Source organism: Pseudoalteromonas sp. CNAT2-18.1, from assembly GCF_022347865.1.
GTDB lineage: Bacteria > Pseudomonadota > Gammaproteobacteria > Enterobacterales > Alteromonadaceae > Pseudoalteromonas > Pseudoalteromonas ruthenica.
Map to the genome: position 1 here is coordinate 1 of NZ_JAKRFR010000011.1, position 44,379 is coordinate 44,379.

Genomic DNA, 44,379 nt, shown 5'->3' on the forward strand with positions numbered 1-44,379 from the left:
ACACAGATGATTGCTTCATATTTTTAAAGAACGTTTTAGGCTTTCGCCTCGGAAGCTTTGCTCCCGTTCAGGGCTGCGCATTCTACGCTTTCCTGATTTTGTGTCAACACTTAATTTTAAGTTTTTTTAATTCGCTTTAAACTAAGTTTTATTTGACTCACCTGACTCATTGAAGTGCTTGTTTGTAAGCAGTCCGCCGTGTCGGTGGATGCGCATTATAGGGAGATCGAAAATGAGATCAACACTTTTTTTAAAGATCTTTTCTGATCGCTCAATTTAGCAACAAAAATGTGTTTTTTGCTCATTTTTAATACATCTATACTGAGCTTGAGCAATAAAACCCGAAGTTTCCCGCTTTACTTGTTGCTATGTGTTGTAATGTCGTTAAGATAACACACTGCATTTTGTTAATTTTATGTTTATTCTATGTATATTTGGTAGATCACAATGACGTCACCTAATTTAAAAGCAATTATAATCTCAGTTTCTATCGCTGTTCTGGGTTTTCTTATACTGCAATTTGCAGTTCCTCAGTTGCAGCTTTCACCAGCCGTTACATTTGCGCTAGGCGCTATATTGGCGGGTTTCGCTCCCTTAGCTTTCAACCAGTCACCGCAGCATGATGCGGTAGATGCCGATGTAACCGATACGAAAACACTCTATGTTGGTAACTTACCCTACCGTGCAAACGAGCATATGGTTAAGGAGTTATTTGAACAACATGGCACTGTTTTCAGTGTTCGATTACTCAAAGATAAACACACAGGCAAGCGCCGAGGTTTTGGTTTTGTCGAAGTCGCATTGAAAGATGCGGATAAGATAATTGATAAACTGAATGACAATGAGTACCAAGAACGGACTCTGAAAGTTAGAGAAGCGAAGCAAAAGCAAGAAGGCAACGCATAAAAAAAGAGGGCTTAAGCCCTCTTTTTTTATATTCCATCACCATCTATATGCAAACCACATTCTCGATTAAGGCCAAAGAAGCGCGTTTCCTCTTCGCTCATGCCCGGCTCCAGTTTACGAGTAGTATGCACATCCCCCATCGAAACATAGCCTTGCTCCCACAAAGGGTGATACGGCAGATCATGTTTAGTTAGATACTGGTATACATCACGGTTCGTCCACTCCAATATAGGATAAACCTTGACCGTACCGCGACTAATTTCAACCACATTTTTGTCCTGGCGAGTGCTCGACTGCTGACGACGTAAGCCACTGAACCAAGTACCTACTTCCAGCTCGTTCAATGCTCTGGTCATGGGCTCAACTTTATTGATTTGGTTATAAAGCTTAATGCCAGCCTCTCCCTGCTCCCACAACTTCCCATACTTAGCTTCTTGCCAAGCGGGACTGATAGCTGCTTTATAGACTTTTAGATTAAGCTGTAAGCGCTCAGTCATCTGCTCTATAAACTGGTAGGTTTCTGGAAATAAGTACCCTGTATCAGTCAGCACTACGGGAATGTCGTGCTTTTGCGCCGTTAGCATATGCAGCATCACCGCCGCTTGAATACCAAAGCTGGAGGACAGCATGGGTGTGCTTGGCAAGTTATCCAGCGCCCATGCAACACGTTGCTCTGGGGTTTTGTCCGCAAGTATTCCGTTTATATCGGTTAGCAAGCTCTGTTGCTGCTCTTTTTCAAGCGTTAAAATGTGCTTAAAATCACTCATGACTTGTCCTCATTCCCGCACTTAGTTATGCGTGGAAATCTGTCTTTGATACTTTGACTTCAGTAACGATGCCTTGGCGAATAACAAAATCACCAAACCCTTCGTCTTGCTCGCGTTCATTGGCCCAACGACCGATTAGCTCGTCTAGGGCTTCTAAGTAAGTCTCCTCGCCGACATTTTCGAGATACAACTTAGGAATACGTGTTCCTTCTCGGTTGCCCCCGAGATAAAAGTTATACTTACCCGGCCCTTTACCCACTAAACCAGCCTCGGCGAGCATGGCTCGACCACAACCATTAGGACAACCAACCACGCGCAAAATAATGTGCTCATCGGCAACATTGTGCTTGGCTAGTAAGGCTTCCGTTTTTTCGATTAAACTCGGTAAATAACGTTCAGCTTCTGCCATCGCCAACGGACATGTGGGCAATGACACACACGCCATAGACGCTTTGCGCTGCTCACTATCGCCGTCATCTATCAGGCCATGCTCGCGCGCCAGCTGTTCTATTGTGGCCTTTTGCTGTGCAGGCACACCGGCGATGATAAGGTTCTGGTTTGCAGTCATGCGGAAATCACCTTGGTGGATTTCAGCAATTTTTCGGCATCCTGTTTTTAAAGGCTTACCAGGAAAATCTAGGATACGGCCATTTTGAATAAACAAAGTAAGATGGTGTTTACCATCGATGCCCTCAACCCAACCAAAACGGTCACCACGATGAGTAAACTCATAGTCACGACTTGGTTCAAACTTGACGCCAGCGCGCTTTTCAACTTCCGCTTTAAAGGCATCGCTACCAAAGGTGTCTAAGGTATATTTCGTTTTCGCGTTTTTACGATTTACGCGGTTACCCCAGTCACGTTGTACTGATACCACATGCTCAGCAATCGCTAAGGTGTGTTCTAAAGGCACAAAACCAAAGTCGTCTGCTTTACGCGGATAGGTATTCACATCACCATGAGTCATGGCTAAGCCACCGCCCACAAGTACGTTGAAACCAATAAGCTTGCCATTTTCAGCAATCGCTACAAAGTTCAAATCATTGGCATGTACATCCACTTCATTATTCGGTGGAATAGTGACCGTCGTCTTAAACTTACGCGGCAAATAAGTAGACCCCAAAATAGGCTCTTCATCTGTACTCTCTGACTTTTCACCATTAAGCCAAATTTCCGCGTATGCTCGGGTCTTCGGCAACAAATGCTCAGAAATCTTCGCAGCCCACTGATAAGCCTCTTGATGTAACTCAGACTCTACTGGGTTTGTGGTACACAACACATTACGGTTCACATCACCCGCAGTAGCGATAGAATCGATACCGACACTGTTGAGCATCTGGTGCATATCTTTGATGTTAGGTTTGAGCACGCCGTGAAACTGGAAGGTCTGCCGCGTCGTCAAACGGATACTGCCGTACATAGTTTTTTCATCAGCAAATTTGTCGATGGCCAACCACTGTTGTGGCTTGATAATACCGCCTGGCATCCGCGCCCGTAGCATCACGTTGTGCAATGGTTCTAGCTTTTGTTTTGCCCGCTCTGGGCGAATATCGCGATCATCCTGCTGGTACATGCCGTGAAAACGGATCAACTGGAAGTTATCAGCGTTAAAACCACCGGTGATCTGATCCTTAAGATCAGTTTCAATGGTGCCACGCAAAAAGTTACTTTGCGTTTTAAGACGCTCGTTGTCAGCAAACTTCGCCTCGGGGTCATGCTTGCTATTTGGCTTGTAGTCGCTCATATCAATTCCTACATTATTTGCGCTGACGGAGTGCGCTTAATAAACATCTTTTTGGTAACGGTTGGCGCTGCGTAAATCTTTAATGTACTGCTCAGCACTTTCGTCGTCTTTGTTGCCATAAGTTTTCACGACATCAATTAAAGCTTGATGAACATCTTTGGCCATACGGTTCGCATCACCACACACATACAGGTGAGCTCCCTGCTCTAGCCATGCGAAGAGTTGTTCACCTTGCTCACGCAGACGATCTTGGACATACACTTTTTCAGCCTGATCGCGACTCCAGGCAACATCAATGTTAGTGAGTAAACCCGATTTTAAATAACCCTGAATTTCGGTTTGATACAGAAAGTCTTGCGTAAAGTGTGGGTTACCAAAGAAGAGCCAGTTTTTGCCCTGTGCGTCACGGGCTTCACGCTCTTGTAAAAACGCTCTAAATGGCGCAATGCCGGTTCCTGGGCCAATCATGATGACTGGCGTGTTATCATCGCTTGGCAAACGGAAGTTATCATTGTGCTCAGTGAATACGCGAACTTCACTGCCTTCTTCTGCAACACGACATAAGTAACCTGAACAGCCGCCTAGGTGGCTCTCGCCAAAGGCGTCAAACTCAACGACACCAACGGTAAGGTGTACTTCGTCCTCAACCTCGCTTTGGCTCGAGGCAATGGAATACAAACGCGGCTGCACCTTGCGCAAGCAATCAACCAACTCTTGAGCACCAATTTGTGCCGGATGCTGGAAAATCACATCAAACGTTTGTCGCGCTTCAATGTATTCACGCATCGCCGCTTTATCTTCGATAAGGGCTAATAGCTCTGGTGTGTTAGTAGCTAAGGCGTACTTTTCCACAAACCCTGGGTAAGACTGAGTGAGCTCTAACTTCTCTATTAACGCATCACGTAGGCTGAGACTCTCATCACCGAGCGTTATTTGCGTAGCACCATCCAGCTGCAAGAGTGACAATACCTTGTCGACCTTGCTTTGCTCATTTAAGAAGTACACACCTAATGAATCACCTGGAGTGTAGGTGATATCTGACCCCTCCAGTGAAATCTCAATATGACGAACATCTTTAGTCGAGTCACGGCCGGTAATTTTCTGCACCGTCAGTAGTTCAGCTGCAAAGGGGTTTTTCTTGTTGTACTGACTTGCCGCTGGGCTCGCAGCGCCAAATGGCATGCTTACCACATTTGCCTCGCCGCCTTGTTGCGCTTTCAGCTCAGGCTCAAATGCATCTAGGGCTCCAGCAATCCAGGTCTCGCTTTGATCTTCATAGTCAACATCTAGATCAGCGCGTTGGTAAATGCTTTGCGCCCCGAGCTTAACTAAGCGCTCTTCAAAATCTTTCGCCGTTTGACAGAAGAACTCATAGCTTGAGTCGCCTAACCCAAGCACCGCAATTTTAACGTCATCAAGCTTTGGCGCTTTTTTGGTGGTTAAAAATTCATGTAAGGCCTCAGCATCTTCTGGCGGCTCGCCTTCACCATAAGTAGAAACCACGATGCTAATAAATTTTTCTTTCTTTAATGCTGTAGGCTTGTAGTCCGCCATACTAACTAGTTTCGCGGCTAACCCTCTACTTTGGGCTTGCTCTTTAAGTTGTGTGGCCACAGCTTTCGCGTTACCCGTTTGTGACCCGTAAAGGATCGTTAAAGCAGCAGCCTCAGTGGCAGCGGGCGCACTCACAGCTCCACCAGCCAAGGCTGCAGTATTTGCATTGGCAGCGAGATAACCACTGACCCACGCCTGCTGAATTGGATTAAGTTCAGCCACCAAACCTTGGAGCTTCTGCACCTGTTCAGGTGTAAGCGGGCTTGCAGCCGCATGCAGCTGGTTTAACAACATTTTAATTCCTCTGACCCATGAAAAACGCCACCATTTAAGTTTGCGGTGGCTGATTAAATTCGTACTACGTTGGCAACCCAAGTCACTTTTTTGGGTTTTTGTTAGCGTGAAGCATACCTATGAGCGACGCTTGGAAAAAAGAATAGAATCTGCTTTGTTATTCCATTTGGTTATGAAATTAGAATTTATCCAACAAAAACAATTTAACGGATCAGCGACTATAGTTACCCTGTGTCACTTTGGGGTAATACTCCTTCGGCACAATTTATAACCAAAAGAATCAACAGGTATAACAATGAGAAATTTTTCACACAACATCGTGGCGCTCACGCTACTGTCAACGGCTAGTTTCGCTGCTCAAGCTCAGGTATTGGACAATGGTGGGTTTGAGGCTTGGAACGCGAATGTTCCTTCCGGGTGGAGCACGATCGATATTGGTATTGAAGTGAGTCAAGAATCTGCCAATATATATGCTGGCAGCTATGGCGCGAAGGTGCGCGTAACCACTGGCTCACAAAGCAGTACAGATCTACGACAAAGCATTGACGTAAGTGCCGGTCAGCAATATCAATTTGCCGTTTGGGTTAAACATACCGAAGGCAACGTGCGTGCACGGCTGTACGTTGATGGCTATCAAAACTACTCTAATCCAGCACAAACAAATCAATGGCAACAATTAAGTTATACCTATACTGCTACTAGCAGTGGTCAGATAGAAGTTGGCTTACGCTTTTATGATGTCAGTGGCTTTGATGGCAGTGAATTGGTTTATATCGACGAATTTACTCCGAGCAACGGCCACAGTGAACCACCAACAGGCTCTTGCAGTGAGCACACTGTCACCTTAACTCTGCACACCGATAACTATGGCAGTGAGACGAGCTGGGAGCTAAGCCAACAAGGGGGCAACGTCGCTAATGGCAATGGCTACCAATCTAACCAAGAATACAGTGAAGACATGTGCTTGGCCGATGGTGACTATACCTTCACCATTTTTGATAGCTATGGCGATGGGATGTGTTGTGGACAAGGCTCTGGCTCTTACGAAGTAAGCAATGGCAGCACCGTACTAGCCAGTGGCGGGCAATTCACCTATTCGCAAGCCACATCTTTTACCCTTGGCGACAGCGACCCAGTAGAGCCCCCTCCAGTCGACGGATACTATAGCTCAGCTTCAGGGTTAAGCGGATATGCCTTAAAAACAGAACTACATAACCTCATCAGTAACCATGCCAATCAGGGTTATGGTGCTATTTGGGGTTTCTATGATCAGTACGCTCGAGACAGCTATTATGAGAATGACAACAGTATTCTCGATCGCTACTCAGAGCGTCCTTCGAGCACTGACTCACACAGCTTCATTAGCATCAACGACCAATGTGGCAGCTACAGTCGAGAGGGTGATTGCTACAACCGCGAGCATAGCTTTCCAAAGAGCTGGTTCGGTGGCAAGGTTGAGCCTATGAACTCAGACGTGCACCATATTTTCGCATCTGACGGCTATGTAAATGCCAAACGTGGAAGTTATCCTTTTGGCGAGGTCGGCAATGCTAGCTACACTTCCAGCAATGGTTCAAAATTAGGCGCCGCGCGCAGTGGCTTAGGTTACAGTGGCACGGTGTTTGAGCCAATTGATGAATTCAAGGGCGACTTTGCACGTGCCCACTTTTACATGGCAACACGCTATCAAGACCGTATTGCCGGTTGGAAGAACAATTCGACTTATGGCAGTGCCGTGCTTGATGGCAGCAGCAATCAAGTATTCAGCTCATGGGCACTGACGATGTTATTGCAATGGCATCAGCAAGACCCAGTCTCTCAAGCAGAAATAGACCGCAATAACGGCGCTTACAGCCATCAAGGCAATCGTAACCCTTATATCGATCATCCCGAGTTTGCAGCCCTGATTTGGCAATAGTCGTTCACAACTAAAAAGGCGCCAATTGGCGCCTTTTTACAATTTAAATAACTTTAATCTTGTTCTAAGCCGTACAGCGTAATCTCAATACCTGCACCAATAGCAGAAATACGAAGTAAAGTGTCGGCGCTAATGGCTTCATTAAAACATTTAGGCGAGTGACCAGAACTAAAGCCCAAATCAAACGTACGACGCGAGCAGCTCAGCCATTGTTTAAGTCCGGCTTTAGAACATGACTCAATCAGCTCGCACAATTCATTGATGGCTTTATCTGGGCTCGGGCTATCGACGTTAGCCTCAATACGCGCGAGCTGGCGTGTTTCGTCTTTGTCGTAGTGCAAAACAATGGCGCTTTTGTCTAAATCAGCGACTAGCGCGCTAATATCATGTTGTGACTCCAGCTCAAGATCCACATTAAGAAATTGAATATCTGCCATGCACCGTTCCTATTATCCACGCACTAGTTATTAACTGCGTCATTGTGTCACATTGACCGCCAATAACAAGAGCGTAAACTGAGTTACACCTGCCACAAAGACAACAACAATATGAATAAACGTCTTTTCAAGCACAGCCGAACATTACACAAATGGGCTGGATACGCACTTGTGTTGCAATTATTTGCTTGGCTCATGGGTGGCCTTGTGATGAGCGCACTACCGCTCGACAAGGTACATGGTAAGCATTTGGCAAAGCGCACGCTAGAGAACCCCTTTTCCAGTAGCGACTATACCGCCTCCTTGGATAACATTCGCATGCAGATGCCCTCACTGAGGCAGCTACAATTTACTCACCGCCTCAATCAACCAATCATTATCGCGGCAGAGGGCAAGCAAGAGCATGTTTTTCACGCCCAAACGGGTCAGCTAGCTGCGGCTCTTAACCAAGAGCAGGCTGAGCGTATTGCCTATAACCATTATCTTGGTGAGGGTAAGGTTAGCCTCGCAGAGCGCCTTATCACTGGGCCACAGGAGGTCGGTTACCGTCAAGATGTGTGGCGTATCGAGTTCGATGACTGGTGTGCAACAACGCTATATTTAGACGCCCACAGTGGCCAGTTTATTACTGTACGCTCAACTATTTGGCGCATTTTCGATTTCTTCTGGATGCTACACATTATGGATTACCAAGAGCGCAAAGATTTCAACAACCCGCTGCTGATAAGCTTTGCAGCTGCCTCTGTGTTATTTGCTATCACAGGAGGTGTGTTGTTGCTGCAAAACCCACCTTGGCGACGGCGGAAAAAGCGCAGCTAATGTCTAAAGAGCGATGCCTCAAAGGTGAGCACACCGCCATTGCTATTTACGAAAGTGTTGCTTCAATAATTGCGCGAAGGCTTGGACCTTAGCACTGCGATGCACTTGATGGTGAGTCACCAGCCAAATATCACTGTGCCAGCTTAACTCACTGCCAAGCACAGGCTTTAGCTGTGGGTATAAAGCTGCCACTTCTTTTTGCATCCCGCCAATCCCTAGGCCGCTGGCAATCGCCCGATTGGCATCGGACGTTTCTGACACCCGCAAGGTGATCTGCTCACCCGGTATATGCTCATCCACCCAAGCAAAATAAGGGACTCGACTATTGAACCCGGCCACACCAGATATGAAATGATGCTGTTGCAACTGGGCCATGGACTGTGGTTCACCGGTGCGAGCCAAATAACGTTCATGAGCGTACAACCCTGCCTCGATAGTACTGAGGTGTTGGGCAATATAATCGCCCTCATCTGGGCGCGGACCAGCACGCACAGCAATGTGTGCTTGGCCATGATCGAGGCGCAAGCGCTTTTGATCCAACAGCACTTCTAATTGCACCTGGGGGTGCAGTGTTTGAAACTGCTCACATACCGGCGCCAACACATCGATAAAGCCGCTTACTGTTGTTAGCAGTAACGAGCCAGACAAAGTCGTGTCTGCAGCCATAATATCGTTGTGTAATAACTCTAACTGCTCGTTGATTTGCTCTGCACTTGCAAACAGTTTGGCACCGGTTTCTGTCATGGAGTAACCTCGAGCATGACGGTGAAACAATCGCGCATTCAAACTTTGCTCGAGATGATTAATGCGTCTTAGCACTGTGCTATGGTGTACACCTAAGGCTTCGGCCGCTGAGGTAAGAGTCCCTCTTCTGGCAACTTCAAATGCTACTTTGATATCCTGCCAGTCGTTAAATTCTATCGCCATGGTTGCATTCTCTGTGTATATACGCACATAAGCTTTGCGTTTTTTGCGCTTTTTTGCAAGTCTGATTTTGGCTAAAGTACGTACTAACACAGACCAACTTACAGCATTAGGATATTCACTATGGCAACAGCAAAAATTATCGCCCTCGCAGGCAGCCTTCGTAAAAATAGTTTCAATCAGGCAGTGATCAATCATGCCGCACAATTGGCGCAACAGCAGGGCGGCGAAGTCGAAGTAATTTCTTTGGCGGAGTTAAACTTGCCCATGTTTGATGAAGACATTGAAGCACAAGGTGTACCAAGCAGTGCGCAACAACTAAAAGATAAATTGCGTTCAGCGGATGCTATTTTACTTGCCAGCCCGGAATACAATGGCTCAATCACAGCGGTATTAAAAAACGCCATAGACTGGGCATCACGTACTGAAGCCGGTGCGACGCCCGCATTTCGTAACAAGGTGGTAGCGTTATTCGCAGCGTCTCCTGGCGGACTCGGTGGCCTACGCGGCTTAAATCACGTGCGTGACATCCTCAGTGGCATTGGCGCATTAGTGCTTGGTGATCAACTCGCTATTGCTGGTATCCACGGCTTTGTCAACGACCAAGGAGAGCTGACCGACAGCGCCACCAGCGAGAAAATAGCCGGGCTTACGTCACAACTTATCGACGTAACGTCTAAGTTGAAAAGCTAAAAAGCTGCCGGCGATAGCGATATAGCGCAATGACGTTGCTGCTTACAAACAAGCCCTCAAGTAACGCAGCCATGGGGGAGCCTGCAGCAACGCCATACGCTAGCCAACAACCACTACCCAAGAGCATCAGTAAACGCATCGTCAATTGCCGGCGCTGAAATGCAGCGCAGGTTTGTATACAACTTCCCGCCAAAGCCCACAGCGAAATAGGCGACTGCCATACAAATAAAGTTGTCAGTATCGACAGAGCCATAAATATCACCATCAGCCGCCGCTGTTGATAATGAATACTGAGCGCAAAGCGCAAAGACGCCAGCAGCATCAGGATGGCGCCGCTGTACTGAGTTAATAAAACATAATGGCCACTGGTCAGAGCCGTAGATAGCACCAGGCATATTAGGACACTACGCCTTTGTGGTAATTGAAACGACACTAAATCGCAGACAATAGCGATAGCAACCAGTAGCTGAGATAACCAAAACCAATCCATACTCCCTCCACTGCCGGAGTATGCCGAGTATAGGCTGGGGCCGCCTTAACCTTTGTTAATTCAATCCTAAACGAGCGCGTATCCGCGACAGACTCACGGCACTAATCCCTAAATATTTGGCCACTTGTGTAAGCGATAATTGCGCCAACCAGTGTGGTCGGTGGGTTAATAAAAACTGGTAGCGCTGCTGTGGACTTTGCAGCAACAGGAAGGCTTCTTTAGACTCTTTAAATAATACTTGTTGCTGTAGCAAAGCCATAGTTAATGAGTGCCACCGAGGCTGTGCCAGCTCTGCCAGGGGCACACGCAACAAGCGGCTGGGCTTGAGTACCTCTAAGCTGTAGTTTGCAGGCTGTTGAGTGATCCAGGCGCTGTATATAAAGGCCAATTCACCCTGAAAATAGAACTCTTTATAATGTTGTTGTCCTTGCTCATCGAGATACGCGGCAACTAACACCCCGGATTGTACAAAGTATGCATAATTCTGTTGTTGTTGCTGTTCGAGCAATACATCATGAGTGTTCATCTCTAAACTTTTGATAGCATTACTGTGAGCGAGTAACTGTTGCAGTTGCTCACTCACAACTTGACTGGCCTGCCCTAATTGCTGATAAGCCAAGACACAAGCCTTTGCAACTGGTTAACTTTGCACATTTGTCGCTGCCAACTTTGCTTGAATAAAATCATTGTGAGTTACATAGAGTAAATCTGCTACACGGCGAATAACATGCTCTTCATGCTTATCTAATTGACCATCTGCATAGGCCAATCGCCATAACAACTCGATAATCTCAATACGCTCCTGTGCATTGGTATTGTCATTTATCTGCTTAGAAAAACGGAAGTAATCGATGGCTTCATCAAGGTCTTGACTGGCCGCTGTGATTAAGTTGTTTACTTCTTCCTCACCTAAATCAAAGTATTTCTGCAACAGCACAACCATGGCTTTGCGCTCATCTTCTTGTAGTTCGCTATCGGCACGCATAACCTCAACCAGTAGCGCTGCGACTGAGGTTTTAAAATCAGGCGAGTCATCTTGCTGTGGCTGTGACTGTAAAGAATTAAAGAACCGTTTTAAATTATTGAGCATGGCACGCCTCCCGCTTGGTGTTACACTCACTGTAAAGGATACTCCCAGTACACACAACAAGGGTTGTTTATGTCGTCATATCGCTATGCTTTTCTGCTTTTCATGGTCGCAATGAACTGGGGATGTAGCTACACTCCTGCGCCTATTGGTGAGCAAGAAAAGTTCTATGACTTTGATAATAAAGTGCATTACTACCAAACTAGGTTAAGTAAAAAGCGCTATCGTCTGGAAGTGGTTGAGGATGGTTACCAACAGTTCGCCAACCAGAGTGTGTTTTTATTACGTCACAGTGCTCAGTTGTGTAACGATTCCATCTTCTCTTTGCGCATTACCCAGGGTGTGCAAGACTATGAACGCTTCCCTACTCACCCGCGAGGTTATGAGCCCAACTTGGTTGCTGAGCTCATTTGTGAGTAGCCCTGCGCAATTAGTCTTTATATCCCCAAGGGGCTTTTGGCGGGGTAATGGGCTGGGTCAAATCAAAATCAACGCGAAACTCTCGTCCCTGGCGCACTAGCCGATAAGTAAATTGCTCTGGGTAAATATACATTTGCCAAGTATTACCCACTGATTGCGGGATCCCTTGCTGTACAAATAACTCTTTAGAGTACTGATCGGCCGGGAATGACTGCATGGTGGCATAACCGGCATCCACGGTATGACCGCCGTACATAGTCGAGACGTCATCGCTGCCATCCTTATGGCGATGGTCATGCTTTAAGTTTAAGCCACTGCCCGTTTTAGTAATAATCCAGGTGCGCGAGGCATCATCACCGACATGAAACGGCACTTGTAACTCGCGCTCTGTACAACGGCGCACGTGCATGACCAGCTTTGCTTCGCTGAAGCTACTTGGTCCAGCGTTATCAACCGTCACCTTTCCTTGATACGCTTTACCACAATGCGCTTTGATATTATTAAAAAATGCATCGTGGGAAGGGATTGAGACCAAAGGCGCAGGGCGCGCTTGCGCACCAGTGGCAACAGCGCCTATCACAGATAACGCCGCACACGTAATCGCTAATTTCATGCTGAGTTCCAAGTAAAGTAAAAGCGCCAATATAGCGCTTTCACTGTTGCTTTCCTACTTTTTACGTTGAAGTACTAGCGGTCACTCACTGCCAGGGTCGCTGCGCCTTTAGTTGCTGCTCAAAAGTATCAATTTGAGCATTGTATTGCTCAGTCACACCGATAAAATCCAGGCCACTTAGCAACCGCTCTTTCACGTCTGCACGCACCGAGAAAGTAATCGGTGCAAAGCGTGAACTGCGCAGCTGCTGATTCGCCAAGTCCACCTCAATATGCAGTGCTTGCTCAGACTCACACAGTGCAAATAAGGCATCCAGCTGCGCGCTCGCCAAGGCGATAGTCAACATTTGGTTATTAGCACAGTTATTAAAGAAGATATCAGCAAAGCTTTCGGCAATGATCACCGAAAACCCATATTGCTTCAGTGCCCAGGGCGCGTGCTCCCGTGATGAACCACAACCAAAATTATCACGGCTAAGAAGAATACTGGCCCCTTGGTATTGCGGGTAATTAAGCACAAACTCTGGATCGGGTTGGCCATCGCCAAGGTAACGCCAATCGTAAAACAGGGCTTTATCGAACCCATCTCGACTGGTGGAGGTTAAAAATTGCTTGGGGATAATCTGGTCGGTGTCGACATTATTCTTATCTAACGGAGCCACTAGCCCCTGATGAAAACAGCTCATTGTGCCTCTCCTTAAATATCAGTAAAGCGCCCAGTTATTGCGGCCGCAGCGGCCATCGCCGGACTTACCAAGTGGGTGCGCCCGCCCCGCCCTTGGCGTCCTTCAAAATTGCGGTTGGAGGTCGACGCACAACGCTTGCCCGGAGCGAGTCGGTCATCATTCATAGCTAAACACATGGAGCATCCAGGCTCTCGCCATTCAAAGCCTGCGGCTTTGAAAATATCCGCCAAGCCTTCTTCCTCAGCCTGCTGTTTTACCAGTCCTGAGCCGGGCACAATTAATGCTTCTATGTCTTTGGCTACCTGCTTACCGGCGACCACCGCAGCGGCCGCGCGCAAGTCCTCAATGCGGCTGTTGGTGCATGAGCCAATAAACACCGTATCGACACAGATATCACTGATCTTTTGCCCAGGTCGCAAATCCATATACTTTAAGGCACTGCGAATAGCATCAGCCTTTATCAAATCCGTTTCTTTATCCGGATCGGGAATAACCTCATCCACGCCCAGCACTTGCTCTGGACTGGTACCCCAGGTGACTTGTGGCTGCACCTGCTGAGCATCAATGTCGATGATCTTATCGAAGTGCGCGCCAGCATCCGAGTGCAACGTGCGCCAATAGGCAACGGCCTTGTCAAAGTCTTCACCTTGCGGGGCAAAAGGCCGCCCCTTAATATACTCATAGGTGGTTTCATCGGGGGCAATAAGTCCTGCTTTGGCCCCCATTTCAATGCTCATATTACACAGCGTCATACGCGATTCCATCGACAAAGCGCTAATTGCCTCGCCACAGAACTCGGCAACATAACCGGTGCCACCCGCCGTTCCTAACTGGCCGATTATGGCCATAATTAAGTCTTTCGCTGTTGCCGTGCTTCGCAGTTTGCCATGAACGTGAATTTTTAACGACTTCGCCTTTTTTTGCTGCAATGTTTGGGTGGCAAGCACGTGCTCAACCTCGGACGTGCCAATGCCGTGAGCCAACGCCCCAAACGCACCATGCGTGGAGGTATGGCTATCACCACAGACAATGGTGGTCCCGGGCAACGTGATCCCCTGCTCGGGACCCATCACATGCACAATGCCCTGATTAATGGAGTTGAGGTCGTACAATCTAATGCCGAATTCGTCGCAATTCGCCTGCAATGCCAGTAACTGGTTACGCGAGACAGTACTTGCGGCATCCAAAGAGCGAGATTTGGTCGAGACGTTGTGATCCATGGTTGCGAAGGTTTTTTCTGGACAACGTACGGTGCGATTTTTCTCGCGCAATCCGGCAAAGGCTTGGGGTGAGGTGACCTCATGCACAAGATGACGGTCTATGTACAGTAAGTCGGTTTGTTCATTTAGGCTGGCGACGCAATGAGCCTGCCAAATTTTATCGTATAACGTGTATGCCACTTGCTACATCCTTTTACTAGTTAAATGCGCTCGACGATGGCTGCCGCTACATCGCGCGTGGTATAGCCTGCATCGGGAAAGATATCTGGCGTGCCAACCCCTGCAGCTACGGCTTCGGCTACGGCTTTCTCAATCCGCCGTGCAGCCTCGTCTTGCGCTAATGAGTAGCGCAACATCAATGCCGCACTGAGTATTTGCGCAATGGGATTAGCGACCCCTTTACCGGCAATATCTGGCGCCGATCCGCCGGCAGGTTCATATAAACCGAAGCCGGATTGATTAAGACTAGCCGAAGGCAACAGCCCCATAGAGCCGGTGATCATGGCGCACTCATCGGACAAAATATCGCCAAATAAATTGTCACACAGCAGCACGTCAAACTGGCTCGGCTGCTTCACGAGCTGCATCGCGGCATTATCGATGTAGATATGATCGAGCGTGACATCAGGGTAGTCTTTACTTACGTCATTCACTACCTCTCGCCACAACACACTGGTGGCCAAGACATTGGCCTTATCCACCGAGGTAACATGATTATGGCGCAGCCGCGCCGCTTCAAAAGCAAACCGAGCGATACGCTCAATTTCACTACGGGCATAGGTTTGCGTATCAAACGCAGCTTCGTGCTGCCCTTCACCACTGCGTCCTTTCTCTCCGAAATAAATCCCCCCTGTTAACTCGCGTACACAGAGTATATCGAAGCCGTGAGCGCTAATATCTTGGCGCAGCGGAGAGGAGGTGCTCAGCGCAGGCAATAATTGCGCCGGGCGTAAATTACAAAATAACCCGAAGTGCTTGCGTAGCGGCAATAATGACGCCCGCTCTGGCTGTTGCTCAGGAGGGAGGTTTTCCCATTTTGGTCCCCCTACGGCGCCAAACAGTATTGCGTCAGCGGTTTCACATGCCGCCAGCGTTTGCTTCGGCAGCGCTACACCAAACTCATCAATGGCGCCGCCGCCAACGGCGTGATGGTGCAGGTTAAGGCTAAAGCCAAATTCGCGACTGCAGGCCGCTAATACCATTTCTGCTGCGGCCATCACTTCTGGACCAATGCCATCGCCGGGTAATACGGCGATACTGTAACTGTTTTGACTCATCCTGCTTTCCTTTGTTGCTGCTTTAAGCTCGACACTTGCTGTGCTCGATGAATAATGTTGTAAACGCGGATCATGGCACGTACCGACGCTTCGACGATGTCGGCGGCAAGCCCCGCGCCGTGATAGGTACGCCCCTGATATTGGGCAATAATGTCAACCTGGCCTAAAGAGCTAGCTCCTTGCCCGGTGGCATCTAAGTTGTATTCAATCACCTCCACCGCCATGCCGGTTAGTCGGGCTATGGCAGCAAAAGACGCTTCTACCGGGCCGTTACCCGTGGCCGCTTCTTGACGCTGTTCACCAGCAATGCTCAAGCCGATGGTCGAACTGGCGACTGATTGTGAGTTCGACGCGGAATTAACAAACTGCAACTGGTAATAATCGTCTTTATCGGTGATTTGATTGAAATAAATAATGGCTTCAAGGTCGTAGTCGTATACCGTGCCTTTTTGATCGGCTAGTTCCAAAAAGCTGGCGTATAAGCTATCCATATCGTAGTCACCGCCTTGATAACCTAGTTCACTCAAGCGATGTTCTATAACATGGCGGCCCGAGCGTGAGGTCATATTCAGTTGATTATTGGGCACTCCAACACTCTCTGGCGACATGATTTCATAGGTATTTTGCGCCTTGAGTACACCGTCTTGGTGAATACCTGAGCTGTGAGCAAAAGCGTTTTCGCCGACAATGGCCTTGTTCGGCTGTACTGGCATATTGCAGATCTTAGCGACCTGGCGCGACGCCCGATATATCTCCTCACTGCGAATATCGCTGTGCACTTGCAGATGGTCTTGGCGCATTTTCATGATCATCGCCACTTCCTCTAACGAGCAATTTCCAGCGCGCTCACCAATGCCATTAATGGTGCATTCGATTTGTCGTGCTCCCGCTTGCACAGCGGCAATAGAGTTGGCTACCGCTAAGCCTAAATCATTATGGCAATGCACACTTAAGCGCGCTTGATCAATATTGCTGACATGCACTTTGAGATAACGGATCATGGCCGCGTATTCATCTGGAGTAACATAGCCGACCGTGTCAGGCAGATTAATGGTGCTGGCGCCAGCGGCAATGGCGCGCTCAACGACGTAACATAAATCATCATGGGGGGTGCGCCCGGCATCTTCGCAGGAAAACTCAACGTCATCGGTGTATTGGCGGGCTTGGCTAATTGCTTGCACCGCCATGTCGGTGGCCTCGGCGAGCGTCATGCGTAGCTTATGTTCCAGGTGCAGTGGACTGGTGGCGATGAAGGTATGTATGCGGGCCCGCTGCGCGCCTTTAAGCGCCTCCCCGCATGCTTCAATGTCTTTGCTCACTGCTCGTGCTAAGCCACAAATAATGGGCCCTTGCACCTCATTAGCAATACGCTGGACGGCACGGAAATCAGCAGGGCTGGACACCGGGAAACCAACTTCCATCACATCCACGTTAAGACGACTGATTGCATGAGCCAGTTGCAGTTTGTCGTCTTCCGTCAAACTTGCTTTCAATGCTTGCTCACCATCGCGAAGAGTGGTGTCAAATATCCATACCTTGTCTTGCATACTCAGTCCTCTAAAAGATTACCGCCAGAAATAAAAAACCCCGCTCGGGAGGGCGGGGTTGTGTTCGTTTCGTATTACTAACAATCAATACATCACGCCCCGCTAAAGCTCACAAGGAGTAGCAGGTTTAGGAGCAATGTAATGAATTGATTGGTGCGCATAATTGAGCATCGCTGTTAGTAAGATGGCTATTTTTTAACACTAAGAGAACAGCAGGGCAAGCATAAATATTCCAACAAACCCGGTTAAAACCCGCAACCAAAGAAATATAAATCCAGAAGAAGCAGCAATTCTGAATTGATATAACAAATTAGAGATTAAGAGAACAAAAAAGGCGCTCCGGAAACAGAAATAGCGCCAAGGTTATTTTATTTTCCAAAAGCGTTTACTTGCTCGCTTTTTGTGCATAGTGGTTGCCGCCATGAGAGATATAACGCAGCTGCCAAATCAACCGTTCTATTAACTCCTCACGCGACTGCCCTTCTAGGTCGAGCGCTTCAGCGCCAGATGTGAACACTATGGTGACCATGGCTTCGGCTTGCATATGGGCGTGCGAGGCATCACAGCGCGTCTCGCTTTCCAGATAATGCGCTAATTCGAGGATAAAATGCTTAATTTCTCGGGCCACGGCGGCACGAAACGCTTTTGAGGTGCCTGAGCGCTCGCGCAATAGCAGTCGAAACTGATTCGGTTGATTATCGATAAACTCCAAAAAGGTCAGTACCGATGTGGAAATGACGCTGCCACCACTGGCTATTCGTCGCCGAGCTTGACGCATTAGCTGACGCAGAGTCAGACCTGCCTCATCGACCATAGTTAAGCCCAGCTCATTCATATCTTTAAAGTGGCGGTAGAAAGAAGTGGGAGCAATCCCCGCCTCGCGCGCGACTTCACGCAAACTCAAGTTGGAAAAGCTATGTTCAGCACTGAGCTGATTGAATGCTGCTTCTATCAGAGCTTGACGAGTTTTTAGTTTTTGCTGGGCGCGAACTCCGGCCATCTTTGCCACCTAAGCAGTTAAAAACTTAAGTCTAATACTTGACGCTAAAGGATTGAACCTCTATTTTAGCGTACAGTTGTACGCTGAGATTATTTATAGAATAGTTATAGAATGAAAAAACCACCTATTTTGTGGGTCAATGTGCTGTTTTTTAGCCTGTCATTTTTGGCCGCCATTACGTTAGTTCCCTGGTATGGAATCACCTACGGATACACAAGCGCGCACTGGATTGCCTTTATTGCCTGTATGTTTTATGCCGGGCTGTCAATTACGGCTGGATATCACCGCTTATGGGCGCACAAAGCCTATGAAGCACACCCCGTTATCGAAGTGATTTTCGCACTCGGCGGGGCCTTCGCACTGCAAAACAGTGCGTTGCATTGGAGTAGCGATCACCGCGTACACCATGGCCAGGTTGACGATCCAGTAAAAGACCCCTACGCCGCCACGCGCGGATTCTGGTACAGCCATATCGGCTGGATGCTCAGAGATTATCAGGGTGAACAATACAATAATTACAACAACGCCCGTGACTTACAGCGCAATAAAGTAGTGATGTGGCAGCACCGCCATTATATGAAGGTGGTCTGGGCGATGAACCTCGGCCTGCCGCTGCTATTAGGGCTGATCTTTGGTAACGTGCTAGGCATGATGTTACTTGCGGGCTTACTACGCCTGGTACTATCACAACACTTTACGTTTTTTATTAATTCTTTGGCGCATATTTGGGGTTCACGTCCATACACCGAAAAAAACACCGCCCGCGATAATGGTTTCTTGGCGCTATTAACTTATGGTGAGGGCTATCATAATTTTCACCATATTTTCGCCAGCGACTATCGCAATGGCATTCGTTGGTGGCATTATGATCCGACCAAGTGGCTGATCCGCGCCTGCTCATGGGTCGGCTTAGCGAAAAAGCTAAAGCGCACTCCAGTAGAGCGTATTGAGCGCGCTAAAGCACAAACTTTAATGAGCCGTACCCAAGGTAAACTGGCAGCCATTGAAAGTGCTCAGGAAAAACTGGTTTTGCTTCAAAGCGAGTATGATGTACTGTTGAAAAAACTTCAGCATTTTTGCCAAGTGCAAAAGCAAGTACTTGAAGCAAAGCGCGATTCGGTGCTGCAACAATGCGAAAAATCCGCTTTAATGAAGCAATACCATGAATTAGAAGATGCCTGGCAAGCGCAAAAACAAGCTTGGTTAGCCCTCAACGCCCGCTTGCTTAAGGCTCATTGTTAATGCCCTAAGGAGTCACCGTGGCAAAGCAAACAGCAAGCAAAAAACAGCAACCTAAAGCAGAGGCATCGTATCAGTACGATGCCATTATCATTGGCACAGGCCCTGGCGGTGAAGGAACCGCCATGAACCTTGCGAAAAGCAATAAAAAGGTTGCTGTCATTGAACGTCAGCAAGCCGTAGGCGGTGGCTGTGTGCACTGGGGAACCATTCCTTCAAAGGCCTTGCGACACTCTGTGAGCCGCTATATTGAGTACAAAGCAAACCCGCTATTCAATATCACCGAACGCCCAGGGCGCATTACCTTTGCCGACATCTTGAATCATACCAGTTCAGTGATCTCTAAACAGTCAAGTTTACGCAGCAGCTTTTACGAGCGTAACCGTATTGACTTGTTTCAAGGAGAAGCCAGTTTCGTTGATAAAACAACGGTGAACGTGCAGCATCAAGATGGTTCGTTTGAACGCTTAAGCGCGCCTATTATTGTAATCGCCACGGGCTCACGCCCTTACCGCCCTAAAGAAATTGATTTTAACCACCCTCGGGTATTCGACAGCGACACCATTTTAAGCCTCAAAGATGATCCTCAGCGCATTCTTATTTACGGTGCTGGCGTGATTGGCTGTGAGTACGCATCTATTTTTAAAGGTTTGGGCATGAAGGTAGACTTGGTCAACACTCGCGACCGTTTGTTGGCCTTTATGGATGATGAAATATCCGACGCTTTAAGTTATCACTTTTGGAACAGTGGCATCTTCATTCGCCATAATGAGGAATTTGACCACGTCGAAACCAAAGACGATGGCATTATCATGCATATGAAATCAGGCAAACGCGTTAAAGCCGACTGCTTATTATTTGCCAACGGCCGTACCGGTAATACCGATACCCTAAACTTGCAAGCCATTGGTCTTAAAGCCGACGGTCGTGGTCAGCTGAAAGTCAACGAGAGCTACCAAACCGAAGTCGATAATGTTTATGCCGTTGGTGATGTGATTGGTTACCCAAGTCTAGCCAGTGCAGCTTTTGATCAAGGCCGTATTTGTGCCGATGCCATTGTTCAAGGTGAGTGCAAAGAAAAGCTGATTATTGATATTCCTGCCGGGATTTATACCATTCCTGAGATGAGTTCAGTGGGTAAAACAGAGCAACAACTCACCGCCGCAAAAATTCCTTATGAGGTGGGTCGCGCCCAATTTAAACACCTAGCTCGAGCGCAAATCGCTGGCACCGACGTCGGTAGTTTAAAAATTCTTTTCCATAGTGAGACTAAAGAAGTACTGGGTGTGCATTGCTTCGGCGAACGCGCCTCGGAGATTGTCCACATCGGCCAAGCTATTATGGAGCAAAAAGGCAGTGGCAATAATGTCGAATACTTTGTTAACACCACCTTCAACTATCCTACGATGGCCGAGGCCTACCGCGTTGCAGCACTTAACGGGCTAAACCGTTTGGTTTGATACACATCATATATAACTGAAAAAATGGGCATTGTGCCCATTTTTTCTATAAGAGCTCTTGTTCGCCTGTAAAATTATTGTAAACTCTTAAACATATAAGAAAAAAAAGACAGGTAATGAGGGAATGGGTATACGTGCATTAGGGCTTTGTGCCGCGCTCGGTCTTGCTAGCTTCACCGCTTTCGCTGACTACTCCAGTGCAACAAAAGATCTCAAAAATGAAGATTACACTGCTGCGTTTAACGAATTTAAACAGCTAGCACAACAAGGCCACGCTAAGGCAATGTACGAGCTGGCACGTATGTATGAACTTGGGCTCGGTACCGAGGAAGATATTTACAGTGCATTCTCGTGGTACATGATTGCTTTGGACTTTGGCAACGATGATGCCAAAGATCGCTATCGTAAGATCCGTCGTTTGGTCCCTTCGCGCAAAGAAGGCAAAGATCACTACAAAGCGCTCGCTCGTGATTTTGGTTTTGATGTTCACCAGCGCGTCTTGGCTCCAGTAAAAGATAAATCTGGACATGATGCCCGCTATATCACCGTCAAAAGCAAAGTTGAGCCGGAGTATGGAAGTAGCTTATCTGAAGTACAAAGTGCTTGGGCTACCGTGGGCTTTGACGTTAATCAACAAGGCCAGGTTGTTAACCACCGTGTTATTGCTTCATTCCCTAAAGATGTCATTGATGACGCCGCCCTAGAGGCCATTAGCCAATGGCAATATAAGGTGCCCAACGACTACAGTGGTGAACCGCAAGCCGTTTATGACCTAACCCACACCTTCAAGTTAGAAGCTTCTAAAAAGAGCCATCGTCGCGAGTATGAATCGCAGTTAGCTGAGTATGCACAAAAGCTAAAAGCACTGGCCGAAGATGGTAATAACTATGCTCAGGCTCGCTATGCCATGATGCTAGAGAGCGATCTGATTGAACAGTCAAAAGATCACTACCTAGATTGGTATTACCGTGCTGCCCGCAATGGTAACTATGACGCGCAATTGTGGATGGTGCGCTGTTTTGAGTACGGCACCGCGTGTAAAGCCGATAAAGATAAAGCCTTTTCATGGTTAGAGCTTGCAAGTAACAGTGGTAATGAGCGGGCACAGTATCAACTAGCAACTAAACTACTTGATTATGAAACCATTCATTATGACTTAGATAGAGCTGCAGATATCCTCAGAAAAGCGACTCATAACCAGTATTTACCAGCCATGATCGCATACGCAAAGTTGCTCGCTTTCGCAGACAAAGAGTCAATTCGTAATTACGAAGAAGCGGTAAAATATGCCGAGCTAGCGCGCTCAGATGCGCCTGACAACCCAGTGTTACTGTCAGTACTGGGAGTGGCTTATAGCGAGCTGGGTCGCATGCAACAGGGCGAAAAGTACCTGCGCCAAGCCTATGACGAAGCTAAACGTCGTAATTGGCCAACACAAAACTACTTAGAGCTGATGGAAGGCCGCGCATCCATGATGGCCAATGGCACCAGCTTAATATATTAACGCCTGATATAACCTCTTCATTACAAATACAAAAAAGCCCGCGAAAGCGGGCTTTTTATTGCTTAGTAAGTCGTTACTTGTGGTATTTACGGCTTAACTCACCTACGGCATTAATAAACGCACCAGCGTGCTCAGGGTTAACATCCGGAGTAATACCGTGGCCTAGGTTAAAGATATGTCCTGTGCCCTCGCCAAAGCCTGCAAGAATAGTTTCAACCTCTGAGCGGATGCGCTCAGGCGAAGCATGCAGCATAGACGGGTCCATATTTCCTTGCAGAGCGACTTGGTCTCCCACTCGGCGCTTAGCATCGGCAATATCAATGGTCCAATCCAAACCGATTGCATCACAACCAGTAGCCGCGATTTTTTCAATCCATTGGCCGCCATTTTTAGTGAACAAGGTGACAGGCACTTTACGACCATCATGCTCCCTGATTAAACCATCAACGATCTTTTGCATGTAACGCAAAGAAAACTCTTCGTAATCACGCGGGCTTAATACTCCACCCCAAGAATCGAATACCATGAGTGATTGCGCACCGGCCTTTACTTGGGCATTCAAATAGCTAGTAACCGAGTCTGCGAGCTTATCCAATAGCAAATGTAAAGTTTTAGGCTCAGCAAATGCCATTTTCTTAATTTTGCCGAACGTCTTGCTGCTACCGCCTTCAACCATATAAGTAGCAAGTGTCCAAGGCGAGCCAGAAAAGCCTATCAGTGGCACCTCACCTTTTAATTCTCGGCGAATAGTACGCACTGCATTCATCACATAGCCAAGCTCGTCTTCAGGGTCTGGAATAGCAAGATTGGCAACTTCTTGATAGCTACTTAATGGGCGCTCAAACTTAGGCCCTTCTCCGGTTTCGAAGTAAAGCCCAAGACCCATTGCGTCAGGAATAGTAAGAATATCACTGAAAAGTATGGCGGCATCTAAAGGGTACCGACGCAGTGGTTGCAGAGTCACTTCACAGGCCAGTTCCGCGTTCTTACATAAGCTCATAAAGTCACCCGCTTGAGCTCGTGTAGCGCGATACTCAGGGAGGTAACGTCCAGCTTGACGCATCATCCAGACCGGAGTTTGGTCCACTGGCTGTTTTGCTAGGGCGCGAAGATAACGATCATTTTTCAATTCGCTCATGGCGTGACTCTTTTTTACTGAAAATAAACTGCGATTATTCTAACACAACCGTACTGTGGCACTATGAATTAGATCATTGAATCAAACAAAATCTTGCGCTTTTAAAAAGATTCACTGTTCAGCTTTTAGTGATTTTTGATAAAAAAAAGTAAATTTTTCTGTTAAAGAACTTGCAACACACATACGACCTTGGTATAACTGTATCCGTTGCTAGAGAACAATAATAAAAAGCTAGAAACACATTAAATAAAAAGAAGCTCGGTCAACGAGACTGCTAAAGAAATTCGGCCACCCTTGCGGTGGCTTTTTCTTTTCTAACGCCTTCCCCCGCAATACGCCTTGTATAGCCAAGTTTTATGCTGATTCCATACACTTATAGATCGATTAATTCGCAAAAATAGGTTGACCTTTGACGCAGATTTCCTTTTTATAGGGGTATGACCAACGCAGGTTAGGAGAGCAACGATGTTATCGCGGTTGGAAAAAGCACAACAGAAATGGGGCGGCAGCCACACAGTTATTGATAAATGGTTAGCAGAGCGCCAGGAGCTGCTTGTGCAGTACTGCAATATGGCGGGCAATTCGCACAACGCGAAGCATGATAAAGCATTGCCCGAGCCGGCGACTATCCAGCAATTTTGTCAGTTATTAATGGATTACTTATCTGCCGGACACTTTGAAATCTATGATGACATCGTTAAGCAATGTGAAAGTCGTGGACCAGAGAGCTTAGAGCTGGCTCAATCCCTTTACCCACAAATTTCTGCAACTACAGATGTGGCTTTAGACTTTAACGACAGCTACGCCGAGGTTAAAGGTGATGACCTGATGGAAAACTTCGACAATGACTTGTCAGCATTAGGGGAAGCACTTAGCACCCGCTTTGAATTAGAGGATGAACTAATTCACAACCTCTACACCAATCATACATAGAAAAATAAAGCCTCAGCAAAAAGGAGGCTTTATTTTTTGGTGCTTTACAGGCACAAAAAAAGAGAGCCTAGGCTCTCTTTTTTTATCGAGCTACTTATTCTGCTGCAGCTTCTTCTTTAGGCTTAACAATCTCTAGCAACTCAACTTCAAATACTAAAGTAGAGTTAGCTGGGATCTTGCCAAGGTCACGCTCGCCATAAGCAAGCTCTGACGGAATAGTAAATTTGTACTTCGCACCCACAGGCATAAGTTGCAGGCCTTCAGTCCAACCTGGGATCACACGATTAAGTGGGAAGGTAGTCGGTTCGTTACGTGAGTATGAGCTGTCGAACTCAGTGCCATCAAGTAAAGTACCTTTATAGTGTACTTTTACAGTATCTGTTTCAGCAGGCTTTTCACCATCGCCTTGCTCAAGTACTTCGTACTGCAGGCCTGACTCAGTGACTTCAACGCCTTCTTTTTTAGCATTCTCAGCAAGGTACTTCTCGCCTTCTGCTAGGTTTTCTTGTGCTGCCGCTTTCGCCTGCTCTTGTTGCTTAGCGCGAACAGACTCGTCTAGTGCAGTCAGTACTTCACGGATTTTTTCTTCTTCGATTTTTGCATCACCTGCAAGTGCATCTTTAAAACCACGTAACATAAGCTCTTGATCAAGCTCGATACCCAGTTCTTTTTTATCCGCTAAATCTTTGTTTAAGAAGTTACCAACAGACGCACCAATGCCATAAGATTGCTGCTGAGCTTCGGTTTCTAGTTTTACTTCTTTTACCTCTGGCTTAGCCGCTTCTTGATTACACGCCGTAAGTGCTAGTACAGACGCTGCAACGAGCGATAGCTTAATTGTTTTTTTCATACATAGTCTCCAGCAACTTGGTGTTGCCATTTTAAGGTTACAAAACTAAATTTTGATTAGAGTTAGCATAAAGCTAGCTCTGGCTTTCAACTCCAGCATGAGGCTGTTTTTCTAATTACTTTAATGAAATAATTAGGAAAACAACCTAGAGTTGTGACTTCTAGTCTAACTGCTTGCGACAGCAGAGTTAAGGGACGCTGGTAAATTTATGTTAATAATTCGCTCACTCTCCATTGTTATCTGCTTAGCGCTCTTAATTGCTTGCCAGCCACAACATTCGGATGCCATAAAGCAGTATCAACATGCCAGCGCAGGGGCTTTTGATGCCGCCATTTCTGCCGATGGCCAATACAGCTTGGTCTCCACCATAGAACATGGTGTCGCAGTCTGGGACAATCAAGCCAATGCGTTAAAATTTCAATGGTACCTTAAAGAAGATGAACAGAATCTTGTTATCGCATTAGCTATTGCCGACGACAATAGCACCGCTGTTACGGCAACTAAAACAGAGTTTGCAGTGTGGGATATACAAAGCGGTGAGAACCTTGGCTTTTATAGCATTAAGGCGTCTCACATTCGTGACATCGCCATAGCAAATCAAGGCCGTTATGTGCTTTATGGTCGTGCTGATGGGGTCGCTGTGCATGTAGATTTACAAACCGGGCGGCGCATTGAGTTTTTAGGCCATCAAGAGAAAATTAACGCCGTCGCCTTATCACCTAACGGCCGCTACGCGCTAAGCGGTGCCAATGACTACGCAGCTTATCTGTGGGATACGCGAAGTGGCCAAGTGGTCTATCGCTTTAACCATGCTAGTCGCGTCACCCAAGTTGCACTCGACCCTCAAGGGCGCTTCGCTTTTAGTGCTGGGAGCAAACGCCAAGCGAGTATTTGGGATTTGCGCACAGGTGCACAACACAGCCAATTGCAGTATATTGCGCGACAAAAGATTTTCAGCGCGGTGCGCTTTTCCAACGATGGTCAGTGGCTGGCTACAGGTTCGCCTAGCCGCGAGCTTGCGCTATGGGAGACTCAGTCAGGTAAGCGAGTATTAGACTACCAAGTGGCAGCTAGAGCAAATAGCCAGCCAAAATCTGCGGTGGTGTTTGCCGTCGCCTTTACCAACAACAATCAATTACTCACGGAGAGCTCCAGCGGCTTGAGTGAATATTTCAACATAAAGGGCATACCATGAACCAATTAGAAACACGTATAGAGAACCTTGAAGCCAAGGTAGCGTTTCAAGACGAAACGATTGATGTGCTCAATGATGAAATCAAGGCCCACCAGCAGCAACTCGCTAAAATGCGCCGACAAATGGAATTACTGGGTGAGAAGCTAAGAGAAGTGCAAAGTAACTCCGGTGGCACGCAAGAACTTGAGCCACCACCGCCGCATTATTAATTATTCCGGCTTGAAAACGCCAATCACTTGTTCAAACTGACGCGTGGACGCCTGCACGGCGTTTTCGGGCTGGGTCATAATATGGCCACATTGCACGCACTGCACTTTTTCTACATCGTGCTCTTTATATAGCATCATGGTGTCCATTTGCTGACATTCAGGGCAGCTAGCCCCTGCGATAAAGCGCTTTTTCTGTTTCATTATCATTACCTCTTTGGCCATCGCCGCGTGTGGCTCGGTGCAGCAACTGCCGCTAGTGTATCACAAAAACTTTCCCGCTTGAGTGTGCTGGCCGTGTTATCATTCGCACATTACTAATTAGCGTGCAGTAACTATGATTCAGATTACCGATATCGAGCTTTTACGCGGCCCTAAATGCTTGTTAAAAAATGCCAATGCCACTTTGTTCCCGCAGCATAAAGTGGGCCTAGTGGGCAGCAACGGGTGCGGTAAATCAAGCCTGTTTGCCCTACTCAAAGGTGAGCTACAACTCGATGCAGGCAACGCTAAGGTGCCAAAAGAGTGGTCTATAGCCTCGGTAAAGCAGGAAACGCCTGCATTGGCGATTACTGCCTTGGAATACGTGCTACAAGGTAATCCGGATTACTACGCGTTGCGTTGTCAGCTTAAACAAGCAGAGCAACAAGGCGATGGCGAGACACAAGCTCAAGTGCACCAACAGCTTGAGCTGATGAAGGGCTATAGTATTGAGGCCAAAGCTGGCGAATTGCTGCATGGTCTCGGTTTTTCCAATACCCAAATAGACTATGCGGTCAGTGACTTCTCTGGTGGTTGGCGTATGCGCTTGAATTTGGCGCAAGCGTTGATCCGTGATGCCGATTTATTGTTGCTGGATGAACCTACTAACCACCTAGACTTAGACGCTGTATATTGGCTCGAACGATTTTTACGCAGCTATGCCGGGACCTTGGTTCTGATTTCTCACGACCGGGAGTTCTTAGATGCAGTAGTCGGTGAGATTTGGCATATCGATCAGCAGCAAATTAATGTTTATAAAGGTAACTACTCTCAATTTGAGCGACAAAAAGCCGAGCGTTTAGCGCAACAACAAGCGCAATTCGACAAGCAACAAGAGCAAATTGCTCACCTGGAAAAGTTTATAACCCGCTTTAAAGCGAAAGCCAGCAAGGCCAAACAGGCGCAAAGCCGCGTGAAAGCGCTGGAGCGCATGGAAAAACTGGCGCCTGCGCATGTCGACTCGCCGTTTGATTTTAGCTTTGCAGAGCCGGATGCCCTGCCCAACCCCTTGATTGCCCTCGATGGCGCCCAGGCCGGCTATGGTGATACCACCATTTTACACAGTATTAAGTTAAATCTAGTCCCGGGCAGCCGCATTGCCTTACTCGGGCGCAATGGCGCAGGTAAATCGACATTAATTAAGCTACTAGCCCAAGAGTTGGCCCCGCAAGCGGGTGATGTATTTTTCCACCAAGGCCTCAAAGTGGGTTACTTTGCCCAGCACCAGCTTGAAGCGCTTGATTTACAAGCAAGTCCGGTAACCCATTTACAGCGCCTAAACCCGCAGGCCAGCGAGCAATCGCTACGCGACTTTTTGGGTGGCTTTGCCTTTATCGGCGATAAAGCTTTGGACCCTGTAGCACCGTTTTCAGGCGGTGAAAAAGCACGTTTGGTATTGGCCATGTTAGTGTATCAAAAGCCCAATTTACTGCTGCTGGATGAGCCCACTAACCACCTTGACTTAGAGATGCGTCATGCCCTCGTGATGGCACTACAAAGTTTTGATGGCGCCATGGTCACCGTGTCCCACGATCGCCACCTATTGAAAAATACCGCCGATGAGTTTTACTTGGTTGATAGCGGCGAAGTTCGCCAGTTTGGCTATGACTTAGATGCTTACTACCAGTGGCTAACGAAGGCTAACCAAGAGCAAAAGCAGACTCAGGTTGAGCCCGATAAAGCCAACTCCAGCGCCAACAGAAAAGAGCAAAAGCGCAAAGAAGCAGAGTTTCGCAAACATGTGCAACCGCTAAAAAAAGCCATCGACAAGCTGGAAAAACAGCTCGATACACTCGCGCCCAAGCTGGCCGATATTGAAAGTCAGCTCAGCGACAATAGTGTTTACGAGGAGCAGCATAAAGAGAGACTAAAACAATTATTGGCTCAGCAGAGCGATTATGCTCAGCAGCAGGAGGCTGCCGAAGAACAACTGCTCGAGCATATGGATGAACTTGAGCAACAGGAGCAGGCCTTTTATGAAAGCAATTGATGCCGCCGATTTTTGGCAATTCAGCCTAAGTGTGTATGACAATGAGCAAGTACAAAAAACCTTGCTTAATTGGCAAAATGATTATGGTCTGAACGTCAATCTGTGTTTATTTTTGGCTTACTTAGATTATCAACATGTGGCACTTCAAGCAGAGCAGTTAGACTCCTTGATAGCCAGCATTGGCGATTTTAATGAGCATGCACTGCAACCACTGCGTGATATTCGCGGTTACCTCAAACGCAACCAAAGCAGTGTTGTGAACTACAATAATATTCGCACACAGATACTGGACTTAGAGCTGGCCATGGAAAAGCTGCAGCAGCATCAACTTGTGAGCGCCTGCAACACCTTAACTCTGCGCCATAATCCCCAGGCTTTTAACCTCGCATTGTATTTACCTAATGCGTTATTGCCATTAAAAGCTGATCTGGATCAAGCTCTACACCAAAGCCCTGCTTAAGGCCAACGCGATATTGATCTAGGTCATATCTCATCCCCCTGGCGTCCCCTACACTTAACACATCAAAGGAACAGGAGACGCCACCATGCAAGTATTTTTTCGCGACTTTTTCTCAGACCCAGTATTGTTTTTGTCGTTCGGCTTCCTCACTGTAGTGATCCTACTTTGCTTGTTTTATGTGGGCTTTTTTATCAAGAAAGTAATGGACGCTGAGGTTCCTGAAGGACAGTAACAACCAATCACCTCCTCGCTGTGCGAGGTGATAACCAACCAAATTAAGCACGACGCACAAAGCCTCCTCTAATCTCGGTATTAGCGGGGGCTTTATTTTTGTGTCTATAGCCAGCAGTGAAAGTTTGATACTATTAGGCTCTGGATATTCTTGGTTAACATGTTGTGAGCACACATTTTACTCCTGCTTGGTGGATGCCAGGCCGTCACTTACAAACTATCTTACCGCGCTATTTTCGTCCCGGCTTTAAAGTGGCTTATCACCGCGAAGTGATCACCACCGAAGACGATGACTTCCTCGATCTTGCTTGGGCACAGCCCGCACAACCCGATAAGCCGTTGGTGATTATTTTGCATGGCTTGGAAGGCAATATAGATAGTTTTTATGCTAAAGGCATGATGAAGGCATTGCAGCAATCAGGACTTGATGCCGTATTAATGCATTTTCGTAATTGCTCTGGCGAAGTGAACCGCCAACCTCGCGCTTATCATAGTGGTGAAACCGAGGATCTGGGATTTTTAATTCGCACTTTGCAGCAGCGCTTTGGCCAACGCCCCTTAGCGGCCGTGGGCTTTTCGTTAGGGGGAAATGTACTGGCCAAATACCTGGGTGAGCAAGGTGAAAAAAGTGGTCTCAGCGCTGCGGCAGTGGTCAGCGCTCCCCATGACTTATCCAGTTCATGTCAGGTGATTCGTAAGAGTCTAGGAAAGATTTATCAGCACTACCTACTCGGTAGAATGAAAAAGTCCATGGCGCGTAAACTTCCCCAGCTGCAAGACACGCTGGCACTCAATGAACAACAGTTACGCAATATTAATGACCTATGGGATTTTGATAATCAAGTGACGGCGCCACTGCATGGCTTTACCGATGCTGAGGACTATTACCTAAAGAGCAGTGCCAAGCCCTATTTAAAACGCATAGCCACCCCCACATTAATAATTCATGCCGAGGATGACCCGATGCTGGCACCCGAAGCCGTGCCACGCCCTGAGGATGTGTCACATGCCGTCGACTTACGCGTATCCAAGCGCGGAGGCCATGTTGGATTTATTAGCAATAAAGGCCTATTTGGGGTGGAGTTTTGGCTCGAGAAAGCCGTCCCAGAGTTTTTTGCCAAACACCTAGGACAATCATGATTATTCCCTATAAAGAACTAAGTAAAGAAGCACTTACCAACCTTATAGAGCAGTTCATCCTGCGTGAAGGAACCGACTATGGTGAAACCGAAGTGGGCAACCAAACTAAAATTGAGCAGGTTCTGACACAACTGAAAAACGGCGAAGCACTGATTGTGTACTCTGAGCTTCATGAAGAAGTGAACATTATGAGTGCACAGCAGTTTAAGCAAATGCAGGCCGAAGAAGGGGATTACCAAATCGATCGCGATGAGTTTTAACTCATCGCCCCGGAGGATACAAACTCAATAAGGTACTAACGCCTGCGAATCCAGCAACGCTTTGCAAAACACCTCTCATACATGTCGCTTAAGCACTTTCCAAAGGCTCGCTGATCCGCATCGGCTAAATAAAAAGCGCTCAGTTATTCATAAACTCTTGGATAAAAGCCTCGCTAGCGACGTTTAAACATTGTGTAGTGATACTGGCATCCATCAACTGCCTGCGACCAAACCGACTACCTGTACACCGCCCTATTTTGCCACCCCATTCAGTCGCTTGTGCACGCGATGTAATTGCATTTGGCACCTGCGGAGCAATAGACGCCATGCACTCGGAAAGGTGGTTTTGAGTATGCTGCACACATTGATTGAAATTATAAGTGAAACAAACACGGGCAAATTGCTCGGGCTGACAAAACATCTCCGGAAACTGTTGTTCAAACATATCGAGGAAATGATCCGATGCTAGCTCTTTTTGCGCCAAAGAACTCAGGGGAAGAAGCGAGATAAACGCAATTATCGCCTTTTTCATTATATGTTCTCAACAGGATAAGTTTGCTTCGCGGTACCGGTTGAACTGTTATATAAGATGGCATTTTCAGGTGGCATTGCGTACTCCTTGCTAAAACGAACTTCCTTGCTGTCTACATTATATGCACGGCTGTTCGGTTGGCAACCACCGCGCTGCACTTGAGTTACCGGCTAATTCTAGCGACAATGGTTCACTCACTACGATAACAATAAAGAGCGGCAGATATGAAACTTTCCACCCTAGGCGCAGCGCTAGCAATCGCACTAGGCAGCACAAGTGTTGCAGCACAGGATGACTACCAGGCATCAGAAAAAGCAATTCAACTGGCAAAAGACAATATTCTTATCGATACCCATATCGATGTACCCTATCGCATTCACAATAAATGGGATGATGTCAGTAAAGCGACCGAACGCGGTGACTTTGATTACCCGCGTGCTATCGAAGGCGGCCTTAACGCGCCGTTTATGTCTATTTACATCCCCGCCCACTTAGAGTTCGAAGGTAAGGGGAAAAGCTACGAGTTAGCAAACCAACTTATTGATATGATGGAGGCGCTCGCATACCGTGCCCCAGACAAATTTGCCATTGCTGATTCAGTGGCCGATGTTGAGCAGCAGTTTAAAAATGGCGTTATGTCGCTGGCAATGGGGATGGAAAATGGCTCACCCATTGAGGGCGAGCTAAAAAATCTGCACCACTTCTATGAGCGTGGTGTGCGCTATATCACTCTTGCGCACTCGCAAAGTAACCACATTTCTGACTCAAGTTACGATATTCGCCGCAAATGGAAGGGGTTGAGCCCATTTGGTAAAGAGTTAGTACAGGAAATGAATAACGTCGGCATGCTTATTGATGTTTCGCATATTTCCGACGATGCATTTTATCAGGTCATGGATATTTCCAACGTACCGGTTATTGCCTCGCACTCATCGCTGCGTAAGTACACGCCTGGCTTTGAGCGCAACATGGACGATGACATGCTACTCGCGCTGAAGAAAAATGGCGGAGTGATCCAAATAAACTTTGGCTCTAGCTTTGTGACTAACCAAGCCAACACTTGGTACGACCGCCGTGATGAAGCGCAGCAGCAAGCCAAGCAGTCTGGTAAGGACACCACCGACTTTAAAGCCGCATTCCGTAAAAAGAACCCTTTCCCTTATGCCAGTTTAGAGCAAGTGCTGGATCACATTGATCACGTAGTGGAGCTTATTGGCATCGAACACGTCGGTATTGGCTCTGATTACGACGGTGTTGGCGATTCATTGCCGGTGGGTTTAAAAGACGTGTCGACTTACCCTAACCTAGTACAAGGGCTATTAGATCGTGGCTATAGCGACGCCGACATTAAAAAGATTTTAGGCGAGAATCTGCTGCGAGTATGGCGCCAAGCCGAAAGCTACGCCAAAGCCCATTAACTTATAAAGCCCGGTCCATGCCGGGCTTTTTTTACCGAACGCAGGCTTTTTAAGTGCCGCAGAAAGTTTGATACTGCTCATCACTCGTAGTGGGCGGGTGCTGTAGATAGTGATGTTGTGCTTGCACTTGATAAGGGTCTTTTAAAGCCGCCAGCAAGGGCGCAAGCTTGTCACTGTGGCCTTGCTGTTCAAAGTCCGCAATCACCGCTTCGACTTGATGATTACGGGGGATCACCTGGGGGTTTGCCTTACTCATCAAGGTCGCACTTTGGCGCAAGTGTTGGTTCACCACGCTCTGCCATTGCTCTAACCACGGGCCTAAATCCGCTTCAAGTTGAGTCAAGCCCGTTTGTTTACCTTGGCAATAGTCAGTGAGTTGCGCAAAGGTATTGGTAAAATCCAATTGCTGTTGCTGCATGCTCATCAACAGCTCATTAATTAATGGCTCTTGCTCACCGTCCGTTGCCAGTAATCCCAGCTTACTCATCCACATCTGTTTTAATGCCAAATTAAATTTGTCACCAAATTGGTTTAGCGCATTCGTCAGCGCTTCCACCGCCTGTTCTCGCGACGCCGCAAACAGGTCAATTAAGGTCTCAGCAAAGCGCGCTAAGTTCCAGTTGGCCATCTGTGGCTGATTACCATATGCATAGCGGCCTTGGCGATCTATCGAGCTAAAGGCACGATTAAAATCAAATTGATTGATCATCGCACACGGACCGTAGTCTATGGTTTCACCACTCACCAGGGTATTGTCGGTATTCATAACGCCATGAATAAAGCCAACCCGCATCCACTGTACCACCAGCTCAATTTGCTTCGCCATCACCGCATTAAACAAAGCCAGTAAACGCGCGTCCCCCGTTTCACCTGCCAACTCCGGGTAGTGACGAGCAATAGTTAGCTCCACCAGCTGTTGTAAGGCTTGCGTTTCTTGCTGCGCCGCCAAAAACTGAAAGCTGCCGACGCGGATGTGGCTACTAGCAAGACGGCTGACGATGGCACCGGCACTTGGCTGCTGGCGCATAAGGGTCTCGCCGGTTAAGGCCACGCCTAAACAACGGCTGGTAGGCACACCCAACCCTGCCAGCGCCTCACTCATAATAAACTCACGAATTGCGGGCCCTATGGCACAGAGGCCATCGCCGCCACGAGAAAATTGCGTAGCTCCCGAGCCTTTCAGTTGAATATCCCAGCTTAAACCTTGCTCATCCACTAACGCGCCAAGCAAATGTGCCCGCCCATCTCCCAATAACGGCACATAATTGCCAAACTGATGTCCAGCATACGCTAAGGCCGTGGTTTTCTTCACTCCTTGACCCAGCAGCAAGCGCTTTTGCTCATCGTCGCCTAGGCCAAATTGCTCAGCCAGTGGGGCGTTCCATAACAACACTTGGGCTTGCTCGAAGTGCTTAACTTCGGCCTGATGACTCAAGGCTGGAATATGTTGATATGGGTTGTGAAGCTTCATAATTGTCCTTAGCTGGCGATGCCAACACGGTTGTCACCAACACTGTAGGCGATAAGTAAGCTGAGCTCTTGTAAAGAGCGGCCACTTTGTTGTTGCAAGTCATTAAACATAGCTTGAATAGCGGTGAGTGAGCGTTTGCTATGCAAACCACCGTCGATCACCTCGTGGGCGCGGCAATAGGCTTCCACATCCCGCGATAACACAAAGGTGTCTTTGCCCATACTGCGCAGCGCGTAAGCCCCAGTGTTACCACCTAGGCGCGCACCCTGTTTTTTCAAATACTGCCACAGGCCAATAATGTCGGTGCTTGGCCACTGCGCTACGAAGTTGCTAAAACTGCCGTGCTGCTGCGCTGTTTCATAGATCATATAGCAATTTTCGGGCACCGTTTGTACCTTTTTAAAATTGCGCACAATGCGCTCATCAGCGGCCTTTTGCTCGAGTATTTCTGGCGACATCATCAGCAGCTTATCGATATTGAAGTCCCAAAAAACCTCACGAAACCCTGACCATTTGGCATTAATAACCGACCAATAAAAGCCACTTTGAAATATCTTACGAGTAAATTCTTCTAACCAGGCATCATCACTAAGGCGCTGCAGTTGTGCGGTGCTCAGGGGTTGACTCAATAAGGCTTCTAGCTGCGCTGACGAGCCTTTTCGCTCAAGCGCACGCTCGTATATAGCGCGATAGGTTTCCATAACGTACTTACCAATAGACTCTATAGCCGCTATTTAAACATGCGAGCAGCATCAGGAGAAGGCTCTATAAGCCCATAAAAGTGCCGTTGTTTTGTCGCGCCACTTCGCGCATTAACGTGGAGAACTTGATCATATCCCGCGAGGCCCCGCTATGGCGTTTAAAGGCGATACCATGAATCCGAGCAATGGGTTTATTGCCATGGTTTCGATTGAGGCGATTAATTTGTGCCAATGCTGCATCATAGCTAGTGCCGGTATAATCATCACCAAACACATACAGGGCTAAATCACCTTGGTAACGGGCATAAGCCTTTAAGCTGGCGGCAATCCCCTCAACCGGTGAACTGTTTGAGCTGCCACTCCAATGCTGCAATCCCCGTAATACCCCGGCTCGTTGCGCTTTACTGTCGCTACGCCATGAACCGAGTTGACTGCCACCTAACACATCACCGTTATCGGATAATACCTGAAAGCCGGTAACTTGAGGGTGGTTGTTAAGTACCTCATCCAGCGTTGTTAACACACGCGGCCAAATTGTCTTCATTGACCCTGAGGTGTCGATAATAAACACCACATAATTACTATCTACCGGAATGCCGCCTACTTCATCATCACGAGCTGGGGCCTGAGCCGCGCTAATGGCTGCTCGTTGGCGTTCAATTAAGCTTTGTTCGAGGCCAGAGGCGGCATCGCTCAGTTGCTGCACGTTATTTTTGGCACGGGCCACTTGCGCTTCCAGTGCGCGTTGCTGGGTGGCATTACTGGCACCTTGTGCTTGCGCCTGCGCCAATGCTTGCTCACTTTGCTTAAGCGCTTGCTGTAATTGCTGTAGTTGCTGCTCGGCGCCATCGAGGGCAATCACTAGATTGGCAACTTGACCGGCGTCGTTATACTCGCCCTGATCGGCATTTTTTGCTAATAAAATAAGCATAACAACCGCCCCAAAGGCACAGGAGATAATATCCAAAAACGACAGGCTGAATATCTCTATGGGCTCGCGTCTTTTCATGGCCAACTCCCTGCCGGGCTTATCATTAAGCCACCGGTGGCATTCGCCCAGTTCCAATAAAGAGCCGGAGCTAAAGGGTCGCCCTCAAGCGGTAACAACACAATATGGGTGGGCACCTTTGGGGCCGCCTCGGCAACACTAAACTGATGAATACGCGCACGGCAGTCACCATCAATTGTTTTCATATTGCCGCTCAGGGGTTTGCAGTTTTTAGTTTCCCGAAACCCGGGGGCACCGGCCATCATGGTGGGTAAGCCATCGGTAATGATATACAGGGCATCAAGGTTTTCCAAGGTACTGCGCATCGTCTTTAAAGCGGTATATAAGTCTGTACCATGCTCTGGCACCAAGGCATCAATATCGGCAACGATGGCTTGCATGCTGGACTCAACTTTGGCCGAATTGATAGCGCGCAGACCCAGTACTTGGGTGCTGGAGTTAAAGCTTATGACGCTGACTTGAGCATTGTTAGGAAGGCGCGCTAACAGCCATTTTGCTACGCGCTTAGTGCGCAGCCATTTAGGTCCTTGCTGTTTTTGCTGCACCGAGCCAATTTTTCGCCGGATCACCTGAATTAACTGCTCATCGGTCATTGACGCACTGGTATCAATCAAGATACCAATGCGCTGGCCCTCGACCTTAAGGCCCAACAAGTATTGCTCTTCACCACTCCCACTCAAGGCGACAGGATCATCGGCCTTGGCCGGCCCCGCTGCGGCAATTGACTGCTGCAACTGAGCAACGAGTGCTTGTTGCTGCGCTAAGGCCTGCTGCGCCGCTTGTTGAATCACTTGCAATGCCTCCACCCGCGCTTTACTGATCTGCCCATCCGCCTGCGCTTGCTGAACTTGCGCGCTCATATCGTCCAGCTGTGCTTGTGCTGTCTGAACACGCTGCTCTGCAGCCGCCAACTGCTGCTGTAAGCGCTCTATTTCGGTGCTGGGCACTGCTGTATAAGCTTGAAACTTAATGACAATTAAGATCAGCAATACCGCGCCAAGGCCACATGCCATGACGTCTAAAAAAGATAGGTTAACCCCCTGCTCAGCGCGGCGTTTAAACATCAGCAGTTACTTATGCAAATGCGTCAACAGATGGGTTTCACAGTTGTTTTTGGTCTTCAACACCATTTCATCTTGGCGGTTATTTAAGTGGAACAACACATACATCAAGACAATGGACAGCAGCAGTGACACTAAGGTTGAATTAAAGGCCACGCCAAGCTTATCGACCATGCCGGCAATATCCCCAGCGACGGCTTCTTCGGCCTTGGCCAGCGCCGAGCCGATACCACGCACTGTGCCGACAAATCCGATACTGGGAATGGCCCAAATGAAAAAGCGGATCATGGCGTTACCTGCCTCTAACTGCGCGGCAAGAGACTCGACGCTATCACGAATCGCATCGGCAGCGTGCTGCACGTTTTGCGTGTTTTTATAACGACGTAAGCAGTTGATCCACGTAGCAACTGAGCTGTTTTTCGCACTTTCGCCTTGTTCCAGATAAGCCAGAGCCTCATCCACAACTAAAGGTTTATCCTTGGCAAAGGTTTGCAAATAATCGAAGGTAAACACCGGCTCCTCTTTACTGACAATGCGGTAATATTTGTAGGCCATCAGAATCAAGCAGAATATAGCCAAAGTGATACAAGCCTGTTGCTCGGCATCTTTGAGTATTACCCATACATTCGCTGTGGCTCCGGCCCCATGAGCGGCAATAGCGGCCTCAGCAGCGGGACGAATAAGGCCCTGATACAAGAGGTGCACAACAACGACGGTAAGCACAAACACACTCACCGACACCCAAAGTGGTAAATTCATGCGCGTATTATCACTACTCATAGTGCATCCTTAAATATCAACGGGGAAAGTGGCCGGCGAGTCGAGGCTAATTTTTGCAGCCACCGCCACTCCCCCTACCGTGCATGCCAGTATGACACTGACTAAGCCGACAATAAGTTTACGTTTCATTTTTACCTCTCATAACGCGCTATGCGAAAGCCAATAGTGGCACTTGGCCCGTCGCTGATGATCTTTCCTGCGCCGCGCAGCGATTGCATGCGCCCAGATAAATAATTGCCCCCTTTAGCAATGGGGTTCCCAGTAGAGCGCGGCCCGGTGTAGTCGATATGCACTTTGCTCAGATCTGGAGTAACATAAGAGCTGCTATCAAACACCCACTCACTGACATTGCCTGCCAAATCATACAGCCCCGCTTTATCAGCGCGAAAGCTACCGACTGGGGCTTTGTTAGCGAAGCCATCTTGATAGTTGGCAAAGTAGAAAGGCTGCTGACCCTTTAAACTGCTATCAGCAAAGTTACCTGCATCACGAGGAATACGCTCACTATCGCCCCATACATATTTAGTGGCGCGAGCGCGTTTTGCTTTTTTCGCCAACCATTCCCACTCCGCCTCCGTTAATAACCGGTAACCTCGTGCTTGTGGGTTAATACCAAGCAATTGGTTATTGGCGATGCGATAGTAAGGTGTCAGCGCCTCTTGCTCACTCAACCAATTACAGTATTGCAGCGCGCGTAGCCAAGAGATATTGCTCACGGGTAAAGGGGATGGAGCGACATCGTTGGCGAAGGCACTGAATTGCGCTTCGCTGATCTCATGCGCCGACACCCACACTGTTCGTGAAAAATCGACCTTTACCGGAAACTCATTGCGTTTACGACCTATTTCATTTTGCGGCGAACCCATGGTAAAGGCATCCATAGAGAAACGCTTCATGTCTATACCTAAGGTTGATACAAACAAAGGCCGCCCTTCCCTACGCCGAGCGTCAAACTCGGTTAATAGCTCAACATGCATAGTGGTTGGGTGCTCAGCGCTCGGTGTAAGCTTTTTGTGTACCGCGCGATAGCCCGGTTTTGCCACCTTCACATCATGGGCCAACGCTGGCAACATGGTGGTCAATGGGGTAGCAGCCACAGGTTGCTCATCAATATACACCTGAGCTTGGACATTACTGGTAATAGTCACCTTGCCTTGCTCAGGCTTAAGAGTAATAGGATACGCCTTATGGGCCTGCGGCGGTAAAATCACCTTGCTATTAAAGCTGTAAAACCCCGGTTTGACATAACGCACGCTGTGCATGGTATTGGCATCAACCGAGAGCTCTGTCTCACTGACCAACTGACCGTTAACAAATAAGCTGCCGCCACTTGGCTGCAAGGTAAAAGCGAGGGTTGCTTGTTGCGCCTTGAGTTGATAGTTACGCTCCACACTTGGAAACTGCTCGGTTACCTCGATCTCTTCGGTACTGTCTCTGTAGCCCTGCTTTTGCACGGTGAGTTGATAAACACCCCCACTAACGGAGAGGGAGAATGGCGTTTGCCCTTGAAGCTGGTCATTGACATAGACATCCGCCCCGCTGGGGACGGAAGCAACGTTCAACGCGCCCTTAATAGGCTTAAGTAAAGGCTCAAGGGTTAATGTTTGTGCACGCTCTAGTTCAATGCGCTTTTGCCAGCGCTGGTAGTAAGGGTTCTCTATGCTTAACTGGTATTGCCCTTGCTCAAGGGGCTCACTGATGGCCGCGCCTTTGCCCAGTAATTGCCCATCCACGACCCACAAGGTATGCTCGGCGAAGGGCACGGATACTTTTGCTGCCAGCGTGCCCGGCTTTGGCTTCAGCTCCACCTCTACCACACTGGCTGTGTTGGCTGTGATTTGCTGTGCATGGTCATAGTATGTTGGTGATGAAACTTGCACGCTCACATCACTGGCTAAGCGATATAGTACATTGTCAGACAACCACCCCATGCCTGAGGTAACCTTAAACTGCGCCTGTTGCGCAGCAGGCTCAGGTGAGACCTTAATGGTGTGGCCTTTAACTACAAATAGATAGACAACAACCGTAAGTGCTAACAACAGCGCTAGCAAAGCACCAATAAGCATTGGCAACAAAGTGCTTTTTTGTCGCTGCTTGAGTTGTGCGTCTAAATCAGACATAGATCTTAAATCCTTTTAGTACAGGCTATGGTGAGCGATACGCTGTGGCTGTCACTGTTCACGATGAGTTTCTCTTTTACCGTGACATAGCCAGAGCGTCGCCCCTCGATGGTATAGCTGCCGGGCAACAACGGAAGCGTTTTTTCAGTAAACTCACCAAGGCGCTCAACACCAAAAATTCGTACCTGGGTCTCGCCATCTGATAGCAAAGTGATCTGCACCGGCGTGCTCATCTCTTTTAGGTGCGCACGTAAGGTATCAATACTACGAGCTAAATCCCGGGAGTAGGGTTTGAGTGGTTGAGCGCTCGTGAGCGCTTGTTCGGCTTGAGCACGTATGCTGCTATCACTTAAACGCTGTGGCCGCGTTAAATACACATTAAGGTTTTGCTTGGCGGCTAACACCTCGCGTCCTCGTGCGGCTAGCGCAGTAATAGTGCTATCTCCTGGCGCCTGCTGTAGGTATTGCTCGGCTAACCGAATAACCTGTTGCCACTGTTGCTGCTCGCTGGCTTGTAGCAGCAAAGCACGCGTTTGCTCGGTGCTCAATTGCCTTTGCTGTTTAGCTAACTGAGCCTTTAGCAGCGCCAGAGTATTCTTATCACCTTGCAATTGTGCAATACGCGATATCGCTTGCTGAGCCTGTTGCAACTGCTGTTGTTGTAACGCCTGCTGAGCCAGCTCTACGGCTGCACTCAATTGGGTTTGTCGCAATGATTCTTGAGCCGCTGCTAATTTTTGTTTTAGCTCATCTCGGTTGGGTTGCACTTGAACGAGCTGTTGCAATGCAGTGACTTGCTTAGGTACATCTCGCTCCGCTAACGCTCCTTGATAAACGCGCCACCAGTGCTGTTGCTGCGCAAAACCATCAATGCGCTGTTGCAACTCCTTGATGCGCGTATCTTGGTCATTAACCGCCGTTAACTTTTGCACATATAACTGCGCTTCCTGCGGGCGCTGCTGAGTCAATGCCTGTTCAGCTTGTTGATACCAGCTATCAGCTGCCTCAAGCCAGTGCTTCTGTAACTTTTCAGCCATGGCTATCGAATGCTTAAGGTGCGTTTCAACCTCGCGGAATTGGCGTTGGGCAAAGGCTTGCAAGGCCAGTTCATAGGCCTGCGTTGCTTGTTGGTGCTTAGCTGGGGCAAAGGATTGAATCTGACTTCGGGCTAATAGTGGTTGATATTGCTGCTCATAAGCAAGTATCGCCTGCTGCGCTTGCTCACGGTGTTGTTCATTTGCCTCAACAGCGCTGCCTGCCGCCTCTGTCGGCGTGCTGACTTGCTGCTGTACCTCCAAGGTGGTGAAGTAATAAACCGCAATGCCAGTAGCTACCAACAATACGCTAGCTAGGGCAATCGCCACATAAGTACCCACTTGCGATTGGCGAACCTGAGTCTGCTTTTTTAACTGCTCATCTAGTGAGCTTTGTTCTGGTTGCACAACAATGGCCTTAGGTTACTGCATTAGTTTGCACTACTTTCCAACTGGTACATTTTGCGCAAGTGTGCTTTCCATTGCTCATATTGTTCCGCCGCAGTGCCTGTCAGCTCAACTTCTTGTTCATTGAACTCCATCACCTGAGGGCTCAGGGTTAGGTCCAAGCCTTGACCCATTTCGTCAATAACCGCCGACGCTACTCGCAAATTTTCATTGGCCTGATATGCATCTTTCAATAGCCATGCGCTACCCAATGCACCGGCGGTTTTTGCTACCGCTGTGGATGTGGAAGTGGAGTTATTACCCAAGGCGAGCGCGGCAATAAAGCCTAATGCCCCAATAACCGCTTTAGTATTGCGCTCGGACCGCGCTTCGCGCGCCCGTACGGCTTCCGGTAAGGTCTCTCTTTGCCACTTACGATAAGGGCCATTCGTTGTTTGCTGAAATACAGCAAACTGATCCTGTAAACGATCGACGAAAAGCATGTCTTGATTACGCAATACCTCAATGCGCTGCAGCATAGGGTCGTTTTCTGCTGGCATGGCGTTCAGCTCGTACTTGTAGAACTGCGTCCCTCTTTTACTTTCTAATTGTTGCGATAAATACCCAGCAAAAGCATCGGGGGCGTAGTAATGGGCATAACGCACTAGAGTGGTGTTTTTAAGTTGTTGCTTTTGGTGTTCTGACATATCCGTTAACAGCTCATAGACATAATCGGCTACCTCAACAAACACCGGCTCATAAGGGTCTTTATCTTGGTTCATTGCATCGCGAAAGAAGCTTTCCGATACTTGGTGCTCAAAGTCCTCAGTGTCAATGGGTTCACCGCTACTATCGACCACGGTGACTTCTAAACGAATAAATTCTGAGTCTGAATGTAAAACTGTACCTAGCACGTATAAATCGGCACTGGTGTTAGCATTGGGCACCACGGATACGGAACCGAATGCTTTGGTCTTGGCTAAAGCCTGCTTGGTTTCTACGGCAAAACGCTTGGCCTCAGCACGGCGTAGTTGTGGCCATATATCTAACTCATCAAGCTCTTGATAATCAACGTGGCCGGTATCATCGTCGATAGGGAAGCCGGGATTAAAAACAGGAATAGCCACATCTAAATAAATATCGCTGTTATACGTATAGCGCTTCGCCTCGGGAGACGGGCTTTGTGATTGCGTGACGCCCGGCCCCACAGCTATAGGTCCAGTCCGTGTAGTAGTAGACTTGCAACCACTCACCAATAAGAGTGATATCAATAATGCACTCATTAGGTGTATTTGAACTAAATATTTCATGTCACTGCCCATCCTTACTGAGTACAACGATAGTCTTCATACTGCTGCAGTAAAGCACTGCGTGTTGCCTCATTGGTTTCCTTCTGAATCTCTTCGTATAGCATAGTGCAAATTATCGAGTCGTTGTCTTTTGGCGCGACCACTTGCTGCTCTCGACCAGGGCCAGCCTTACGCTCTTTATCATCCACCTCAGTGTTATTTTGTGCTTGCTGTTGTAGCATTTCGTTCTGCCCCTGAGCTTGGTCTTGTGTTTGCCGTGTCGCTTGGGCATTGTTATTTCTTGTACCTTCACCCGCCTGCTGTGCCGCCATGCTTTGTTGCACTTGGTCCATGCAAGTACTGTATCGGTTAACTGAATCAAGTAACGCATTTTCCATTAGGCTAATACGCTCTTCTTTGGTTAATGTTGCCGGATCGACCTCTTCAATCTCTACCGCCGTGCAATCATAGGCGCGATAAGGAGGTTGCTCAGCACTCACTGATAAACTGCTCAATAGTATTAATAGTACAAAGCAAGTACGCATATACCTCCTCGGCAGAGTTCAACTGCTTTATAAAGACAACAGATAGACTATATGTATCGTTTTTTTAGCCATAAAAGCAATCATTAGTTTGTAGGATTTTGTTAGCTGGAGATCTCAACAATGGCATTAATGGTAGCTTTTGCAAGACTGAAGCCTTGCCTATAGGCGTGGGGATCTACTGTTGTTTGGTTCTGTTATGGGTCAGGATTTATCCTGACTAGGTGGTGCAAGGCTAAAGCCTTGCCTACAGGTGCGATAACCGGTGTTTCGCTCTGTTGTAGGTCAGGATTTATCCTGACTAGATGCTGCAAGGCTAAAGCCTTGCCTACAGGTGTGGTGACAGGGGTTTCGGTGTGTTGTAGGTCAGGATTTACCCTGACTAGGATGATGCAAGGCTGAAGCCTTGCCTACAGATATAGATATGGTGACGGGTGTGGGGTTTTTCTGATGTTTAGTTATGTTGTGGGTCAGGATTTACCCTGACTAGGATGATGCAAGGCTGAAGCCTTGCCTACAGATATAGATATGGTGACGGGTGTGGGGTTTTTCTGATGTTTAGTTATGTTGTGGGTCAGGGTTTACCCTGACTAGGTGATACAAGGCTGAAGCCTGGCCTACGGGAGGTTTCTTTTCTACACGCATAAAAAAACCCGCTGCACTGGTGCAACGGGTCTCTCTAATTAGGAGCCTGGTGATGACCTACTTTCACATGGGCGAACCCACACTATCATCGGCGCAGTTCCGTTTCACTTCTGAGTTCGGCATGGGGT

The 44,379-nt window shown here is 47.9% G+C and carries 44 protein-coding genes; 17 read left to right on the top strand and 27 right to left on the bottom strand.

All coding sequences use genetic code 11. From position 1 onward, the window contains the following. Positions 1-447: 447 nt before the first annotated feature. Positions 448-906, top strand: a complete 459-nt coding sequence (locus MHM94_RS17990; RefSeq protein ID WP_045979511.1) for an RNA-binding protein — start codon at positions 448-450, stop codon at positions 904-906. Positions 907-932: 26 nt separating this feature from the next. Here the strand turns inward: MHM94_RS17990 and MHM94_RS17995 are convergent, their stop codons facing one another. The 3 genes from MHM94_RS17995 to MHM94_RS18005 are packed head-to-tail and all read right to left on the bottom strand — an operon-like array spanning position 933 to position 5,265. Next, positions 933-1,673, bottom strand: a complete 741-nt coding sequence (locus tag MHM94_RS17995) for a phosphoadenylyl-sulfate reductase (RefSeq protein WP_045979512.1) — start codon at positions 1,671-1,673, stop codon at positions 933-935. Between the two features lie 25 nt (positions 1,674-1,698). Continuing rightward, positions 1,699-3,417, bottom strand: a complete 1,719-nt coding sequence (gene cysI, locus MHM94_RS18000; protein ID WP_022946132.1) for an assimilatory sulfite reductase (NADPH) hemoprotein subunit — start codon at positions 3,415-3,417, stop codon at positions 1,699-1,701. Between the two features lie 36 nt (positions 3,418-3,453). After that, positions 3,454-5,265 carry an assimilatory sulfite reductase (NADPH) flavoprotein subunit gene (locus MHM94_RS18005; RefSeq protein ID WP_235420164.1) on the bottom strand — a complete coding sequence of 604 codons (1,812 nt, stop codon included), beginning with the start codon at positions 5,263-5,265 and terminating at the stop codon, positions 3,454-3,456. 295 nt (positions 5,266-5,560) lie between these two features. Here MHM94_RS18005 and MHM94_RS18010 point away from each other — a divergent pair, with 295 nt between their 5' ends. Next, positions 5,561-7,183 carry an endonuclease gene (locus MHM94_RS18010; protein WP_235420163.1) on the top strand — a complete coding sequence of 541 codons (1,623 nt, stop codon included), beginning with the start codon at positions 5,561-5,563 and terminating at the stop codon, positions 7,181-7,183. Positions 7,184-7,236: 53 nt separating this feature from the next. Here MHM94_RS18010 and MHM94_RS18015 read toward each other — a convergent pair whose 3' ends face one another. Beyond that, positions 7,237-7,620: a hypothetical protein gene (locus MHM94_RS18015; RefSeq protein WP_022946129.1), complete on the bottom strand. Its 384-nt coding sequence runs from the start codon at positions 7,618-7,620 to the stop codon at positions 7,237-7,239. A 111-nt stretch (positions 7,621-7,731) separates the two neighbouring features. Here MHM94_RS18015 and MHM94_RS18020 point away from each other — a divergent pair, with 111 nt between their 5' ends. Beyond that, positions 7,732-8,439 (top strand): hypothetical protein, encoded by a 708-nt coding sequence (locus MHM94_RS18020; RefSeq protein ID WP_235420162.1) that lies wholly within the window; start codon positions 7,732-7,734, stop codon positions 8,437-8,439. A gap of 42 nt (positions 8,440-8,481) precedes the next feature. Here the strand turns inward: MHM94_RS18020 and MHM94_RS18025 are convergent, their stop codons facing one another. Then, the gene (locus MHM94_RS18025) at positions 8,482-9,366 is read right to left on the bottom strand and encodes a LysR family transcriptional regulator (protein ID WP_026111280.1); all 885 of its coding nucleotides are present in this window, start codon (positions 9,364-9,366) and stop codon (positions 8,482-8,484) included. A 120-nt stretch (positions 9,367-9,486) separates the two neighbouring features. On the opposite strand from MHM94_RS18025, the gene MHM94_RS18030 reads away from it, so the two are divergent. Then, positions 9,487-10,056: an NAD(P)H-dependent oxidoreductase gene (locus MHM94_RS18030; RefSeq protein ID WP_022946126.1), complete on the top strand. Its 570-nt coding sequence runs from the start codon at positions 9,487-9,489 to the stop codon at positions 10,054-10,056. Here MHM94_RS18030 and MHM94_RS18035 read toward each other — a convergent pair. The 3 genes from MHM94_RS18035 to MHM94_RS18045 are packed head-to-tail and all read right to left on the bottom strand — an operon-like array spanning position 10,040 to position 11,636. Beyond that, a complete protein-coding gene (locus MHM94_RS18035; RefSeq protein ID WP_130147991.1) occupies positions 10,040-10,546 on the bottom strand; it encodes a YgjV family protein in 507 nt (168 codons plus the stop codon). The genes MHM94_RS18030 and MHM94_RS18035 overlap by 17 nt on opposite strands. A gap of 55 nt (positions 10,547-10,601) precedes the next feature. Beyond that, entirely contained in the window at positions 10,602-11,165 is a 564-nt protein-coding gene (locus MHM94_RS18040; protein ID WP_235420161.1) for a Crp/Fnr family transcriptional regulator, read from the bottom strand. A 21-nt stretch (positions 11,166-11,186) separates the two neighbouring features. Then, the gene (locus MHM94_RS18045; RefSeq protein ID WP_022946123.1) at positions 11,187-11,636 is read right to left on the bottom strand and encodes a TerB family tellurite resistance protein; all 450 of its coding nucleotides are present in this window, start codon (positions 11,634-11,636) and stop codon (positions 11,187-11,189) included. 69 nt (positions 11,637-11,705) lie between these two features. Between MHM94_RS18045 and MHM94_RS18050 the strand changes: the two genes are divergently transcribed. Further along, positions 11,706-12,053, top strand: a complete 348-nt coding sequence (locus MHM94_RS18050; protein ID WP_235420160.1) for a hypothetical protein — start codon at positions 11,706-11,708, stop codon at positions 12,051-12,053. Positions 12,054-12,063: 10 nt separating this feature from the next. Here MHM94_RS18050 and MHM94_RS18055 read toward each other — a convergent pair whose 3' ends face one another. The 6 genes from MHM94_RS18055 to fabR form a co-directional block, all read right to left on the bottom strand. Continuing rightward, on the bottom strand, positions 12,064-12,666 hold the full coding sequence (locus tag MHM94_RS18055) for a hypothetical protein (RefSeq protein WP_235420158.1): 603 nt from the start codon (positions 12,664-12,666) through the stop codon (positions 12,064-12,066). An 85-nt stretch (positions 12,667-12,751) separates the two neighbouring features. Continuing rightward, a complete protein-coding gene (gene leuD, locus MHM94_RS18060; RefSeq protein WP_235420156.1) occupies positions 12,752-13,351 on the bottom strand; it encodes a 3-isopropylmalate dehydratase small subunit in 600 nt (199 codons plus the stop codon). An 11-nt stretch (positions 13,352-13,362) separates the two neighbouring features. Beyond that, a complete protein-coding gene (gene leuC, locus MHM94_RS18065; RefSeq protein WP_235420155.1) occupies positions 13,363-14,751 on the bottom strand; it encodes a 3-isopropylmalate dehydratase large subunit in 1,389 nt (462 codons plus the stop codon). A 20-nt stretch (positions 14,752-14,771) separates the two neighbouring features. After that, positions 14,772-15,848: a 3-isopropylmalate dehydrogenase gene (gene leuB, locus MHM94_RS18070; protein ID WP_235420154.1), complete on the bottom strand. Its 1,077-nt coding sequence runs from the start codon at positions 15,846-15,848 to the stop codon at positions 14,772-14,774. Further along, positions 15,845-17,395 (bottom strand): 2-isopropylmalate synthase, encoded by a 1,551-nt coding sequence (gene leuA, locus MHM94_RS18075; RefSeq protein ID WP_151173332.1) that lies wholly within the window; start codon positions 17,393-17,395, stop codon positions 15,845-15,847. The genes leuB and leuA overlap by 4 nt, the downstream gene beginning before the upstream one ends. 385 nt (positions 17,396-17,780) lie before the next feature. After that, the gene (fabR, locus tag MHM94_RS18080) at positions 17,781-18,395 is read right to left on the bottom strand and encodes an HTH-type transcriptional repressor FabR (protein ID WP_022945939.1); all 615 of its coding nucleotides are present in this window, start codon (positions 18,393-18,395) and stop codon (positions 17,781-17,783) included. Positions 18,396-18,506: 111 nt separating this feature from the next. Between fabR and MHM94_RS18085 the strand changes: the two genes are divergently transcribed. The 3 genes from MHM94_RS18085 to MHM94_RS18095 all read left to right on the top strand — a co-directional run bounded on the left by MHM94_RS18085 (position 18,507) and on the right by MHM94_RS18095 (position 22,598). Then, positions 18,507-19,637, top strand: a complete 1,131-nt coding sequence (locus MHM94_RS18085; RefSeq protein ID WP_235420153.1) for a fatty acid desaturase — start codon at positions 18,507-18,509, stop codon at positions 19,635-19,637. A gap of 17 nt (positions 19,638-19,654) precedes the next feature. Then, a complete protein-coding gene (gene sthA, locus MHM94_RS18090) occupies positions 19,655-21,094 on the top strand; it encodes a Si-specific NAD(P)(+) transhydrogenase (protein ID WP_022945937.1) in 1,440 nt (479 codons plus the stop codon). Between the two features lie 124 nt (positions 21,095-21,218). Further along, positions 21,219-22,598: a TonB family protein gene (locus MHM94_RS18095; protein WP_138510409.1), complete on the top strand. Its 1,380-nt coding sequence runs from the start codon at positions 21,219-21,221 to the stop codon at positions 22,596-22,598. 73 nt (positions 22,599-22,671) lie between these two features. Here MHM94_RS18095 and hemE read toward each other — a convergent pair whose 3' ends face one another. After that, a complete protein-coding gene (hemE, locus tag MHM94_RS18100; RefSeq protein WP_022945935.1) occupies positions 22,672-23,736 on the bottom strand; it encodes a uroporphyrinogen decarboxylase in 1,065 nt (354 codons plus the stop codon). Between the two features lie 465 nt (positions 23,737-24,201). Between hemE and MHM94_RS18105 the strand changes: the two genes are divergently transcribed. Then, positions 24,202-24,669 (top strand): Rsd/AlgQ family anti-sigma factor, encoded by a 468-nt coding sequence (locus MHM94_RS18105; RefSeq protein ID WP_022945934.1) that lies wholly within the window; start codon positions 24,202-24,204, stop codon positions 24,667-24,669. 94 nt (positions 24,670-24,763) lie between these two features. On the opposite strand, the gene fkpA is transcribed toward MHM94_RS18105, so the two are convergent. Next, a complete protein-coding gene (gene fkpA, locus MHM94_RS18110; protein ID WP_022945933.1) occupies positions 24,764-25,519 on the bottom strand; it encodes an FKBP-type peptidyl-prolyl cis-trans isomerase in 756 nt (251 codons plus the stop codon). A 208-nt stretch (positions 25,520-25,727) separates the two neighbouring features. Between fkpA and MHM94_RS18115 the strand changes: the two genes are divergently transcribed. Both MHM94_RS18115 and MHM94_RS18120 read left to right on the top strand, forming a co-directional pair. Then, positions 25,728-26,714 (top strand): hypothetical protein, encoded by a 987-nt coding sequence (locus MHM94_RS18115; protein WP_235420152.1) that lies wholly within the window; start codon positions 25,728-25,730, stop codon positions 26,712-26,714. Continuing rightward, positions 26,711-26,923: a SlyX family protein gene (locus tag MHM94_RS18120; RefSeq protein WP_022945931.1), complete on the top strand. Its 213-nt coding sequence runs from the start codon at positions 26,711-26,713 to the stop codon at positions 26,921-26,923. The genes MHM94_RS18115 and MHM94_RS18120 overlap by 4 nt, the downstream gene beginning before the upstream one ends. Here MHM94_RS18120 and MHM94_RS18125 read toward each other — a convergent pair whose 3' ends face one another. After that, on the bottom strand, positions 26,924-27,124 hold the full coding sequence (locus tag MHM94_RS18125) for a YheV family putative zinc ribbon protein (RefSeq protein ID WP_022945930.1): 201 nt from the start codon (positions 27,122-27,124) through the stop codon (positions 26,924-26,926). It lies immediately after the preceding gene. Positions 27,125-27,257: 133 nt separating this feature from the next. Here MHM94_RS18125 and MHM94_RS18130 point away from each other — a divergent pair, with 133 nt between their 5' ends. From MHM94_RS18130 to MHM94_RS18150, 5 genes are all read left to right on the top strand, one after another. Further along, positions 27,258-29,171, top strand: a complete 1,914-nt coding sequence (locus tag MHM94_RS18130) for an ATP-binding cassette domain-containing protein (RefSeq protein ID WP_045979526.1) — start codon at positions 27,258-27,260, stop codon at positions 29,169-29,171. Further along, positions 29,158-29,631 carry a TIGR02444 family protein gene (locus MHM94_RS18135; RefSeq protein ID WP_170268939.1) on the top strand — a complete coding sequence of 158 codons (474 nt, stop codon included), beginning with the start codon at positions 29,158-29,160 and terminating at the stop codon, positions 29,629-29,631. The genes MHM94_RS18130 and MHM94_RS18135 overlap by 14 nt, the downstream gene beginning before the upstream one ends. Before the next feature lie 85 nt (positions 29,632-29,716). Next, complete coding sequence (locus MHM94_RS18140; RefSeq protein WP_165381132.1) at positions 29,717-29,863, top strand: hypothetical protein; 147 nt, start codon at positions 29,717-29,719, stop codon at positions 29,861-29,863. A 164-nt stretch (positions 29,864-30,027) separates the two neighbouring features. Beyond that, positions 30,028-31,002, top strand: a complete 975-nt coding sequence (locus tag MHM94_RS18145) for a hydrolase (RefSeq protein WP_026111259.1) — start codon at positions 30,028-30,030, stop codon at positions 31,000-31,002. Beyond that, a complete protein-coding gene (locus tag MHM94_RS18150; RefSeq protein WP_138547935.1) occupies positions 30,999-31,262 on the top strand; it encodes a YheU family protein in 264 nt (87 codons plus the stop codon). The genes MHM94_RS18145 and MHM94_RS18150 overlap by 4 nt, the downstream gene beginning before the upstream one ends. A gap of 139 nt (positions 31,263-31,401) precedes the next feature. On the opposite strand, the gene MHM94_RS18155 is transcribed toward MHM94_RS18150, so the two are convergent. Beyond that, the gene (locus MHM94_RS18155; protein WP_130147969.1) at positions 31,402-31,794 is read right to left on the bottom strand and encodes a hypothetical protein; all 393 of its coding nucleotides are present in this window, start codon (positions 31,792-31,794) and stop codon (positions 31,402-31,404) included. A 224-nt stretch (positions 31,795-32,018) separates the two neighbouring features. Here MHM94_RS18155 and MHM94_RS18160 point away from each other — a divergent pair, with 224 nt between their 5' ends. Further along, entirely contained in the window at positions 32,019-33,212 is a 1,194-nt protein-coding gene (locus tag MHM94_RS18160; protein WP_022945922.1) for a dipeptidase, read from the top strand. A gap of 49 nt (positions 33,213-33,261) precedes the next feature. On the opposite strand, the gene MHM94_RS18165 is transcribed toward MHM94_RS18160, so the two are convergent. From MHM94_RS18165 to MHM94_RS18205, 9 genes are all read right to left on the bottom strand, one after another. Next, positions 33,262-34,683: a YdiU family protein gene (locus MHM94_RS18165; RefSeq protein WP_138547936.1), complete on the bottom strand. Its 1,422-nt coding sequence runs from the start codon at positions 34,681-34,683 to the stop codon at positions 33,262-33,264. Positions 34,684-34,691: 8 nt separating this feature from the next. Continuing rightward, entirely contained in the window at positions 34,692-35,384 is a 693-nt protein-coding gene (locus tag MHM94_RS18170) for a DNA-3-methyladenine glycosylase I (RefSeq protein ID WP_235420151.1), read from the bottom strand. A 64-nt stretch (positions 35,385-35,448) separates the two neighbouring features. Then, positions 35,449-36,393, bottom strand: a complete 945-nt coding sequence (locus MHM94_RS18175; protein WP_235420150.1) for a hypothetical protein — start codon at positions 36,391-36,393, stop codon at positions 35,449-35,451. Then, a complete protein-coding gene (locus tag MHM94_RS18180; protein ID WP_235420149.1) occupies positions 36,390-37,457 on the bottom strand; it encodes a vWA domain-containing protein in 1,068 nt (355 codons plus the stop codon). Before MHM94_RS18180 ends, MHM94_RS18175 begins: the two co-directional genes overlap by 4 nt. Positions 37,458-37,463: 6 nt before the next feature. Next, the gene (locus MHM94_RS18185; protein ID WP_130147963.1) at positions 37,464-38,234 is read right to left on the bottom strand and encodes a MotA/TolQ/ExbB proton channel family protein; all 771 of its coding nucleotides are present in this window, start codon (positions 38,232-38,234) and stop codon (positions 37,464-37,466) included. Between the two features lie 131 nt (positions 38,235-38,365). Then, on the bottom strand, positions 38,366-40,354 hold the full coding sequence (locus MHM94_RS18190) for a PEGA domain-containing protein (RefSeq protein WP_235420148.1): 1,989 nt from the start codon (positions 40,352-40,354) through the stop codon (positions 38,366-38,368). 5 nt (positions 40,355-40,359) lie between these two features. Then, positions 40,360-41,796 (bottom strand): hypothetical protein, encoded by a 1,437-nt coding sequence (locus MHM94_RS18195; protein ID WP_235420147.1) that lies wholly within the window; start codon positions 41,794-41,796, stop codon positions 40,360-40,362. Between the two features lie 23 nt (positions 41,797-41,819). Next, positions 41,820-43,085, bottom strand: a complete 1,266-nt coding sequence (locus MHM94_RS18200) for a hypothetical protein (protein ID WP_235420146.1) — start codon at positions 43,083-43,085, stop codon at positions 41,820-41,822. A gap of 14 nt (positions 43,086-43,099) precedes the next feature. Beyond that, a complete protein-coding gene (locus MHM94_RS18205) occupies positions 43,100-43,609 on the bottom strand; it encodes a hypothetical protein (RefSeq protein ID WP_235420145.1) in 510 nt (169 codons plus the stop codon). Between the last annotated feature and the right edge of the window lie 770 nt (positions 43,610-44,379).

Coding starts and splice junctions, on each gene's coding strand:
- MHM94_RS17990 (WP_045979511.1), top strand. CDS start 448: ATGACGTCACCTAATTTAAAAGCAATTATAATCTCAGTTTCTATCGCT.
- MHM94_RS17995 (WP_045979512.1), bottom strand. CDS start 1,673: ATGAGTGATTTTAAGCACATTTTAACGCTTGAAAAAGAGCAGCAACAG.
- cysI (WP_022946132.1), bottom strand. CDS start 3,417: ATGAGCGACTACAAGCCAAATAGCAAGCATGACCCCGAGGCGAAGTTT.
- MHM94_RS18005 (WP_235420164.1), bottom strand. CDS start 5,265: ATGTTGTTAAACCAGCTGCATGCGGCTGCAAGCCCGCTTACACCTGAA.
- MHM94_RS18010 (WP_235420163.1), top strand. CDS start 5,561: ATGAGAAATTTTTCACACAACATCGTGGCGCTCACGCTACTGTCAACG.
- MHM94_RS18015 (WP_022946129.1), bottom strand. CDS start 7,620: ATGGCAGATATTCAATTTCTTAATGTGGATCTTGAGCTGGAGTCACAA.
- MHM94_RS18020 (WP_235420162.1), top strand. CDS start 7,732: ATGAATAAACGTCTTTTCAAGCACAGCCGAACATTACACAAATGGGCT.
- MHM94_RS18025 (WP_026111280.1), bottom strand. CDS start 9,366: ATGGCGATAGAATTTAACGACTGGCAGGATATCAAAGTAGCATTTGAA.
- MHM94_RS18030 (WP_022946126.1), top strand. CDS start 9,487: ATGGCAACAGCAAAAATTATCGCCCTCGCAGGCAGCCTTCGTAAAAAT.
- MHM94_RS18035 (WP_130147991.1), bottom strand. CDS start 10,546: ATGGATTGGTTTTGGTTATCTCAGCTACTGGTTGCTATCGCTATTGTC.
- MHM94_RS18045 (WP_022946123.1), bottom strand. CDS start 11,636: ATGCTCAATAATTTAAAACGGTTCTTTAATTCTTTACAGTCACAGCCA.
- MHM94_RS18050 (WP_235420160.1), top strand. CDS start 11,706: ATGTCGTCATATCGCTATGCTTTTCTGCTTTTCATGGTCGCAATGAAC.
- MHM94_RS18055 (WP_235420158.1), bottom strand. CDS start 12,666: ATGAAATTAGCGATTACGTGTGCGGCGTTATCTGTGATAGGCGCTGTT.
- leuD (WP_235420156.1), bottom strand. CDS start 13,351: ATGAGCTGTTTTCATCAGGGGCTAGTGGCTCCGTTAGATAAGAATAAT.
- leuB (WP_235420154.1), bottom strand. CDS start 15,848: ATGAGTCAAAACAGTTACAGTATCGCCGTATTACCCGGCGATGGCATT.
- leuA (WP_151173332.1), bottom strand. CDS start 17,395: ATGCAAGACAAGGTATGGATATTTGACACCACTCTTCGCGATGGTGAG.
- fabR (WP_022945939.1), bottom strand. CDS start 18,395: ATGGCCGGAGTTCGCGCCCAGCAAAAACTAAAAACTCGTCAAGCTCTG.
- MHM94_RS18085 (WP_235420153.1), top strand. CDS start 18,507: ATGAAAAAACCACCTATTTTGTGGGTCAATGTGCTGTTTTTTAGCCTG.
- MHM94_RS18095 (WP_138510409.1), top strand. CDS start 21,219: ATGGGTATACGTGCATTAGGGCTTTGTGCCGCGCTCGGTCTTGCTAGC.
- hemE (WP_022945935.1), bottom strand. CDS start 23,736: ATGAGCGAATTGAAAAATGATCGTTATCTTCGCGCCCTAGCAAAACAG.
- MHM94_RS18105 (WP_022945934.1), top strand. CDS start 24,202: ATGTTATCGCGGTTGGAAAAAGCACAACAGAAATGGGGCGGCAGCCAC.
- fkpA (WP_022945933.1), bottom strand. CDS start 25,519: ATGAAAAAAACAATTAAGCTATCGCTCGTTGCAGCGTCTGTACTAGCA.
- MHM94_RS18115 (WP_235420152.1), top strand. CDS start 25,728: ATGTTAATAATTCGCTCACTCTCCATTGTTATCTGCTTAGCGCTCTTA.
- MHM94_RS18120 (WP_022945931.1), top strand. CDS start 26,711: ATGAACCAATTAGAAACACGTATAGAGAACCTTGAAGCCAAGGTAGCG.
- MHM94_RS18125 (WP_022945930.1), bottom strand. CDS start 27,124: ATGAAACAGAAAAAGCGCTTTATCGCAGGGGCTAGCTGCCCTGAATGT.
- MHM94_RS18130 (WP_045979526.1), top strand. CDS start 27,258: ATGATTCAGATTACCGATATCGAGCTTTTACGCGGCCCTAAATGCTTG.
- MHM94_RS18135 (WP_170268939.1), top strand. CDS start 29,158: ATGAAAGCAATTGATGCCGCCGATTTTTGGCAATTCAGCCTAAGTGTG.
- MHM94_RS18140 (WP_165381132.1), top strand. CDS start 29,717: ATGCAAGTATTTTTTCGCGACTTTTTCTCAGACCCAGTATTGTTTTTG.
- MHM94_RS18150 (WP_138547935.1), top strand. CDS start 30,999: ATGATTATTCCCTATAAAGAACTAAGTAAAGAAGCACTTACCAACCTT.
- MHM94_RS18155 (WP_130147969.1), bottom strand. CDS start 31,794: ATGAAAAAGGCGATAATTGCGTTTATCTCGCTTCTTCCCCTGAGTTCT.
- MHM94_RS18160 (WP_022945922.1), top strand. CDS start 32,019: ATGAAACTTTCCACCCTAGGCGCAGCGCTAGCAATCGCACTAGGCAGC.
- MHM94_RS18165 (WP_138547936.1), bottom strand. CDS start 34,683: ATGAAGCTTCACAACCCATATCAACATATTCCAGCCTTGAGTCATCAG.
- MHM94_RS18170 (WP_235420151.1), bottom strand. CDS start 35,384: ATGGAAACCTATCGCGCTATATACGAGCGTGCGCTTGAGCGAAAAGGC.
- MHM94_RS18175 (WP_235420150.1), bottom strand. CDS start 36,393: ATGAAAAGACGCGAGCCCATAGAGATATTCAGCCTGTCGTTTTTGGAT.
- MHM94_RS18180 (WP_235420149.1), bottom strand. CDS start 37,457: ATGTTTAAACGCCGCGCTGAGCAGGGGGTTAACCTATCTTTTTTAGAC.
- MHM94_RS18185 (WP_130147963.1), bottom strand. CDS start 38,234: ATGAGTAGTGATAATACGCGCATGAATTTACCACTTTGGGTGTCGGTG.
- MHM94_RS18190 (WP_235420148.1), bottom strand. CDS start 40,354: ATGTCTGATTTAGACGCACAACTCAAGCAGCGACAAAAAAGCACTTTG.
- MHM94_RS18200 (WP_235420146.1), bottom strand. CDS start 43,085: ATGAAATATTTAGTTCAAATACACCTAATGAGTGCATTATTGATATCA.
- MHM94_RS18205 (WP_235420145.1), bottom strand. CDS start 43,609: ATGCGTACTTGCTTTGTACTATTAATACTATTGAGCAGTTTATCAGTG.